General features: G+C 66.8%; 46 protein-coding genes and 1 riboswitch (2 of these 47 cut by a window edge). Of the genes, 31 read left to right on the top strand and 15 right to left on the bottom strand.

What is annotated here, in order from left to right; translation table 11 throughout:
* Together ctaD and OG326_RS05955 are read left to right on the top strand one after the other, a co-directional pair.
* A protein-coding gene (gene ctaD, locus OG326_RS05950; RefSeq protein WP_327143594.1) for an aa3-type cytochrome oxidase subunit I crosses the window boundary here: on the top strand, positions 1-1,450 show its 3' portion. The gene continues 287 nt to the left of window position 1, outside the view; only the last 1,450 of its 1,737 coding nucleotides appear in the window; its start codon lies beyond the left edge, outside the window; its stop codon occupies positions 1,448-1,450.
* Between the two features lie 80 nt (positions 1,451-1,530).
* Positions 1,531-2,439, top strand: a complete 909-nt coding sequence (locus tag OG326_RS05955) for a quinone oxidoreductase family protein (RefSeq protein WP_327143595.1) — start codon at positions 1,531-1,533, stop codon at positions 2,437-2,439.
* 11 nt (positions 2,440-2,450) lie between these two features.
* On the opposite strand, the gene OG326_RS05960 is transcribed toward OG326_RS05955, so the two are convergent.
* Positions 2,451-2,762 carry an EthD family reductase gene (locus OG326_RS05960; protein ID WP_327143596.1) on the bottom strand — a complete coding sequence of 104 codons (312 nt, stop codon included), beginning with the start codon at positions 2,760-2,762 and terminating at the stop codon, positions 2,451-2,453.
* Positions 2,763-2,914: 152 nt separating this feature from the next.
* Between OG326_RS05960 and OG326_RS05965 the strand changes: the two genes are divergently transcribed.
* The 7 genes from OG326_RS05965 (at position 2,915) to OG326_RS05995 (ending at position 8,920) form a co-directional block, all read left to right on the top strand.
* Positions 2,915-3,817 carry a LysR family transcriptional regulator gene (locus OG326_RS05965; RefSeq protein ID WP_327143597.1) on the top strand — a complete coding sequence of 301 codons (903 nt, stop codon included), beginning with the start codon at positions 2,915-2,917 and terminating at the stop codon, positions 3,815-3,817.
* 153 nt (positions 3,818-3,970) lie between these two features.
* A complete protein-coding gene (locus OG326_RS05970) occupies positions 3,971-5,152 on the top strand; it encodes a TY-Chap domain-containing protein (RefSeq protein ID WP_327143598.1) in 1,182 nt (393 codons plus the stop codon).
* A gap of 202 nt (positions 5,153-5,354) precedes the next feature.
* Positions 5,355-5,810, top strand: coding sequence for an SgcJ/EcaC family oxidoreductase (locus tag OG326_RS05975; protein WP_327143599.1), 456 nt, complete (start codon positions 5,355-5,357; stop codon positions 5,808-5,810).
* 249 nt (positions 5,811-6,059) lie between these two features.
* Entirely contained in the window at positions 6,060-6,470 is a 411-nt protein-coding gene (locus OG326_RS05980; protein ID WP_327143600.1) for a DUF6968 family protein, read from the top strand.
* A 215-nt stretch (positions 6,471-6,685) separates the two neighbouring features.
* Positions 6,686-7,306, top strand: coding sequence for a hypothetical protein (locus tag OG326_RS05985; protein ID WP_327143601.1), 621 nt, complete (start codon positions 6,686-6,688; stop codon positions 7,304-7,306).
* Positions 7,307-7,781: 475 nt separating this feature from the next.
* Complete coding sequence (locus tag OG326_RS05990; RefSeq protein WP_327143602.1) at positions 7,782-8,543, top strand: SDR family NAD(P)-dependent oxidoreductase; 762 nt, start codon at positions 7,782-7,784, stop codon at positions 8,541-8,543.
* 62 nt (positions 8,544-8,605) lie between these two features.
* Positions 8,606-8,920: a hypothetical protein gene (locus OG326_RS05995; protein ID WP_327143603.1), complete on the top strand. Its 315-nt coding sequence runs from the start codon at positions 8,606-8,608 to the stop codon at positions 8,918-8,920.
* 227 nt (positions 8,921-9,147) lie between these two features.
* Here OG326_RS05995 and OG326_RS06000 read toward each other — a convergent pair whose 3' ends face one another.
* Positions 9,148-9,678: a hypothetical protein gene (locus OG326_RS06000; RefSeq protein ID WP_327143604.1), complete on the bottom strand. Its 531-nt coding sequence runs from the start codon at positions 9,676-9,678 to the stop codon at positions 9,148-9,150.
* A 362-nt stretch (positions 9,679-10,040) separates the two neighbouring features.
* Positions 10,041-10,283 (bottom strand): hypothetical protein, encoded by a 243-nt coding sequence (locus OG326_RS06005; protein ID WP_327143605.1) that lies wholly within the window; start codon positions 10,281-10,283, stop codon positions 10,041-10,043.
* A gap of 79 nt (positions 10,284-10,362) precedes the next feature.
* Between OG326_RS06005 and OG326_RS06010 the strand changes: the two genes are divergently transcribed.
* Positions 10,363-10,917: a hypothetical protein gene (locus OG326_RS06010; RefSeq protein WP_327143606.1), complete on the top strand. Its 555-nt coding sequence runs from the start codon at positions 10,363-10,365 to the stop codon at positions 10,915-10,917.
* A gap of 209 nt (positions 10,918-11,126) precedes the next feature.
* On the opposite strand, the gene OG326_RS06015 is transcribed toward OG326_RS06010, so the two are convergent.
* Positions 11,127-11,576 (bottom strand): hypothetical protein, encoded by a 450-nt coding sequence (locus OG326_RS06015; RefSeq protein ID WP_327143607.1) that lies wholly within the window; start codon positions 11,574-11,576, stop codon positions 11,127-11,129.
* Positions 11,577-12,182: 606 nt separating this feature from the next.
* Here OG326_RS06015 and OG326_RS06020 point away from each other — a divergent pair.
* Positions 12,183-12,647 carry an NUDIX hydrolase gene (locus OG326_RS06020; protein WP_327143608.1) on the top strand — a complete coding sequence of 155 codons (465 nt, stop codon included), beginning with the start codon at positions 12,183-12,185 and terminating at the stop codon, positions 12,645-12,647.
* Here the strand turns inward: OG326_RS06020 and OG326_RS06025 are convergent.
* A complete protein-coding gene (locus OG326_RS06025) occupies positions 12,631-13,995 on the bottom strand; it encodes a hypothetical protein (protein ID WP_327143609.1) in 1,365 nt (454 codons plus the stop codon). The genes OG326_RS06020 and OG326_RS06025 overlap by 17 nt on opposite strands.
* 159 nt (positions 13,996-14,154) lie before the next feature.
* On the opposite strand from OG326_RS06025, the gene OG326_RS06030 reads away from it, so the two are divergent.
* The 4 genes from OG326_RS06030 (at position 14,155) to OG326_RS06045 (ending at position 16,025) form a co-directional block, all read left to right on the top strand.
* Positions 14,155-14,316 carry a hypothetical protein gene (locus tag OG326_RS06030; protein WP_327143610.1) on the top strand — a complete coding sequence of 54 codons (162 nt, stop codon included), beginning with the start codon at positions 14,155-14,157 and terminating at the stop codon, positions 14,314-14,316.
* An 8-nt stretch (positions 14,317-14,324) separates the two neighbouring features.
* Positions 14,325-14,660 carry a hypothetical protein gene (locus OG326_RS06035; protein WP_327146394.1) on the top strand — a complete coding sequence of 112 codons (336 nt, stop codon included), beginning with the start codon at positions 14,325-14,327 and terminating at the stop codon, positions 14,658-14,660.
* Between the two features lie 78 nt (positions 14,661-14,738).
* Positions 14,739-15,587, top strand: coding sequence for a TIGR02452 family protein (locus tag OG326_RS06040; protein ID WP_327143611.1), 849 nt, complete (start codon positions 14,739-14,741; stop codon positions 15,585-15,587).
* A 99-nt stretch (positions 15,588-15,686) separates the two neighbouring features.
* Positions 15,687-16,025 (top strand): hypothetical protein, encoded by a 339-nt coding sequence (locus OG326_RS06045; RefSeq protein WP_327143612.1) that lies wholly within the window; start codon positions 15,687-15,689, stop codon positions 16,023-16,025.
* Between the two features lie 142 nt (positions 16,026-16,167).
* On the opposite strand, the gene OG326_RS06050 is transcribed toward OG326_RS06045, so the two are convergent.
* Together OG326_RS06050 and OG326_RS06055 are read right to left on the bottom strand one after the other, a co-directional pair.
* On the bottom strand, positions 16,168-17,484 hold the full coding sequence (locus OG326_RS06050; protein ID WP_327143613.1) for a lipase family protein: 1,317 nt from the start codon (positions 17,482-17,484) through the stop codon (positions 16,168-16,170).
* 138 nt (positions 17,485-17,622) lie between these two features.
* Positions 17,623-18,075: a MarR family winged helix-turn-helix transcriptional regulator gene (locus OG326_RS06055; RefSeq protein ID WP_327143614.1), complete on the bottom strand. Its 453-nt coding sequence runs from the start codon at positions 18,073-18,075 to the stop codon at positions 17,623-17,625.
* A 62-nt stretch (positions 18,076-18,137) separates the two neighbouring features.
* On the opposite strand from OG326_RS06055, the gene OG326_RS06060 reads away from it, so the two are divergent.
* Together OG326_RS06060 and OG326_RS06065 are read left to right on the top strand one after the other, a co-directional pair.
* Positions 18,138-19,667: an MFS transporter gene (locus OG326_RS06060; RefSeq protein WP_442790923.1), complete on the top strand. Its 1,530-nt coding sequence runs from the start codon at positions 18,138-18,140 to the stop codon at positions 19,665-19,667.
* Positions 19,668-19,865: 198 nt separating this feature from the next.
* The gene (locus OG326_RS06065; RefSeq protein ID WP_327143615.1) at positions 19,866-32,993 is read left to right on the top strand and encodes a non-ribosomal peptide synthetase; all 13,128 of its coding nucleotides are present in this window, start codon (positions 19,866-19,868) and stop codon (positions 32,991-32,993) included.
* Here the strand turns inward: OG326_RS06065 and OG326_RS06070 are convergent.
* Positions 32,974-35,226 (bottom strand): M28 family peptidase, encoded by a 2,253-nt coding sequence (locus tag OG326_RS06070; protein WP_327143616.1) that lies wholly within the window; start codon positions 35,224-35,226, stop codon positions 32,974-32,976. The two genes, OG326_RS06065 and OG326_RS06070, sit on opposite strands and share 20 nt — an antisense overlap.
* Before the next feature lie 14 nt (positions 35,227-35,240).
* Positions 35,241-36,002 carry an SDR family oxidoreductase gene (locus OG326_RS06075; RefSeq protein WP_327143617.1) on the bottom strand — a complete coding sequence of 254 codons (762 nt, stop codon included), beginning with the start codon at positions 36,000-36,002 and terminating at the stop codon, positions 35,241-35,243.
* Positions 36,003-36,119: 117 nt separating this feature from the next.
* On the opposite strand from OG326_RS06075, the gene OG326_RS06080 reads away from it, so the two are divergent.
* The 4 genes from OG326_RS06080 to OG326_RS06095 all read left to right on the top strand — a co-directional run bounded on the left by OG326_RS06080 (position 36,120) and on the right by OG326_RS06095 (position 38,792).
* Complete coding sequence (locus OG326_RS06080) at positions 36,120-36,956, top strand: helix-turn-helix domain-containing protein (RefSeq protein WP_327143618.1); 837 nt, start codon at positions 36,120-36,122, stop codon at positions 36,954-36,956.
* Positions 36,957-37,042: 86 nt separating this feature from the next.
* Complete coding sequence (locus OG326_RS06085) at positions 37,043-37,723, top strand: hypothetical protein (RefSeq protein ID WP_327143619.1); 681 nt, start codon at positions 37,043-37,045, stop codon at positions 37,721-37,723.
* 35 nt (positions 37,724-37,758) lie between these two features.
* Positions 37,759-38,271 carry a DUF3558 family protein gene (locus tag OG326_RS06090; protein ID WP_327143620.1) on the top strand — a complete coding sequence of 171 codons (513 nt, stop codon included), beginning with the start codon at positions 37,759-37,761 and terminating at the stop codon, positions 38,269-38,271.
* A gap of 5 nt (positions 38,272-38,276) precedes the next feature.
* On the top strand, positions 38,277-38,792 hold the full coding sequence (locus OG326_RS06095; RefSeq protein ID WP_327143622.1) for a DUF3558 domain-containing protein: 516 nt from the start codon (positions 38,277-38,279) through the stop codon (positions 38,790-38,792).
* Here OG326_RS06095 and OG326_RS06100 read toward each other — a convergent pair whose 3' ends face one another.
* On the bottom strand, positions 38,793-40,544 hold the full coding sequence (locus OG326_RS06100; RefSeq protein WP_327143623.1) for an NRAMP family divalent metal transporter: 1,752 nt from the start codon (positions 40,542-40,544) through the stop codon (positions 38,793-38,795).
* 338 nt (positions 40,545-40,882) lie between these two features.
* Positions 40,883-41,062: riboswitch (M-box (ykoK) riboswitch) on the bottom strand.
* A gap of 158 nt (positions 41,063-41,220) precedes the next feature.
* Here OG326_RS06100 and OG326_RS06105 point away from each other — a divergent pair.
* Positions 41,221-41,652 (top strand): DUF6636 domain-containing protein, encoded by a 432-nt coding sequence (locus OG326_RS06105; protein WP_327143624.1) that lies wholly within the window; start codon positions 41,221-41,223, stop codon positions 41,650-41,652.
* 6 nt (positions 41,653-41,658) lie between these two features.
* On the opposite strand, the gene OG326_RS06110 is transcribed toward OG326_RS06105, so the two are convergent.
* The 3 genes from OG326_RS06110 to OG326_RS06120 all read right to left on the bottom strand — a co-directional run bounded on the left by OG326_RS06110 (position 41,659) and on the right by OG326_RS06120 (position 46,389).
* Positions 41,659-43,119, bottom strand: a complete 1,461-nt coding sequence (locus tag OG326_RS06110; RefSeq protein ID WP_327143625.1) for a dynamin family protein — start codon at positions 43,117-43,119, stop codon at positions 41,659-41,661.
* The gene (locus OG326_RS06115) at positions 43,116-44,891 is read right to left on the bottom strand and encodes a dynamin family protein (RefSeq protein WP_327143626.1); all 1,776 of its coding nucleotides are present in this window, start codon (positions 44,889-44,891) and stop codon (positions 43,116-43,118) included. The genes OG326_RS06110 and OG326_RS06115 overlap by 4 nt, the downstream gene beginning before the upstream one ends.
* Positions 44,892-44,964: 73 nt before the next feature.
* Positions 44,965-46,389, bottom strand: a complete 1,425-nt coding sequence (locus tag OG326_RS06120; RefSeq protein ID WP_327143627.1) for a hypothetical protein — start codon at positions 46,387-46,389, stop codon at positions 44,965-44,967.
* A 90-nt stretch (positions 46,390-46,479) separates the two neighbouring features.
* Between OG326_RS06120 and OG326_RS06125 the strand changes: the two genes are divergently transcribed.
* The 9 genes from OG326_RS06125 (at position 46,480) to OG326_RS06165 (ending at position 56,610) form a co-directional block, all read left to right on the top strand.
* On the top strand, positions 46,480-46,980 hold the full coding sequence (locus OG326_RS06125) for a hypothetical protein (protein WP_327143628.1): 501 nt from the start codon (positions 46,480-46,482) through the stop codon (positions 46,978-46,980).
* An 18-nt stretch (positions 46,981-46,998) separates the two neighbouring features.
* Positions 46,999-47,388 (top strand): hypothetical protein, encoded by a 390-nt coding sequence (locus OG326_RS06130; RefSeq protein WP_327143629.1) that lies wholly within the window; start codon positions 46,999-47,001, stop codon positions 47,386-47,388.
* A gap of 66 nt (positions 47,389-47,454) precedes the next feature.
* The gene (locus tag OG326_RS06135; RefSeq protein WP_327143630.1) at positions 47,455-48,555 is read left to right on the top strand and encodes a hypothetical protein; all 1,101 of its coding nucleotides are present in this window, start codon (positions 47,455-47,457) and stop codon (positions 48,553-48,555) included.
* A 205-nt stretch (positions 48,556-48,760) separates the two neighbouring features.
* Positions 48,761-50,236, top strand: a complete 1,476-nt coding sequence (locus OG326_RS06140) for an Hsp70 family protein (RefSeq protein ID WP_327143631.1) — start codon at positions 48,761-48,763, stop codon at positions 50,234-50,236.
* A 108-nt stretch (positions 50,237-50,344) separates the two neighbouring features.
* Complete coding sequence (locus OG326_RS06145) at positions 50,345-50,626, top strand: hypothetical protein (RefSeq protein ID WP_327143632.1); 282 nt, start codon at positions 50,345-50,347, stop codon at positions 50,624-50,626.
* 223 nt (positions 50,627-50,849) lie between these two features.
* Positions 50,850-51,920: an ATP-grasp domain-containing protein gene (locus OG326_RS06150; RefSeq protein WP_327143633.1), complete on the top strand. Its 1,071-nt coding sequence runs from the start codon at positions 50,850-50,852 to the stop codon at positions 51,918-51,920.
* A 141-nt stretch (positions 51,921-52,061) separates the two neighbouring features.
* Positions 52,062-53,615, top strand: coding sequence for an acyl-CoA carboxylase subunit beta (locus OG326_RS06155; RefSeq protein WP_327143634.1), 1,554 nt, complete (start codon positions 52,062-52,064; stop codon positions 53,613-53,615).
* A gap of 437 nt (positions 53,616-54,052) precedes the next feature.
* Positions 54,053-54,139, top strand: coding sequence for a hypothetical protein (locus tag OG326_RS42990; protein ID WP_442791012.1), 87 nt, complete (start codon positions 54,053-54,055; stop codon positions 54,137-54,139).
* Between the two features lie 203 nt (positions 54,140-54,342).
* The gene (locus OG326_RS06165; protein WP_327143636.1) at positions 54,343-56,610 is read left to right on the top strand and encodes an Orn/Lys/Arg decarboxylase N-terminal domain-containing protein; all 2,268 of its coding nucleotides are present in this window, start codon (positions 54,343-54,345) and stop codon (positions 56,608-56,610) included.
* An 18-nt stretch (positions 56,611-56,628) separates the two neighbouring features.
* Here OG326_RS06165 and OG326_RS06170 read toward each other — a convergent pair whose 3' ends face one another.
* Positions 56,629-57,441: a thioesterase family protein gene (locus tag OG326_RS06170; protein WP_327143637.1), complete on the bottom strand. Its 813-nt coding sequence runs from the start codon at positions 57,439-57,441 to the stop codon at positions 56,629-56,631.
* Positions 57,438-57,671, bottom strand: the final stretch of a protein-coding gene (locus OG326_RS06175) for a sterol desaturase family protein (protein WP_327143638.1). Its footprint extends 678 nt past the window's final position; only the last 234 of its 912 coding nucleotides appear in the window; the start codon falls outside the window, past its right edge; its stop codon occupies positions 57,438-57,440. Before OG326_RS06175 ends, OG326_RS06170 begins: the two co-directional genes overlap by 4 nt.

Raw genomic sequence — 57,671 nt, forward strand, 5'->3', positions numbered from 1 at the left:
GACGGCCATCGTGTTCGGCTTCGCGAACCTGATCCTGCCGCTGCAGATCGGCGCGCCCGATGTGGCCTTCCCGCGGCTGAACGCCTTCAGCTACTGGCTGTACCTGTTCGGCGCGTCGATGGCCACCGCCGGATTCGTGACTCCCGGCGGCGCGGCCGACTTCGGCTGGACCGCCTACACGCCGCTGTCGGACATCGTGCACTCGCCGGGCGTGGGTGGCGATCTGTGGATTCTGGGTCTGGCGGTGTCCGGTCTGGGCACCATTCTCGGTGGTGTGAACATGCTGACCACGGTGGTCTGCCTGCGCTGCCCCGGTATGACCATGTTCCGGATGCCCATCTTCACCTGGAATATCGCCGTCACGAGTGTGCTTATCCTGCTGGCCTTCCCGCTGCTGACCGCGGCGCTGTTCGGGCTCGCCTACGACCGGCACCTGGGCGGGCACATCTACGATCCGGCCAATGGCGGGGCCATCCTGTACCAGCACCTGTTCTGGTACTTCGGCCATCCCGAGGTGTACATCATCGCGCTGCCGTTCTTCGGCATCGTCTCGGAGATCTATCCGGTGTTCTCGCGTAAGCCGATCTTCGGTTACACCACGCTGGTGTACGCGACCCTGGGCATCGCGGCGCTGTCCATCGCGGTGTGGGCGCACCACATGTACGCGACGGGATCGGTTCTGCTGCCGTACTTCTCGTTCATGACCTTCTTGATCGCGGTGCCGACGGGCGTGAAGTTCTTCAACTGGATCGGCACCATGTGGCGGGGTCAGCTGACCTTCGAGACGCCGATGCTGTGGTCGCTCGGCTTCCTGGTGACGTTCCTGTTCGGTGGACTGTCGGGTGTCATTCTGGCCAGCCCGCCGCTCGACTTCCATGTCTCCGACAGCTATTTCGTCGTGGCGCACTTCCACTACGTGCTGTTCGGCACCATCGTGTTCGCCACCTTCGCGGGCATCTACTTCTGGTTCCCGAAGATGTCGGGCCGGCTGCTGGACGAGCGGCTGGGCAAGTGGCACTTCTGGGCGACCTTCGTCGGCTTCCACACCACGTTCCTGGTGCAGCACTGGCTGGGCAACGAGGGCATGCCGCGCCGGTACGCCGATTACCTGCCGAGCGACGGATTCACCACGCTGAACACGATTTCCACCATCGGCTCCTTCATTCTGGGCGCGTCGATGCTGCCGTTCGTGTGGAACGTCTTCAAGTCCTACCGCTACGGCGAGGTCGTGACCGTGGACGATCCGTGGGGCTACGGCAACTCCCTGGAGTGGGCGACGTCCTGCCCGCCGCCGCGGCACAACTTCTACGAGCTGCCGCGTATTCGCTCCGAGCGCCCCGCGTTCGAGCTGCACTATCCGCACATGGTCGAGCGCATGCGCGCCGAGGCCCATGTCGGCTGGGGGTCCAGGTCGCACAACGTGGCCGAGGAAGCGCAGATCCACAGCTGACAAATATTTAGGTTTGACATACTAACTACCCTCGTCCTAATCTTGTGTCCGTTACAAGTTAAGGACGAAGGGATGCCGACGTGCACAAGATTCATTTCTCCGGCCGACCGGCGCAGCTCACCGTGCCGGAGCCGGTGGCCGGTCCGGGTCAGCTGCTGATCCGGACCGAGTTGGCCGGTGTACACCTCGGCATGCTCCGAATGATCAAGGCGGACAGCGGCTCCGACCCGGGTGCGGAGGTTCTCGGCACCGTCGTCGCGGTCGGTCCCGAGGTCGCGGCGGAGTGGATCGGCAAGCGGGTCGGTGGCGTGGTGTTCGCAGGCGCGTATGCCGAATATGTTCTGGCCGCAACGGCATTGATGACGGAGATCCCCGCTGGGGTACCGGCCGCGGACGCTCTCGCGGTGGTGCGCGGCGGCCTGGTCGCCCTGGGCGCGCTGCGCGCCGGCCGATTCACGGCAGGGGAGTCGGTGCTGATCACCGCGGCCGCCAGCGGAAGCGGCCATCTCGCAGTGCAATTGGCGAAGGCGCTGGGCGCCTCGAGGGTGGTGGCAGCAGTCGGCTCCACTGATAAGGCGCAGTTCCTGCGCGAATGCGGAGCCGACGCCGTGCTCACCTACGCTGAGTCCTGGACCGAATCGTTCGATGTCATCCTGGACGGCGTAGGCGGCGACCTCCTCCAGCGCAGCGTGGAAACCCTTGCCCCCCACGGCCGTCTGGTGGCCTACAGCGCAGGCGGCGGTTCGGTCGATGTCAACACCCTCCTGGCCGACCTCAAAACCGTCACCGGTTTCTCGGTCGGCCTACTGAGCCGCACCCGGCAGGATCTGCTCGACTCCTACCGGGCCGAACTCTGGAAGTTGCTGGCATCAGGCCGTTTACGCCCCCGCCACACCGTCCTGCCGCTGGAAGACATCAGCGCGGCCGTCGACCTCATCGAATCCCGCCGCAACCTGGGCAGGGTGATTGTGCAGACCGGGCGGCAGTGAGGCCGTCCGCCTCAGACGGCGCCTTCCTGTACCGGATAGTGAATGACGACCACACCGCCGGTGGCGTAGTTGACGACATCGGCGGTCGCCCGCCGGCCGTACTCCGACGCCTGTGCCGCGGCCATGGCGTCGGCATCGGCGAAGTCGGCTTCGAAGACCGCGAAGTACGGCGTTTCTCCCCGCTTCGCAGCCACGTCGAAGCTGTAGCGCCACGCAAGCAGGCCGGGCCACTTCATGATCAGCGGGAGGTGGTTGTTCACGTAGTAGTCGCGGAAGTGGTCGGGGTCGGCGGGCTCGGGATACAGGACCACCAGCTTATGCATGACTGCCTCCTGCATCGCGTGTGAGTGCGGTGTCCGGTACCGCGGCCGGGTGAATTGTCATATGCGCAGGTTAGGGCGTGATGTGTGGTCGAGGGAAAGACCGGGACGGGATAGACTCAGAACGGATCGTTATCAATCGGCGGGGAGGGCGTGTGGCGCCGGATACGGTGAGCCTGCGGTACTTTCTGGTGCTGGCGCAGGAGTTGAACTTCACCCGCGCGGCCGCACGGATCGGTATCGCGCAGCCCGCGCTCAGCGCCCGGATGCGCCGATTGGAGGCGGAACTCGGTACGAGCCTGCTGGTTCGTGACACGCGCAGCGTCGTATTGACCACGGCCGGTGCGGCTTTGGCGGAGTCCGCGCCGCCCGCGCTGGCGGCCCTGGACCGGGCATGGGACACCGCCCGGAACGCGGGCGCCGGTGAACTGGGCACGCTGCGCATCGGATACAGCCTCAGCGCGGGTGCCGGAACGGCGCCGGCCCTGGTGGACAGGCTCATTCGTAGCAGCCCGGGACTCGAGGTCAGCGCGGTCCCGATGCCGACACCGGAGATTTCCCCCGCGGTCGCCGACGGCCGCATCGATGCCGGGATCACCCGTGGTGAACAGCCGGGTCGTGGCGTGCGCCGATTCCTGCTGCGGCGGGTGCGCGTCGGAGTCCAACTGGCGCAGGACCATCCGCTGGCCGAACACTCCGTGATCGAGATCGCCGACGCGGCCGCGTACCCGCTGCGACTCCCCGACCGCACGGCCAACCCCGTGGTCCACGATCAGCTGTCCGCGCTGTTCCGCGACATCCAACCAGCCCCCCGATTCCACACGCCCGCAGTCTCTTTCGACATGTCCCAGCGAGACCTGCACGACGGGCTCACCCTCGCCCCCTCCGGTGAAACCGCGGTCACGACCCTACCGGCCGGTCTCACATGGCGCCCGCTGCAAGGCGCACCCACCTTGACAATCCACCTGGTCCTCCCGCGCGTGCAGTCACCCCTACACCGCCGCATCCGTACCGTCGCCAAAACCCTGGCACACGAACTGCATTGGCTGCCGGACTGACGCGCAGCAGACCGCGCGAGGCGGACGTCGGCGGTGGCGAACCTGTCCCGCATGGCAGGTTCTGTTTTCTCGCCGGAGCGTCGGTGTCGGTGCTGGGTGATTCCATGTATCCGGCAGTGCGGACGAGGGCTGCGCGGAACGGGATGGGATTTGATGGGGCACAATCTGGTACCGCACGAAGGCTCCGCGGTGAAGGCGGATCCTTTGGGGGACAAAACATTCGAAGCTGCGCTCGCGGCGGTGCGCCGGTACTTCGTCTTCCGCTGGACGTGGGCTGAGGATGAGATCCAACGGCTCCTTGCCGCTGGATGGGATCGGATGAGTGAAGGCGAGCTCCGCTATACGTTCAACACCGCCGAGGGTGACGAGCGCGGCGTGAACGCCTTCGCCGAGGCATACGAACAGCTCGAGGGCAAGTGCGGGACAGCGGTGCGCCTGGTGCCGGGGCGAGTCCGGTCGGCCATCTGGGTTCGCACCGATCTTCTGATGGTGCTGACGTCGTACCAGCTCAGGCTGCTCAAGCCGGTGGGCGGACGTCGATCCGAGGACATCGATGGCGACAAGCGGGACGACGAGGTCTGCGAGTGTCACTGCCATTGTGAAGCCGAAGGCCTCGACTACTGCCACGACGACGACTGCGGTGACTACGACGAGTGCGCCGAAGACGACTGCGAGGAGCACGACTGCGAAGAGGAGGGTTGCGAGCGGAACCGCTGCGACGACTGTCACTGCTGCACCTGCTGGAAGAACTGCGGCTGCGGATTCTACGACAGTGAGGAATGCGGCTGCGGCTGCTACGAATGCACCTGTGATTGCTACAGCGCCATCCTCGACCTGGACACTCAGTCCGGCCCCGACGAACCCGTGACCGTGGCGAACCAGTGGCCGACCTTCGTCGCCGGCTTGGCTCAGCTACTGACCCGTCTCGGTAAAGGCGAGCGCGTCGACCTGACGGCCCACGGACACCGCTACGCGAGATTCCAGATCCGAGACCACGAACTCGACTGTGCCATCGCCGGAAACCGCAGCGTACCAAAGCAATACCACCTGAACACCGATCAAAGCGCCTGGTTGATCAACCGTGGTTGGTACCAATACCGCGAATCCGATCGAACCTACACCGTCCCCTTCGCCTCCAACTACGAAAAGTACGTCACCACAGCCGAGTCCGTCGTCACCGTACTGCACGACTTCCTCGGCATAACCCACCCCAGCGAACTCGGCATCGAAACCACAGGTGCCCACGGCACACCCGGCGCACACCCGCAACGCCCCCTGGCAATCATGACAGAGGCATCCCCCGCGAATCCCAAGCCTGAACAGGCCGATGACTAGTCCATCGTCGTTCGTATACCGAAGCCGTTGTCCAACAGCGGCAGAAGAAACTGTTCAGCCAGACCGGCGAACTCGTCGGCCGATTGCGATGACCTAAACCGCGCAAGCAGCTTCAGCGTCAGACCGGCGAGCGCACTTGATTACCAACACGTGCGGCAACCGCCTTGACCTCGACCATGGTTGATGTTTCACGATTCAAAGCATGGACGACGACATCGAGGTGATCCGAGAACTGTTCGATCGCTATACGGAGCTCTGGGTTCGACACCAGATGCGGGAATGGGGAGAGCTGTTCACAGAGGATTGTGACTTCATCACCCACCGTGGGGTGTGGTGGAGGTCGCGGGAGGAGAATGTGCGCGGCCACGAGGATGTACCCGAATCCGTTCTGGCGCAAAAGAAGAACTACAGTCAAACGGTTGTCGGAGTCCGTCGGCTCGGTCCCGAGGTGATGTTGGTACATACCGAATGGGCCTGGCCCGATCATGTCTTGCCAGGCGCTACCGCAGCCGAGGACCGTCGGGGCCTGATCACCGCGGTACTTGTCCAACGTGCGGGACGCTGGCTGATCCGGGCAGCACAGAACACACGACTCAACGGACTCGATGACTTCACGCCGATCGCTGCGCGAGGCTTCGAGCCCGTTGAACATCCATGAGCTGCCCCCTCCGGCTCGGAGGGGGCAGTCGAACATCGGCAATAGCGGACGTGCTGAGCCACAACGGGTCTGGCCCATCGACCACTGCGCCGTGGCCGTTTCGAACCACGCTGCGCGGCGGTGGCGCGGGTTTGGAGGCGCGGGTTTGGAGGCACAACGTCCCGCGAGTTCAGCACAGTCGCTGGCGCGGAATCCGGCAGCGCAGCTTTGGCGTGGCGCCGCGGCTCGATTGCGATATTGAATTGAGCGATGGACACACCTTGGACGGTAGAGCAGGCGCGAGCCGCGACTGTGGACGCGCCGCTCGTCGCTACCCGCCGCTTGGAGCAGAACGGGTCTCAGGTGACTGTCGAGTTATACGCGCCGGTCGCCCAGGCGGGAGGTATCGATGCGTGGTGTCGCTGGCGCATCCTCGGCTTGGCCGAACGGCCAGTGGTCGATCTGCTCGCACCGGGGATCGATGCGGTCGGGGCGATCTTGTCTGCGCTCGACATGATCGGCGACCATCTGAGTCTGTTCGAAGGAATCACCTACCTGGGACGACCGGACCTGGATTTCCCGGTCACCGCGGCCACTGCCGAGAACGATCCGGGCCGGCATGGCACCGGGCACACTGACGGGCCGCATTCGTCGCGGTGGGACCCTAGGGCTTCCGAGTGACCGAGCTGGGGGGCAGTCAGCGCGACCAGCGGCTCCCAGGTGACGTGACTCGAGCCAACGGCATTCCGTTGCCCTTCGACGTCAAGTCATGCGCGGCATTCGGCGTGAGCGCGCACTCGAGGCCCTAACCGAGCCGACGAGCACACGACCTCTCTTCGACCATAGGATTCGATGGAAGTTACTGTGGCAACATTCTTTTCGGATATCATCCGCCCATGTCACAAGGGGGAGTTGAACAGGAACCTATCTATTTCCTGGTGAAGTGGGTGACCATCATCTTCGTCGGCACCCTGATACTTCTGGTGTGCCTGTGGCCCTATCTCTTTGGGACATGGGTAGCGGTGAACGGCATGGCGACAGGGAATCCATCGAATGCCCGTATCTTCGTGGGTGTTCTGTTCGAAATCCCTTGGGCTGCCTCCTTACTCTGGGCCTTCTGGCCAGCACACCCGCAAGGATCCGACAGGTCGGAGGTGAACGTCCTTGTCCCCGGTCTGGCATCGGCCGGAGCAACCTTGCTTCTCGGTGGAGCAATCGTTGCGATTGGCCAAACAATCCGCCCAACGACGTTGTGCCGCAAAGCAACTGACTGGGCGAATTCAACATGTGAAACGAACAGTCATGCAGGGGTTGCCAGCTTCGCAGCGGTGATCGGCGCGCTGCTGGTAGTGGTGGCCGGCGTTATCTGGAAGGGCTGGCATCACCTGAAGGTGCCCGCCAAAGATCATAAGGGCGATCCGGCCGCTCTCACCGCCGCCATGGTGTTCCTGGTGATCGGGATCTGCGTGGCCGCGCTCATGGTCTTCATGCTCATCGGGATGGCGACGAACATCTGAGCGCCACATTCTCCGGTGCGGGTATCAGTGCCACAGATTCATCAGACACTGATAACCACTTTCGGTGTGCACCAGATAGTCCCCCTCGGCCGCTGCGAGCCCCTCCTCGATCAGAAACCGGTGATCCGGCTTCCCCCGGTCGGCTACTGAGTGCGCATCAGGAAGCGCTGTCGGCCAGCCAGTTTGGACGGCCGACCAACGCCCGGGTCGCGGCAGTAGCATGCGTTCGGCCGGCACCAGATGGATACTGCTGGTTGATCTTCCGAAGCGCCGCGCTGGCCGTTCCGAACACCGCGGTATGCGGCAGATCAGTGCGTTCACCAGATCGGCTAGGAGCGCAGGTGTTCGCCGAAGAACGGCACCGTGCGGCGCGGGCGATGGCCGCGCCGTCGTCGTGCGGTGGAGTAGGTTCAGGCGGATGTGGGCCGGCGGAACGTGCGGAGTCCGAGCCCCGTTGACGAGGAGGATTTTCACAGTGAGCAGAGTGCTGGTGACCGGTGCCTCTCGTGGGATCGGGCGTGCGGTGGCCCTCGCGTTCGCGACGAACGGAGACCGGGTGGCGGTGCACTACGCGAGCGACATCGAGGCCGCACAGCGCACTCGTGAGCTCTTGCCTGGCGAAGGGCACGCTCTGATCGGCGCGAACCTTGCCGAACCTGATGCCGCGCAGCGGGTGATGGCCGCTGCTGTCGAAGCGCTGGGGGGCGTCGATATCTTGATCAACAATGCCGCAGTGGCGACCTCGCCGCGGACGGAGCACTCGATCGCGCGGGTCGACTACGCACACTGGCGACAGATCTGGCGGCAGATGCTGGAAGTGAACCTGCTCGGCGCCGTGGATCTGACCTATCTCTTTTCCCGACATCTGATCGATCGTGGGGCGGGAGGGCGTGTGATCAATATCGGGTCCCGGGGCGCGTTCCGGGGTGAGCCGGACTTCCCCGCCTACGCCGCCAGTAAAGCCGCGCTGCACGCGTTCGGCCAATCCATGGCTCAGGCGCTGGCTCCGCACGCAATCGCGGTGACCTCGGTCGCGCCGGGGTTCATCGGCACCGAACGGCAAGAGAGCAAGCTCGCGGGCACCGAGGGGAACCGTGTGCGGGCGCAGAGCCCGTTCGGGCGGGTCGGGACGCCCGAGGAAGTCGCGGCCGCTGTGCTGTATCTGGCATCGCCGGAGGCGGAGTGGGCATCGGGATCGATCCTCGATCTCAACGGCGCTTCCCACCTCAGGACTTGAGTCCAGGTCGGGGGTCGTCTATTTCCCCGGGCGTCTCCTGGCCTCCACCAGCAACAACCGACATGCGTATTCTGCCCATTGGTGCTTGGCTGCCGATGATGAGGCAGGCCGTCCGCATTGGTCGGCGCGGTCAGCGGCAAGATAGTGCGTTGCTTCCGTCGGGCTGGCCTCGGCTCATTGCCGTCAGCGACTCGGTGCATCCGGCCGGCGCGTCAGGCTACGGAACAGGATTCGATGTCACGACGAACGCACTGAACGGCGCGCTCGAGTGCCAGGGTGCCAACTCCGACAAGGCGAAGAAGCGGTACGAGATCTACACCAAGGTCGCGGCTGCATTCGGAGAGGTTCCCCTGGGACCGGAAGGCTGTTATTCGTAGGGCAGTTGACGCCGGGCGTGTACATCGCGCCCGGCGTTGTTGTACCGGTGGCGGGCACCGAAATCAGCATGAGCGCGCATCAGGAAGTTCTGTCGGCCAACCATTTTGGACAGCCGGCTAACGCGCCGTTTGCGGCTAGCGGATATTCGGAGGTACGCCGGTTACCGGCCGAATCCGAGGGATTGGCCGGTCCGGAAATCCTCACGAGCCACTTGCTATCGACGAGCCTACGAGCGGGTCAGGTCCAGACGTACGGTGATTCGCGGGGACTCGTGGCTAAAATTGCCGGCCCTGTCGATCACTGTGTAGAACAGCTCGTGCTGTCCATCTCCCAGCTTCTCGAGCTGCGCACGGGTGTACTGCACTTCGACAACCTCGCCAGGATCAACCGAGGAAACGGTCTTCTGCGGGCCCGGCTCAGAGGTCGAGTCGCCGAACAAATGGATGACGTCATCGGCGCGCCGAGTGGGGTACTCCGGGATCGACACCGTCAGGACATCACCGAGGTCGGTCAAACGTTCGCTTGTCAGAGGGTCGACGTCGGAGGCGATGAACGGTGCCGGGAGGGCGGATTCCCCGGGACGCGAGGCATCGACGATGATCGGTGCGTCGGCGTCCACCAGCAGTCCCGAAGGTTCAAGCGCCGAGCCTTGGATGGCGGTCTCCGTGTCAGGGTGCGCAATGCTGGACAAGTCGACGACTTCGTAGGTTATCCCGGAATCAGGGTCCGGAGTAGCTGCATCCTGCGGGTTGGACATTCGTGGCTCCGCTCAGTTCGACAACGTTCACATCGTGGACGAAGCTCATTGTGTCGCATGTACTTCCGTGACGTGACACATGTTTTCTCGACCGCGGACCCGAGGGGATGGTTTCCGGCCTTTTACAGGATGGCGTGTTCGGTCGGGCTCAGATGGCGACCGATGGTTGATCTTCCGCGGGTCCGCGCTTGGCCGGTTCGATCAGCGCGGTCAGCGGCATGACCGTGCGTTCGTCGGAGCACCTATTGCGGCAGGTGGAGACCAAAGATGATTGGGCCCGGCGATCTTGCGGCACGTGCCGAACCAATTACCTAGTTAGACACCGGTTTTGGCGTCCTCGGCCAGGCGGGCGGCGGCCTCGTTCACTTGCCCGCGTCATAGCTGATCTGCGAGGTATCGCAGATCGAGACACTACACGGCCCGTAACCGACCTTGATCTCGTCGTAACGCACCTGCCCGCCCTCCTCCGGCGGCAGCGACAGATCCACGCCATCGAAGTGCACGACCGTGACGGTGTGGGGGTGGAAGTCGAAATCGGCATGGGTGTGATTGGTGATCGCATGAGCGAAACCACCAGCGCCGAAAGTGAATTCGTTGTCAAGCATCGTGATCCCACGCGCGGCCTAAGATGGCCTTGTGAAAATGAGAAAGATCGTCGCCACAGCTGCGCTCACCATCGGCGCCATGGCTATCACGGGGGGCACATCGTATGCGGCGCCGGAATCGAACGCACAGGATGTGAAGGCTGTTTCGCAGCTGTCCGGAGACCAGGGCGGCATCCACTACGACGTGGTTCGCTCCGATACGGACCAGACCGTCACCACCACCCTGACCGGGGGCACGTTCCAGCTCACCGACGCCGCGGTGAACATCCTCGACGGATACGGCACCGTCACTTCCACGATGCCGCTCTCGGTGACCATCGACGGCACCGATCAGGTGCTCTCGTTGAACCCCAGCATCGCTGACGACGGCGCCGCACTGGTCGCACACCCGACCGCCACCGCCGTCGCGGCGGGCACCGCCCAAACCGGCAGCGCCAACGCGGCGGCCGGCGCGCTCATCGGGGGCATCCTCGGTCTCGTGGTCACCGTCATCAGCCTCGGTTTCGGGTTCATGGCGATACCCGCCGGGATCCTGGGCGGTGCGATGATCGGCGGCCTCAGCGGCTCCGGCGCGCCGAGCAACACCCGGCCGTGCTACGTCATCCCGAACACCAACCTGGCGAACTGCTACTGACCGCTGAGAGCCGTAAACCCCACCTCACCATCGCTTTCGAGCCGGTGCCAGCTTCCGTTGGCACCGGCTCGAGCCGCTTTTCATACCCTGATCTGTGACGATTCGAGAGACCGCCGGTCGTATCCCGTTGCCGTGAGCAGAAATTCACGTCCCGGAAGCCTCAGAAATCGGGCATTCATCGAGAGACTTTCCGGCGCAACACTTCCTGTTTACCGTTCCGTTTCACGAATACAGTCGTAGGCGAATTCGTTGGTGAGGTGCACGTGGGACGGCAGGCTGAGGTTCAGCTGTTCGACCGCCGCGCGGACACTGGTGTCGAGCTCCCACTGCAGATCTACGACATGACCCGCCCACACGTCCCACAGGCAGCTGACGGTGTCGTCGATGATCAATCGAAGCGTCGAACCAATCTCCGGATCTCCGGGATCATCCACCCATCCGAGCTGTGCGTCGTAAGTTCCCCGAAGAATGAGACGCCAGCGATTCAGCTCCCCATCAGAGAAGAACCCGTCGTTCAACTGAACGATAGCGATACCGACTGTCACAGAGGGCATTTCCGGTGATGAGGAGCAGCAATCCAAACTGATCACCATCCAATCGTCGCTGTGGATCACGTCCTGGACAACCTGGTCGCCTGCCGACCTGGGCTTCGCGCTCATCGGCAGTTCAGTACGTTCGGCCGGCGCCAGCTGCCCGTTGATCTTCCGAGGCTGCTTTGGCCGGTCCGATCAGCGCGGTATGCGGTGCGGGCATATTCGGGTCGATAATGACCCCCTGCCCGTTCGCGGGCTCGCCTACACCGATCTGTACGTCGCGCAGCCGCGCAGCGAGCTGCAACGGTCGCCGTAGGCGGTGAGGTGCTCGGCTCGGCGCTGGCCTCCGCGACCTTGCGCACACCGGGCAATCCCGTGCATCGGAGTCGATAGCCGCCACCGCCAGATCGGGACATGCCCGCCATCTCGGACCATCAGCGTGCATGCCAGTGGTCCGAGATGACTTTGGGCCGTGGACTTCCGGCAGGCTGCGACGCCGAGAAATGCCCTGCGACCGCAACGCTGATACGTTCGATTGGCAGCGGCCGCCGCCGAAGGTCGATTCCACGCTGATACGGCATCAAGGGATCAACGGTATTCCGTCGCGAGCTGGAAGTTTGGGACGCTGAGATCGGGTGGGCGCGTACTGTCTGAGCGGTGAAGCGTGCTACCCAGTGGACGATTCTCGGCGAGCGCCTGATCGACGAGAACAGGCATATTCGACTTTCGACCGTGGATATCGAGCTACCGGACGGGGTGAAGTTCACTCAGTACGTCGCGCGAATGCCTCGGTGCGCAATGACGTTGGTAATCAACGAGAACCGCGAAGTGCTGCTGATGTACCGGCACCGTTTCATCATCGACCAGTGGGTATGGGAGTTGCCGGGCGGATATGTCGACCACGCCGAGGATGTTGCCACGGCCGCTGCTCGTGAGGTGCAGGAGGAAACCGGCTGGCGCCCGCGAACTATGGAGCACCTGGTGACGTATCAGCCCGCGATCGGCACCCTGGATCAGCCCCAGGAGATCTATCTATCTCGCGGCGCCGACCTGACCGATACCGCACCGGATATCAATGAGGCCGAGGATACTCGCTGGTTCTCGCTCGATGAGGCTATGGATATGATCGGGCGCGGCGAAATCATAGGTGCAGCAACGGTAGTCGCGATCTACCGCGCTCTCAGCCTCGCCCGGTGAGTTCGAGCACCTGTCGGCGGAACTCGGCAACCTCGGCCAGATTGTCGAACGGAAGCAATCGGTAACGCAGATCGCGCAGGTAAGACAGGCTCCGGCGTGAGGCGAGATCGGCTGCGATGTCCAGAGCGCCCCGCCCGATCCGGACGGCCTCGTGAGGGTCGGTGGACACCAGAGCCGACGCGAGCAGGCTGAGGTTGAAGGCGCGCCCACGCTGGTATCCGGCCGACATCGTCAGCGATTGCTCGGCGAAATATGCTGTGCGCGCATGGTCTCCGAGCTCGCGGAAGCAATGTGCGGTTTTCGCCGACAAGTAGGACTGATCAAAGTAGGCGAGCCATGCCGGCTGCTCGCCCGCCACGGCATGGTCGAAGGCGCGTTCCGCGGCGTTCATTGCTGTCGCAGTGGATGTCTGATCCTGACGTGCCGCGTGCCCGTGTGCCTCGACCATGTGGCATTCGGATTCGAGCGCGGCCAAACCGGCTCCCCGAGCGGCAATTCGCGCCGCCCGCGCGAGGTCGACGGCGTCGCCGGGTCGGCCGACATACGTGGCCTGGTGGCTCATGGCAGCCATGATCTCCGCGCTCAGTGCGCCGTCGCCGGCGGCGCGGGCAAGTCGCAGGCTCTGGATGAGATAGCGCTGAGCGAGACCATGGTCCTCCTGGTCATAGGCGGCCCAACCTGCCAAACGCACGAGTTCGGCTGTCGAGCCGAACAATTGGCGTCCGATGTATTCGTTGAAGCTGCCGCGCAAGAGCGGCGCGACGGAACTGTGCAGGTATTGGACGATGGTCGAGCGGACCTTGCCGCCGCCGACCCTATTGTCGAGGTCGCGGAATGCCGAGGCCATCGTCTGCACGGCGTCGACATCGCTCTGCCCAACTCGCCGCGATCCTGTCGACACGGGATGCTCGGGTCCAGGAAGCGTCAGCCACCGCATCGTTGCCGCAGGGTAGACCGCGACCGCATACGAGGTCTCCCGAAGGAACCGGCGTTGTTCAACATCGTTGCGCCACAGAGCAGTAGCGGCCTCAACTGCGCCCGAGAGGCTGAGTGAGAATTCCAATCCGAGTTCGGCCGAGGCGTCGTGCCCCTCGCTCATGCCACACATTGCAGGTGTGACTTTACGGCCGAGCAATTCGGTGAGAACTTCCGCGATCAACTCGGGCCCCGGTCGTTGCGGCTGCTGACCGGCGAGCCAGCGCCCGACCGAACTGTGGTCGTACCTGAGCTCGATGCCGCGCCCTCGGCCTCGCTCGACAACCCGGCGCGCCAGCGGCTTTCGCATTCCGCCGGCCTCCTCGATCAGCTCCTCGAGTTGCCGGTTGAGCTGTTTCGGGCGGCGTCCCATATCGAGAGTTTGGCAGGTTTGAGAGGGACACGCTATGAATCGGCTCTCGTGCACACCCCTTCTGCACACACCCGCCCGCGCTGCGCATCTTCCAGCGGAGGTGGCATATGCAGTGGACTTGAAACCAGGACAACTGCCGAGGATTGGAGCCGACGAAACATGGAAGCCATCATGATCGCCATCGCCGCAATGCTTTTCGCGGTACTCAGCACAACTACCGGAACCAGTACTACGGCCCGCCACCACAACGGCCTGCCGTTCGTCGACCTCGAGGCGCGCCTCACGCGCGAACGCACAATCGTCTCGAACCGGGGGTGGTGACGGTGGCAATGCCCTCCGCGATCGGATACCTCCGCAGTGATGTGTCCGGCGCACGGCAGGTCTGGGATGAGAATCAAATCCGCAGCCTCGCCAAGAAATTCGGGTATGACCTGCGAAAGATGATCGTGTTCAGTGCTACAACGGACCGGCCTGCGCATCGGCTGCGTGTTGTTGTGAGCAGACTCGGCGTTGATGCGGTATTTGTGCCGAGTCTCGAACATTTCGAGGGCAGCGAGATACCGGCCGAAGTGGCAGCCGTAGCCGCAGTGGTCACCGTGTCACCGCAAATCACTCATGCCCGTCGCGCTGCAGCCGCTACAACTCCTGGAGGTGAGGCGAGATGAGTGGCTGAAAGGTGCTGTGTTGCTGGTCCGTTCGCACGGAAGAGTCGGGCGTCTGGGCCACGTTGTGCAGTATCTGGGATGGCGGTCGGAGGGAAAGATGAGAGCATTGCGGGCGTGACCGAACATCTGCGAGCTATTGCCGCCGACAATGAGCGGATCATTGCAGCCGGTGGTTACCGGGCGCCTGGCGGGCATTATGTTTCGTTGACGTCGGGGGTGGACGCCGCTGTGCGGGGTACGCGGATGTATGGGCCTGAACCGGTTTCGGTCATCATTCGTAGGGAGGCCGATACCGTTATCGCGGTGACAGGGGAGAGCAGCCTCGTCGCGGCGCGGCGGATGCTCGATACCGATCCGGAGCCGGTCGCCGTTCTGAATTTCGCGTCCGCCCGCAATCCGGGCGGCCACTACCTCGCCGGTGCCCGCACTCAAGAAGAAGCCCTGTGCCGGGCGTCGGCGCTGTACACCACCCTGCTGGCCGTGCCGGAGTACTACGAGCACCACCGGCATACACCGGACCCCTTCTACAGCGACCGCGTGATCTTGTCTCCTGCCGTGCCTGTCTTCCGCGACGACGCGGGCATCCTGCTCGACAACCCCTATGCCGTCGGCTTTCTCAGCAGCCCCTCGCCTCGGACCAACGTGATCGAGCAGGAGCTCGCGAGCGAGGCGTATCGGGTACCGGCGGTGCTGGCCACCCGCGCCGAGCGCATTCTCGAAACAGCGGGCGGCTACCGGCGTTTGGTGCTGGGCGCCTGGGGCTGCGGCGTCTACGGCAACGATCCGGGTGTGGTGGCCGGTGTCTTCCATGCGCTGCTGGCAGGGCGGTTCGCCGGGCACTTCGACGAGATCACCTTCGCGATACTGGACCGGACCCCCGGCGAGACCACCCTCGCTGCCTTCCGAACCGTGTTCGCGGCAGAATAAATCCGAATATGGCGTCATACGGCCGCACTAGCCGCTCATGACGGTGAGATCATCTGGTAAGAAGGAACTTTCAGCATTGCCGAGAGGGAATCGAACAAGATGACAGAGTCATTGCCGGCAACTGCCGTCGTCCGTGTCGGGCGAGTCACCTTCGATCCGAGTCTGTACGACGCGGTCGTCGCGGCGGATAAAGAAACTTCGAAGTATCTGATCCCGGCAATCCAGGCGCTGCCCGGCCTTCTGCACTGGTATGCGGGTGTCTCCCCTGAAGGTTCGCTCTCCCAGGTGAGCGTATGGGACTCCGAAGAGCATGCGGCGCAGATGGATGAGCTGAAGGAGATGAGGGTCAGGGCGCGCGATGACCTCAGGGCTGTAGGCGTGACGTTCACGGCGGAGACCGCGAAGTACGCCAATTACCCGATGACCTGGGCCATCTGACCCGAGTCCAGCAGTTGGACCTTCTTGATCTTGTTTCGATCAGGCCATCGCCGACGGCCACGGCGCCGACGACTGGGCCGTCATCGCGGAACAGCAGCCGCGATGACAGCAGATCAGCGGCCGCCCGGCTGTAGCCCTGAGGTCAGATGCCGAGGAAGGTGCGGACGGGGCCGGTGAGAATGCCTGAGGTGAGGGCATTCATGGCTGCGGGGTCGAGGATTGTGGCGGGGACGGTCTGGATATCGCAATTCGTTTGGGCCACAGGTGTTTCCGCTTGCTGCTGGAGCCAGGCGAGAGCACCGGGGGCGCCGAGGAACCATTCGCCGGTGTGGCCGGAGACGGGCATGCTGATTTGTTCCCGGCGGTAGGTGACGGGGGTGCCCGCCGCGCAGTAGCTGGAGACCAGAGTGTCGATATTGGAGATCAGACTGCCCTCGTCGTCGATCGTGTTGTAGACGTACAGGGGAGTGGTGGGAGCCGGGGAGCCGAGGTTGCGCTCGTCGAAGGCGGCGCTGATCACCGGGTCGGCGAGTACCTGGGGTAGGGGTTCGGTGAGGAACTGATTCGCGTCGAAGCCGAAGTCGGACACCATGTTCTGCGGGGTGCAGTTGTTCGTGGCGTCGGCGATCTTCTGCTTGCCGGCGGGGGTGAGGTAGCGGTTGATGGCGGCGGTGAACTCCGGGGAATCCTGCATGATGCCCATCAGCGCGCCCGGCAGGAGTGAGCCGCCGACCGGTGTGCCGTTCATGGCGAGCAGCGCGGGACGCGGGTCACCGACCGGTGCGCCCAGTGCCGCGCCGACCACATTCAGTTCGGGTGCGTACCGCGGCTGTTCCTGGGCAGCCCACGCACTGGCGATCCCACCACCGGAATAACCCCACATGAGCGTCGGGATTCCAGGGCCCGGCAGCGCGGCCGGTTCGAACGCTTCGGCCGCCCGAATCCCGTCCAGCACAACGTAACCGGGCTCCCTGGGGGTCGAATAGTGATTGTCGATGCCGCCGAAGTCGGGTACCGACACGGCCCATCCGCGCGCGAGCGCGGCGGCGATCATCGGTGTTTCGCCGGACATCGTGGTGAGCTGGAGCGGACCTGATTTCGACGGATCGATCCAGGGAACCTGCCCCTGCCGCAGCGCCTGGGACGGCATGCACTGCGGTGCAATCGAATCGGTCATATTCTGGAACGACAGCAGCGCCGACGGCTGGGTCGTGCGCGATGTTTTCAGCACCGTCGTGACCGCGGCGTAAGGTTGCCCATCTGCCGCGGTGGTCCGATACAGCAATTGCCAGGCCTGGACCGGCCAGGCAATCAACTGTGAATAGCTGGCCTGGATCTGCCGAGCCCGGAGGATCGCCCCCGGTTCTTTCGCCGCGTAGTCCGCGGGCGGGGCGTAGAAGGGATCGGCGGTATCGGGAGTCGCCACCGCGGGCGATGCCAGGGCGCTCGTCGCTCCCATCAGGGTCGCGATCGGCAGGATTATTCGTACCAGTTGTGTGAAAAATGTTGTCCGGTAACGATATTTACGAGTCGTCGACATTGCCCACCTCCCCTTCGGCATCCGAACTGTAACAGGTTGCAGTTCGGTGAGAGGCGGTTATGAGGGGCGGGGCCAGGGGCGGCCGTCGACGTGTTCGATGTCGGTGTTGAGTCGGGCGAGGTAGGTGGCGAAGGCGGCTACGTCGGCGGGGGACCAGTTGGTCATGACCTGTTCCAGGCCTTGGGTATTGGCGGTTCGTTCGGATTCGAGATTGTGTTCGCCGTCGGGGGTGATGCGGAATTTGCGGGCGATGCCGCCGTCGGGGTCGGGGATGCGTTCGACGAGTCCGGTGCGCAGGAGGGCTGCGGTTTGGCGGTTGAGGGTGGAGGCGTCCAGGCCGAAGGCTTCGGTGAGTTGGCCGATGGACATCGGGCCCTCTGCGCTGAGCCGGTTCAGGAGCAGGTACGCGCTGCGGTCGAGGCGGGTGCCGTCGCGGCGGTAGCGGGCGTTCACGGTGTAGCGGCCCAGCAGCATGATCTCGAATTCGACCCGGTCCGTGGGCTTGTTCATGCAGTCCTTCCGTCGCGACCTCGTGTGAGTCTGCCATAGGTGACCCACGTCACAGCGTGTATATGCATCATGCATGCGATGTGTATCGTACACATGCGTTGAACTCGATCGATGAGGAGAAGCGCGTGGGTGAGTCAGTGATCAAGGCCCCGCCGGGAACCGGCGAGCTGCCCGGCGCCGGTTCCAAGGGCATCGTGGGCGTACTGGCCCTGGCCGGCATTATCGCCGCCGTCATGCAGACACTGGTGGTGCCGCTGCTCGGCCAGCTGCCGGTGCTGTTGCACACCAGCGCCTCCAATGCCTCCTGGGTGGTGACCGCGACCCTGCTGGCGGGGGCCGTCGCCACGCCGGTCGCCGGACGGCTCGGCGATCTCTACGGCAAGCGCCGCATGCTCCTCATCTCGACGGTGCCGCTCATCGCGGGCTCGGTGCTGTGCGCGGTGGCGGATTCGGTCGTGCCGATGATCGTCGGGCGCGGGCTGCAGGGCATGGGCATGGGCATTCTGCCGCTGGGCATTTCGGCGCTGCGCGATCTCCTGCCCGCCGAGCGCCTGGGCCCGTCCATCGCCATGGTCAGCGCCTCCCTGGGGATCGGCAGCGCGCTGGGACTGCCCGTCGCGGCCGTTGTTGCGCAGCATGCGAATTGGCACATCCTGTTCTGGGGAGCCGGCGCCCTGAGCGTGCTCGTCGCGATCCTCATCTATGTGGTGGTGCCGGATGTGCCGGTGGTCGCCACGGGCCGATTTGACAGTGTCGGCGCGGTCGGACTCGGCGCCGGTCTGGTCTGCCTGCTGCTCGGGATTTCGAAGGGCGCTACCTGGGGCTGGGGCAGCGGCAGCATTGTGGGTCTGCTCGTCGCCGCCGTGGCGGTGCTGGTGCTGTGGGCGTGGTGGGAGCTGCGGACCGTCGATCCGATGGTCGATCTGCGGGTGGCCCGGCGACCGCGGGTGCTGCTGACCAATGCCTCCTCGGCCGTGCTCGGCTTCGGCATGTACTCGGCCTCGCTGATCGTGCCGCAGCTGCTGGTGCTGCCGAAGATCACCGGATACGGCCTGGGACAGTCGATGCTGGCCATGGGTCTGTGGATGGCGCCGGGCGGAATCATCATGATGGCGGTGTCGCCGCTGGGCGCCAAGCTCTCCGCCGCGCGCGGGCCGAAGGTGACTCTTATCGCCGGCGCGCTGGTGCTGTCCGCCGGATACGCGTGCTCGGCGGTCATCATGGGTTCCACGTGGGGGCTGCTGGTGGCGGTCTGCATCTGCAACTCAGGTGTGGCGCTGGCGTACGGCGCCATGCCCGCGCTCATCATGAGTGCGGTGCCGCTCTCGGAGACGGCCGCGGCGAACAGCTTCAATACGCTGATGCGCTCCATCGGCGCGTCGTTCTCGGCGGCGATCATCGGTGTGGTGCTGGCGCAGCTGAGCACCAGTCTGGGCGGACATCCGATTCCGACCGAAAACGGTTTCCGCGTAGGTCTTTTCATCGGGTGCGGCGTGGCCCTGGCCGCCGCGGCGATTGCCGCGTTCATCCCGGTGCGCCCTGCTGGAACAAGCAAGCGCTCGACCAGTAGTACAGCGGCGGTCGCGGCCTGATCGTTCGTCCACTTACGGCACGACGGAAATGGCAGCAGACTTCCAGCAACTGTGCGGTACTGTCCGCAGTCGGGGCGCGCGAATCGGTATCCATTTGCGCCCCGGCTCATTCCGCCGCTCTCGACTTCGGGAGGGACAGTGCCAGCCCAGTCTCCGGATGTTTGCGACGCCGTACCGTTCGAATTGTCCCGAGCCCAAATGGAATTGTGGCTCGCGGACGATATCGAGTCCGGGAACAGCGCCGATCCGCGCGCGCTCCCCGGCCAGGCGCATTACCTGGAATTGCACGGGGAACTCGATGCGGAACTCTTCGATGCCGCGTCGCACCGCGCCTTCGGGGAGTTCGGCGTGGGACGACTGCGCATCGGCCGGACCGACGGTCGGCCGTACCAGTGGATCGCCCCGGATATCGGTGGCGCACTGGAACATGTCGATTTCACAGCCGAGCCCGAACCGCGCCGGGCCGCACTGGAATGGATGAATCGGCGGCACCGGATTCCGATCGAGCTCCTGGACGCTCCGCTGTGGGCGGCGGCGCTGCTGACGCTCGGGCCGGATCGGCATATCTGGTACGCGCAGATGCATCACGTCGCCATCGACGGCTACGGCGGGCTGAGCCTGATCGCACGCATCGGGCAGTGGTACTCGGCGCTGCTGCGCGATACCGAACCGGAACCGTTCAAAGGTCTGTCACCAGCGGAGATCCACGCCGCCGATGCTGAATACCGGGCGTCGGCGCGCTATGGCGCCGACCGGGACTATTGGCGAGAACGCTTCTCGGACTGGACCGCTCCGCCGCCGGAGACCGCTGCACTCCGGCCGCGTCGACGTGCCGCCGCGCCCGTCGCCCTGCGTGCCGCGGGTGCATTGTCGGCATTCGAATGGGTGGCGCTGGATCAGCTGGCCGCCGACTGCGCCGTCAGTCCGGCGCAGGTACTGGTCGCGGCACTGTGCGCATTTCAGGCGGGCACGGCGGGCACCGCGGAACCCCTGGTGCAGCTGGCGGCCTCGGCGCGGACCACGGCCGCGCTCAAGCGGTCCGGCGGAATGCTCGCCAATGTGCTGCCGATTCGATTGCACTGCGCGGGTGCGGTCACGCTGCGTGAACTCATCGAGGCCGCCGCGCGGGAGACCCTCGGCGGGCTGCGGCATCAGCGCTACCGATTCGAGGAGCTGCGTCGCGAACTCGGTGTCGGCGCGGACCAGGTGCTGGGCCCCAGCGCGAATATCATGTTCTTCGATCGCACCAGCCGATTCGGCCGTGCGGTAGGCGAATACAGCATTCTCTCCTCGGGTTCGGTCGCGGATCTGCATTTCAATCTGTACCGCGCCGGGTCCGAGGAGGGGCTGTCGGTCGATATTCTCGCCAACCCGGAAAAGTACGACCAGCGACAGCTCGACGACCACCTGAATCGCTTCCTGCTATTCCTCGGCAATTTCATTGCCGCCGATCCGGACCAACCAGTCGGCCGCATCTGTCTCCTCACCGACCCCGAGCGAGACCGAATCCTGCACGCCCCGAACCGCATAGACGAACCCGACCCCCTCCTGCTCCCGGATCTCTTCACCGCTACCGCCCGGAAGAACCCCACAGCGCAGGCAGTTGTCTGCGATGCATTCCCGCAAGTCACAGTCGATGCGTCAGCGCCGCAAGCTGTGGCAGGTGCGGCAGCAGCCGTAGGGGGTGACCCAGCGGAGCGGGCAGGGTCCGGTGCGGCAGCGGCCCTCACCTACGCCCAACTCGACGCCGCTTCGAATCGCCTGGCGCACAACCTGAGTGGCCGCGGTATCGGGCCCGGAGACGTCGTCGCCGTCCGCGCCCAGCGCTCTCTCGAATGGGTGGCGGCCATCTGGGGCGTCATGAAGTCCGGCGCGGCCTACCTTCCCCTGGACCCGGACCATCCCGCCGACCGCACCGGCACGATCCTCGACGAAGCCGAGATCAGTCTCGGAATCGACACCGCGGCAACCACATTGCCCGACGCGGTACGCGGTGACCGGGAGTGGTTGACGCGCGACGACCTCCTGCGAGTCCTCGACTACCCGGACGATGAAGCCGCCGCATTCACCGATGCCGATCGGACTCGGCCGCTGCGTGCCGGGCATCCGGCGTATGTCATCTACACGTCGGGTTCGACCGGTGGGCCGAAGGGTGTGGTTGTCACCCACGGCGGATGGGCCGGTCTTGTTGCGGCGCAGGCGGAGCACCTACCGGCCGCGGCTGGGGATCGCGTGCTGTGCGTGACGGCTCCGACGTTCGATGCCTCGCTCTGGGATGTGCTGCTCGCCGCGACCACGGGGGCGACATTGGTGGTGGCTTCGGGTGACGCGTACGCGGGACCGCGGTTGTCGGAGCTCATGCGCCGGGAACGGGTGACCCATGCCTTCGTGACGCCCGCGGTGCTGTCGAAGACCGATCCGGCGGGACTGGAACGGCTGCAATATCTTTCGACCGGGGGTGAGGCCTGCCCGCAGGCGGTGGTGGCGGCCTGGGCTCCGGGCCGGAACCTCGTGAATGTGTACGGCCCCACCGAGACCAGCATTGTCACCAATCTCGGCGCCCTCGCACCCGATCGTCCGATCACGCTGGGCACGCCCGTCGCGGGCATGCGCTGCTACGTTCTCGACCCGTGGCTGCGCCCGGTGCCTCCGGGCGTGGTCGGCGAACTCTATCTCGGCGGCCCCGGACTGGCGCGCGGCTACCTCGCGCGCCCCGCCGCCACGGGGACGAGTTTCATCGCCGATCCCTTCGGCGCGCCCGGTGAAAGGCTCTACCGCACCGGCGATCTCGTCACCTGGGACGAGCGCGGAGAACTCGAGTTCCGCGGCCGCGCCGATGATCAGGTCAAGCTGCGCGGGCTCCGTATCGAACTCGGTGAGATCGAGGCGGTCCTCGCCGACTGTCCCGGCGTCGCACAGGCGGTCGTCGTCGTTCACACAGGCACGGTCGCGCGAATCGTGGCATATGCCGTGCCCCGATCGGGCGTTCTGCTGACCAATCGGGAACTGGAAGTCAGTGCGGCGCAGCGGCTGCCGAGCTATATGGTGCCGACCATCGTGCTGCTGGATCGGTTGCCGGTCACGGCGAACGGGAAGGTGGATCGACGGGCGCTGCCCGCACCGGTGTGTGTGGCGACCCAGTATCGGGCGCCTGTCACCCGCGCGGAAAAGGCTGTGGCCGAGGCATTCGCACAGGTTCTGGGAGTCGACGCCCCGGGCCTCGACGACGATTTCTTTGCGCTGGGCGGTGATTCGCTGACCGCGACGCTCGTAACGGCTCGAGTCGGCGCGGCGCTCGGGGTGGCGGCCGGAGTGCGGGAGCTGTTCGAGTCGAGCACGGTGGCCAGTTTCGCGGAGCGGGTGGGAGCCCGGGATCTCCTCGTGGACCGGGTACGGCCCGCGCCTCGGGAACGGCCGGAGCGGGTGCCGATCTCGCATGCGCAGCACCGGCTTTGGCTGCTGAATCGGCTAGATCCGGAGTCGGCGGCGTACAACATGCTGCTGTGCCTGCGGCTGACCGGCGCTGTCGATGTCAGCGCGCTGACGGCCGCACTGACCGATGTGGTCGGCCGCCACGAGGCCCTGCGCACATCGTTCCCGGAACTCGATGGCCTGGTCTGCCAGCAGATCTCGCCGGTGGACGCCGTGATCGCCGGGCTGGAACCGGAGCCGGTCGAGGCGGCGGACTTCGAGCGCACCATGGCCGACTTCGGCGACACCGGCTTCGATCTCGCTGCCGCACCGCCGATTCGGGTGCGCCTGCTGCGGGTCCACAATGACGACGACCGCCCCGATCATCACGTGCTCGCGGTGCTGGTGCATCATGTGATCGCCGACGGACTCTCGCTCGGCCCGTTCGCGCGTGATCTGGCAACCGCGTATACGGCGCGGGTGCGCAGCACTTCACCGGAGTGGTCACCCCTGCCGCTGCAGTACGCGGACTACACCCTGTGGCAACATGCCGTGCTGGGTTCCGATTCCGATCCGGAGTCGGAATTGTCCCGACAGCTCGGCCACTGGTCGGAGGTGCTGTCGGGGCTTCCGGTGGAATCGGCCCTGCCGCCGCATCATCCGCGTCCGGCGCACCCGTCGGGGCGTGCGGAGCGGGTGTGCACAGATCTTCCGGGCGATACCGTCCGGGGGTTGCAAGAGGTAGCACAACGGCATGGCGCGACCTTGTTCATGGTCGTCCATGCCGGGCTGGCGGTCGTGCTGGCCGCGATATCGGGCGGAAGCGATATCGCGGTCGGCACGCCGGTCGCCGGGCGGGGTGATGCCCGCCTGGACGACCTGATCGGCATGTTCGTCAATACGCTGGTACTGCGGGTGCCCGTGGATGCCGCGGAGTCGTTCGACGCGCTGCTGTCCCGCGTCCGGGATATCGATCTGAGCGCCTTCGCGCACGACGAGGTTCCGTTCGAACGCCTGGTGGAAGCCGCGCGGCTGCCGGGCTCCAGGTTCCGGCATCCGCTGTTCCAGGTCATGCTGTCGTTCCGCTCGGGTGGCCGCACCGAATTCGAACTGCCCGGACTGCGGGTGGAGTCTCTCGAAATGCCTTTACCCCTGGCCAAATTCGACCTCGAGTTCACGGTGGTCGAATCCCCGGCCGGGCTCTCGGTGACCGCGCAGTACGCCACGGATCTGTTCGACCGGAACGCAATGGAGGCGCTGACACAGCGGCTGGTCCGGGTCCTCGCCCACATCGCCCGGGATTCGGCGGTCGCCATCGGTGACATAGACCTGCTGGCGCCGGACGAACGGCGTGCGCTGCGGGACTGGAACGACACCAGCGAAGCCGTCGCGGTCACGTGGCCGCGGCTGCTCACCCGCGCGGCGGCCTACGCCCCGGACGCCGTCGCGGTGACGTGCGAGGGCGGTGCGCTGACCTACCGCGAGCTCGGCGCCCGCTCGAATCACCTGGCCCGCAAGCTGATCGCGCTGGGTATCGGCCCCGAGGACATGGTCGCGGTGGCACTGCCCCGTTCCCTCGAATGGGTGGTGGCGGTCTGCGCGGTGGCGCACGCGGGTGCGGCGTATCTTCCCGTCGATTCGGCCGCGCCCGCCGAGCGCATCGCACTCGTGCTGACCGATTCCGGTGCGGCCGTGGGTATTACCGTGGCCCGCAGGCAGGCGGATCTGCCCGCTCTCGCTGGCGGCGAGTGGCTGATCATCGATCCGGAGGAGCCGGTCGAGCCGTCCCCGAAGCCGATCACCGATGCCGACCGCGTGCGTCCGCTGCGCCTGCAGCATCCGGCCTATGTCGTGTACGCCTCCGGATCCAACGGAAACCCGAAGGCCGCCACCATCACCCACGCCGGCCTGGCGAATGTGGTGGTGACCCAGGCGCAGCGCTGCGACTCCGATCCCGATATCCGGGTGCTCGCGGTCGCCTCCCCGGGCTTCGACGCCTCGGTGTGGGAACTGCTGCTGGCCTTGGGTTCCGGCGCCACCCTGGTGGTCGCGCCGCCGTGGGCCTACGCCGGTGACGCCCTGCTCGACCTCATGGACCGCGAGCGCATCACACACGCCATGCTCACCCCGCGGGTGCTGGCCACCCTCGAGGCGCCGGAGCGACTTCCGCACCTGCGATTGCTCGCCACCTCCGGTGCGGCGTGCCCACCGGAACTGGCCGGAATCTGGTCCGCCGGGCGCTGTTTCATCAATGCCTACGGCCCGGCCGAGGCCACCCTCTGGTCCACCGTCAGCCGTCCGCTGCGGGCCGAGCCCGCGGTGTCCATCGGCGGCCCCGTCGTCGGCGCGCGCTGCTACGTGCTGGACAACCGCCTGCGGCCGGTCCCGCCGGGCGCGATCGGTGAAGTGTACGTAGCCGGAACAGGTCTGGCGCGCGGCTACCATCGCAGGCCGGGACTGACCGGCGGCCGCTTCGTGCCGAACGGCTTCGGCGCACCGGGCGAACGCATGTACCGCACCGGTGATCTCGGCTCCTGGCGCACCGACGGCGAGCTGGATTACCACGGCCGCAATGACGTCCCGCCCGAACCGATCCGATCCGGTGCGGAGGTCCGGGCACCGCGTTCGGCGCTCGAAGAGTCGGTGGCGCAGGTGTTCACGCAGGTCCTCGGACTCGACCGGATGGGCGTCCTCGACGACTTCTTCGCGCTCGGCGGCGATTCGCTCAGCGCCACCCGCAGTGTCGCGCTGCTGCGCGAGGCGGGGTGGGAGCTCGACCTGCGCGACGTGTTCGACGAGCCCACCGTGGCGGGCCTGGCCGCCGTGTTGCGCACACGCGGGCGCACCGCGTCGACCGTTCCGCTGATCACCGGTCCACAGGAGCGATCCGAGCGAGTCCCGCTCTCGTTCGCGCAGCAGGGCATCTGGCTGCTCGACCGCCGTGGCGCGGGCGCGGCCTATCACCTTCTGCTGGCCGTGCGCCTGACCGGTGCGCTCGATGTGGTGGCCCTGGCCGCCGCCGTATCCGATGTGGTCCACCGGCACGAGGCGCTGCGCACCTACTTCCCCGAGCACGAGGGGGTGCCGTATCAGGCGGTGTCGCACGAGGACGTCGGCGCGCTGGAAATGCGGCGGATGCCCCCGATCCGGTTGCAGCGGGCACTGGCCCAGTTCGAGGCCGCACCTTTCGATCTCGCGGTGGCGCCGCCGATCCGGGTGCGGCTGTACGCGGTCGATTCCTCCATACAACCCGCGGCGTTCGCCGGTACCCGCGGGCAGTCCGAGTGGGTGCTGGCCGTAGCCGTGCATCACGTCAACGCGGACGGTTATTCGCTGGGTCCGCTCACGCGCGACCTCGCGGCGGCCTACCTCGCCCGGGCCACCGGCGGCGAACCGCAATGGCCCGCACTCCCCATGCAGTACGCGGACTACTCGCTGCGCCGGCACGCCGCCCTGGGTACCACCGCCGACCCCGATTCGGAGCTGAATCGGCAGCTGGAGCACTGGGTTCGGGTGCTCGCCGACGCCCCTGCCGAACTCCCGCTGCCCCTCGATCGCCCGCGCCCCGAATCCGCCGGATACAGCGGTGACTGCGTCGAATGGTCCGTGCCGCAGGGGATTACGTCCACCCTGCGGGATATCGCGCGCGAACACCGGGCTTCACTGTTCATGGTCGTCCATGCCGCCCTGGCGGTACTGCTGGCGAAACTCTCCGGGACCGGCGACATCGTCATCGGCACGCCGACGGCCGGTCGCGACGCCTCCGGTCTGGACGAGCTCGTGGGCATGTTCGTCAATCCTGTTGCCCTGCGGACTGTCATCGATGCCGACGAATCGTTCGCCCAGCTGCTCGACCGGGTGCGCGATACCGATGTCGAGGCCTTCGTGCACGCGCAGGCGCCCTTCGAATGCATTGTGGACGCACTCGGCCTGACCCGTTCGGCCGCACGGCATCCGCTGTTCCAGGTGGTGCTGGCCTTCCAGAACTTCGGCACGCCGCAGCTGCACCTGCCCGGGGTCCGGGTGGAGCCGATTGCGCCGCCGCCGCGTACCGTGCGCGTCGATCTGGAATTCGACATCGCGGAGGTGGATGCCCACCTCGCCGTCGAACTGCGGTACGACACCGCGCTTTTCGACCGGGACAGCGCTGAATCCATACTGCACCGCTTCGACCTGCTGCTCGCCCAGGTGGCCGCCGACCCGGCACGACCGGTGCGCACCTTCGATGCGCTCGGCGCGGACGAACGCCGCCGAGTCCTATACGACTGGAACAAGACCGGCGGCGCGACCCCGACCAATCTTCCAGGTCTGATGGCTCGTGCCGTCGCTCTGGCGCCGGATACCGCAGCGGTGGTGTGCGGTGATCGCACCCTGACCTACCGAGCGCTCGACGAGCAGTCGAATCGACTGACCCGCGCGCTGATTCGGCGTGGCATCGGCCCGGATTCCACCGTGGCCGTGGCCCTGCACCGTTCGATCGACTGGCTGGTCGCGCTGTGGGCCGTGGCCAAATCGGGCGCGACCTACCTGCCGATCGAACCGCGCCATCCGCGGCAGCGCATCGAGCGCATGCTCTCGGATTCCGGTGCGACGCTGGGCATTACCACTGAGGCTATCGGCATCCGGCCGGGCTGGCTGCTGCTGGACGATCCGGCACTGCGCGCCGAACTCGCCGCCGCCTCCGGCTCCACCGTGTGCGCCGCCGAGCGCCCGCGCCGTTTACGCCTGCTCGATGCGGCCTACCTGATCTTCACCTCCGGTTCGACCGGTGTGCCCAAGGGTGTGGTGACTACTCACGGCGGCCTCGCCAACATTGTCGGTGCGCAGGCGAAACACTGTGCCCCGAAGCGCGATTCGCGCGTTCTCGGGCTGGCCTCGCCGAGCTTCGACGCCTCGCTCTGGGAGGTGCTGCTGGCGGTGGGCGCGGGCGGCACCCTCGTCCTTGCCGCGGCGGAGGTGTTCGGCGGGACCGAGCTGACGGATCTACTGCGCCGCGAGCGCATTACGCACGCCTTCATCACCCCCGCGGTCCTGGCCGGAATGGACCCGGCGGACCTGGAAACCCCGGGCGCGGAGTCGGTACCGCGGGTACTCGTCACCGGCGGTGAGGTGGTGGCCCCGAACCTCGCCGCGCGCTGGTCGGCCGGTCGCAGGCTGCTCGTTGCCTACGGTCCCTCCGAGGCCACCATTATTTCGAATCTGAGTGCCCCGTACGCGCCGAACGACCCGGTGACACTGGGCGGTCCGGCAATGGGGGCGCGCTGCTACGTCCTCGACGGCCGCCTGGCACCCGTGCCGGTCGGCGTCGCGGGGGAGCTGTACCTGGCGGGTCCGGGCGTGGCACGCGGATATCGATCCGCTCCGGCGCTGACCGCGACCCGCTTCCTCGCCGATCCCTTCGCGCCCGGCCGCATGTACCGCACCGGTGATGCGGTCCGCTGGCGGGCCGAGGGCACGCTGGAATTCATCGGCCGCACCGATGCCCAGGTGAAGGTGCGCGGTATGCGCATCGAGCCGGGCGAGATCGAAGCCGCGGCGTTGAGCGCGGCCGGGATCACGCAGGCGGTGGTCGTGATCCGCGAGGACAACCCCGGTGAACAGCGCATTGCCGCCTATGTGACGGGTCGGAGCGTGGACGTCGGCCGGGTCCGCACGGCGGTCGCGCAGCAGCTGCCCGACTACATGGTGCCCTCGGTGTTCGTGGTTCTCGAGCGGTTGCCCCTGACCGCCGCCGGCAAGGTGGATCGTGCCGCACTGCCCGCACCCGCCGCCGAGCCGGCGCCGTTCCGTGCACCGCACACTCCCGCGGAACATGCGGTGGCGCAGGCCTTCTCCGAGGTTCTGCATGCCACCCGCGTCGGCCTGGACGATGACTTCTTCCTGTTGGGCGGCAATTCGCTCAGCGCCACCCGGGTGGCGGCGCGATTGGGCGCGGCACTGGGGATCGGGGTGCCGGTGCGGGCGGTATTCGACGCCTCGACGGTGGTGGAACTGGCTGCGCGCCTTGCCGTTTCGGCAGCGGTCGCGCGCCTGCCCCTGGTGGCCGTGCCGCGCCCGGACCTCGTGCCGCTGTCCTTCGCCCAGCAGCGACTGTGGCTGCTCAACCGGCTCGATCCCGATTCCGGCGCCTACAATATTCCGCTGGTCCTGCGCCTGGAAGGGCGAGTGGATGTGGCGGCACTGGTGTCGGCGCTGCGGGCGGTCGCGGCGCGGCACGAGGTGCTGCGCACGTACTACCCCGAGATCGACGGTGTGGCCTGTCAGCGCGTCGTGGCCAGGGAGCCGGCGCTCGATATCCGTACCGTCCGTCCGGCGCGAGTGGCCGCGACGCTCGAGGAATACTGCTCCGCGCCTTTCGATCTGAGTGCGAAGCCGCCGCTGCGCGCGGGATTGTTCGCGGTGGGGGCGGCGGTCGAGCGCGCCCAGGAGTGGCGGCTGGTCTTTGTCGTGTACCACGCGAATGCCGATGGATTCTCGCTCGCGCCGCTGGCCCGCGATCTGGCCGAGGCGTATTCGGCCGGGCGGCACGGGAAGTACCCGTCGTGGACGCCGCCTGTGGTGCAGTATGCCGACTACACACTGTGGCAGCGATCGATGCTTGGCTCAGCCGACGATCCGGAATCGGAGATGTCGCGCCAGATCGACTACTGGACAACCACTCTCGCGGGACTTCCGGCGGAACTCGGACTTCCGACGGATCGCCTCCGTCCGCCGGTGGCCTCGCAGTGCGGCCGGACCGTATCGTCGGTGATTCCGGAATCGACGGTGCGGGCCCTGCGCGAACTCGCGTGGCAGCACGACGCCTCGCTGTTCATGACGCTGCACGCCGGGCTGGCCCTGCTGCTCGCGGCCTGGTCGGGCACCGACGATATCGCGATCGGCACCCCGGTGGCGGGACGCGGAGCGGCGGAGCTCGACGAGCTGGTCGGCATGTTCGTCAATACCCTGGTGCTCCGCACGGAAGTTGCTGCCGCCGAATCGTTCTCGACGCTGCTGGAGCGGGTGCGCAGTCTCGATCTCGCCGCGTTCGCGCACACCGACCTGCCCTTCGAGCAGGTGGTGGACGTGCTCGATCCGCCGCGCTCGCGTGCCCGCCATCCGCTCTTCCAGGTGGTCCTGGCCCTGCAGAATCTCGATCCCGTGCGCCCGGAGCTCTCCGGCCTGCACGTCGAACCGGTGCTCCTGCCCTCGGTGACCTCGCGCTTCGACCTGGAATTCACGGTGACCCAGGCGGATTCCGGGCTCGGTCTCGAGGTGCAGTACGCCACCGAGCTTTTCGACCACGACACCATTGTCGCGCTGGTCGAGCGCTACCTCCTGCTGTTGCAGCGCGTCACCGTCGAACCGCACACGCCCACCGCGCGCATCGGCCTGCTCAGCACCGCGGAGTACCGCCGAACCGTGCTGGATTGGAACGACACAGACGGCGACAGCGCCGATCTGCTGCTGCCCGATCTGCTGGCGGCGGCGGTCCGGCGCGCACCCGATGCCGAGGCCGTGCGCCGCGGCGACCTGGTCCTCACCTACCGCGAGCTCGACGAGCGCTCCGACCGGATCGCCCGGTGGCTGACGACGCGCGGCGTCGGTCCGGAAGATGTGGTGGCGCTGGGCATGTCGCGCTCACCGGCCTGGGTCGTGGCGTGCTGGGGCGTGACCAAATCGGGTGCGGCCTTCATGCCCGTCGATCCGGGATTCCCCCGGGCCCGCATAGCGAACATGCTCGATGAGGCAGACGTGCGCGCTGTGGTGACCACCGACGGTGAGAGCGTTGCCTTCAGCACGCAGCCGGACGTCGAGGTGCTCGCTCTCGATGCGGAGGGATCGAGTCCCGCACTGCGGCAGCAGGAATCGTGGCAGCGGGAATCGCGGCAGCATGGACCACGACAGCACCTCGGCACGGCCGCCTACGTCATTCACACCTCAGGCTCCACCGGCCTGCCCAAGGGCGTGGTGGTCACCCACGCCGGTCTCGCGAATATGGCCGCCGCGCAGCATCGGTACATCGGCGCGGATGCGCGGTCTCGCATATTGTGCCTGGCCACACCGAGTTTCGACGTGTCGGTATGGGAGCTGGTGCTCGCGGCCGGGGCCGCCGCCACCCTGCTGGTCGCTCCACCGGACGCGTACGCGGGCACGGAACTCACGCTGCTCATGCGTCGTGAACGAGTCACTCACGCCTTCGTGACGCCCGCCGTGCTGGCCTGCACCGATCCGGCCGATCTACCCGGGCTGTCGGTGGTGCTCACCGGCGGTGAAGCCTGCCCACCGGCGGTGGCTTCCGCCTGGGGCGCGGCGCATCGGCTGCTCAATGCCTACGGCCCGACCGAGGCGACGGTCATCGCCACCATGAGCCGGGCGCTCGACGGTGACCATGCCATCACCATCGGCGAACCCGTGGTCGGGATGCGCTGCTATGTGCTCGATCGCAGTCTGCGCCCCGTGCCGATCGGCGCCACGGGTGAGCTGTATCTCGGCGGGCCCGCGGTGGCGCGTGGCTATCTGGGCCGATTCGGCGCCACGGCAGCATGTTTCGTCGCGGACCCGTTCGGTCCCGCCGGTGCGCGCCTCTACCGCACCGGGGATCTTGTCACCTGGTCCGCCACCGGCGAGCTGATCTATCAGGGCCGCACCGATTTCCAGGTCAAGGTGCGCGGGGTACGCGTGGAACTCGGCGAGATCGAGGCCGCGGTGGCGGCCGCGCCAGGTGTGGCGCAGGTGGTGGCGAGCTGTGCCGAGAATCCCGGCGGTGCCGCGCTGATCGCGTACGCGGTACCGGAATCCGGCCGCACGCTGGACCCGGCGGAGCTCACTGCGGCTGCGGCACAACGTCTTCCGGACTACCTGGTGCCCGCTGTGGTCGTCCTGGACCGGCTGCCACTGCTGACCAACGGCAAGGTCGATCGGGCCGCGCTGCCCCTGCCGCCCGTCGTGAGCACCGGTTTTCGCCCGCCGGAGACCGCGGCCGAAGCGGCGGTGGCCGCGGCCTTCGCCGAAATCCTCGGCCTCGAGCAGGTCGGTCTGGACGATGACTTCTTCGTGCTCGGCGGCAATTCGCTCACCGCCGCCCAGGCCGTCTCGCGCTTGCCCGGCACGGTGGCGCTGCGAGATCTCTTCGAGGCGCCGAAGGTTGCCGCGCTCGCCCTGCGACTGTCCGAAAATCCCATGGCCGCAGGCGAAGACGAGTCGCTGTCGGTGGTTCTGCCGCTGCGCCGCACGGGCCTGGAGACACTCTTCTGCATCCACCCCGGTGGCGGTGTGGCCTGGCCGTTCGCTGGTCTGCTCGCACACCTGGATCCGGAGATCTCGCTCTACGGCATCCAGGATCCCTGGGTGGTCGGGGGAGTCCCGCCGCTGGCCTCGCTGGACGAGTACGCCGATCGCTATCTCGCCGAGATTCTCCGGGTACAGCCGACGGGGCCGTATCGCCTGCTGGGCTGGTCCCTCGGCGGTCGCATCGCCCACGAGATCGCGGTGCGGTTGCAGAGTCTCGGGGCGGAGGTGGCGCTGCTCGCTCTCATGGACACCGCCGTCACCGACGGCACTCCCGGACAGCGGTCGGCCGATACCGAGGCCGCCTGGCGTGAGCTCCGCGGCATGGAATCCCTGGTACGCGCGGCCGGAAGCCTCCCGCCGGAACTGCTCGAACGCGCGAAAGCCGCACTGACGCGACAGGTTCCGGGCGCACCGAGCGGTAGGTTCTGCGGCGATCTGCTGCATTTCACGGCCATCAGGGAACAGGCCGGGGGACGCGGGGCCGCCCGGAGCTGGGAGGAGCACATCACCGGGACGGTCACCGATGTCCCCGTCTATGCCACGCATATCGGTATGGCACAGCGAGATCCACTGCGCCACATCGGATTGACGCTCGCCGAGCGATGGGCGGTGCCGGTGGTCGCTACAGCCCCGGCACTGTGACGAAGACGGCGCAGGCGCTGTCCTGCCGGAAGAAGACATCGCCCGGCGGGCTGCGGTACGCGTCCACGTGCGAGTCCGGCAGCCAGGTGTAGTCGACCAGGCGCAGGGGGAGCGGCCCGGCCGGTGCGGTCAGCTCCACCTCGATGCCGTCGGCGGTCGGCGCCTCGAAGCGAAAGCCCTTGTCCGGCACCGGTGTCACCTCGCGCCCGGCCACATGCAGCGTGGTGATGGCCGATTCCCAGCGCAGCTCGATCCGGGTGGCCCCGCGCGTCGACCGCAGCCGCAGGCGAATGGTGCGCTGCCCGGAATCGGTGGTGTTCGAGACGATCTCGGCCACCGGCGGCGACAGGGCCTGTGCCGGTGCGGGCCCGCTGGATACCGCACTCGCCCACAGACCGGAGAACGGTGCGCCGGGTGCACCCTCGCCCACGAAGTTCCGCGTCCAATCGTCGGGGGCGAGGCTCGACACCCACCGCGCCTCGTGCCGATCGGCATCGAGTGCGTACCCCAGCTCGGTAATGCGCGGATGCTGGTCGTCATAGTGATCCACCGCCAGCCCGGCGCCGGCCAGCGCGACGGTGACCGCCAGCGCGGTGACCGGAATCGTCCAGCCGCGCCGGGTCGGCCAGGACCGGCTGAGTGTCAGCGTCAGCAGCCCGCCGAGCAGCATGATCAGCGGCGAGGCCAGGAACGGTGCGGTGAGCAGTCCGGCCTGCACCCCGGACCAGGCGGTGCCGCCGAGGAATACCGCGGCGGGCAGCAGAAATACGGTGAGCGCCGACAGCCGCCAGCGATCGGGCAGCAGGAAGGTGACGGCCACCCCGAAGGCCGCCGCGCAACCGGGCAGTACGAACATCTCGGCGGCCGCCGGAGAGTAGACGGCGGTCCCCGCGCCGACCACAACCGTGGCTGTCAGCAGTCCGATCGGCGGGGCCGTGGCCCCGAACAGGCGGTGCGCCACGGCATAGGAGGCGGCCAGTGCGCATACGCACAGCACGATCATCGAGCCCTGGAAGAACTCCGGCCGATAGGGATCCACCGGAAACCCGCGATATGCGGGCCGGATGGCCTGCACCGCCCACCACAGCCCGTATGTCGCGCCGACCGCGAGCGGAACGGTCACCAATGCCAGTGCGGTGGCGCCGATTACGCCCTTGATCGAGGCTTCCCCGCTGTGCCGCACCTGCCGGATCACCCAGGCCACCGCCAGCAGCGCCAGCACCGCGAACGCAATGATCAGCCACGGCGGCGAAACGATCAGGACGCCGAAAGGCAGTGTGAAATAAGCCGGATTCGACTGGTTGGACGTGTCGGCGAGATCGCGCTCGCCGAAATCCCGTGCCAGCGCGAGCGCATTGTCGCCCACCTGCTGCACGGTCGCGAGATTCACATGCTCCGGATCGTCCTTGGGGTTGTGGTAGTACGCATTACGTCCGGCATAGGCCCAGTCCAGCACCCGCAGCCCGCCCGGCTTGAACGAGACGAAATCGGTGGTGCTGGAGACGCCCGCCCCGGCCAGGGTGGTGGTCAGGGAATCGGTATTCGGATGCGGGGCGGCCTGTGCCCCGCCCATGAGCCCGCCGTCGGGCCGGGTGATCCGCCACAGCAGCGGCGGCCCGCCCGCACCGCGCGCATCGTGATTGATCACCACACCGTGCCTGTCGTAATCACCGGCCGCCACAAAGGCTTCCGCGCCCAGCAGCCCCGGTTCCTCACCATCGGTGATCAGCGCGACCACATCATTGCGCAGACCGGTCTCGCTGTCCCGCAGCGCGCGCACGGTTTCGAGGATGGCGGCGACCGCGACCCCGTCGTCATTGGCGCCAGGGCCGGACGGCACCGAATCATAATGTGCGACAAGGTATACGGTGCCGGTCGAATTCGTGCCGGGCAGCCGGGCCACGATATTGGAGATTCGGCCCAGCCCGGCCTCGCCGTGCTGGTACGTGCCGGGCCAGCGTCCGACGCCCTCTCGAATATCGGTCTGCAGACCGAGCTTTCGGAGTTCCCCGGCGAGATAGTCACGGACGCGGTCGTGTTCGGCGCTGCCGACCGGATGCGTCGTATGCGCGATCTCCTGCACGGTCCGGAAGGCGCGCCCGGCGCTGAACGCATCGTTCGGCGCGGAGTCCGCCCGATATCCGTGCGGCTGCTGCTGCCAGGCGGTGGCCACCACCACCGCCAGCAGTACTGCGAATGCCAGAAACCCGGAAAGCCCTCGTCCCACCCGCATGGATCCGATAGTAGTCAGGCCTGCTGGGTCGGCAGCACGATCAGCTGACGCAGATTCACGCGCGCCGGACGGCTGGTGGTGTACGCGATGAGGTCGGCGATATCGTCGGCGCTCAGCGCCTCGAGCGCGGTGAACATGCCGTCGAGCTGACCGCTGAGCTCCGGATTGTCGATGTGCGTGCCCAATTCGGTATCGGTCAGGCCGGGCTCGATATTGGTGACCCGCACCCGGCGCGGCCCCAGCTCGGTCCGCAGACTGCTCGACAGGTGGGTGAGCGCCGCCTTGGTCGCGCCGTACACCGCGTAGTCGGGGAAGGTCACATGCGCGCCGATGGAGGAGATATCCACCAGATCGGCGGTGCGCCCGGCGTCGGCCGCCGCCAGCAGATCCGGTACGAAGGCGCGAATGATGCGCAGCGCACCGGTGATATTGGTATCGATCATCCCGACCCATTCGTCCTCGCGGCCCGCGGCAATCGGATTGGGCAGCATGACACCGGCCGCGTTGACGACCAGATCGACCGGGCCGAATGCCTCGTGCACCCGTGCCGCGGCGGCGCTCACGCTCGCCGGATCGGTGATATCCACCGCGACGGCCAGCGCGGTGCCGCCGTCCGCCTCGATCTTGGCGGCCAGGGTCTGCAGCCGGTCCGCGCGGCGGGCCAGCAGGGCGACCCGGGCGCCGCTGCGGGCCAGCAGCAGTGCGGTGGCCTCGCCCATCCCGCTGGCGGCCCCGGTGATGACGGCGGTGCGGCCGGCCAGGTTCTCGTAGCTCATTTTCCAGTCTCCTTCGCTGTGGTCTGTACTCATCCTGGACAGCGGCGAAGGGGTCAGCGAGGGGTCCGGTTTTCCTGGGTCCGGCAGTACCAGGATGGAACTTTTAGGCTGAGGGGCATGCACACCGATCTCGGCGAATTCCTGCAATCACGGCGCGCCCGCATTCAGCCGTCCGACGCCGGGCTGCGCGAATACGGTCGCCGCCGGGTCCCGGGTCTGCGACGCGAGGAGGTGGCGCAGCTCGCGGGGGTCAGCGTCGACTACTACATCCGGCTGGAACAGGGGCGCGGCCGCAATGCCTCCGATGCGGTGCTCGATGCCGTCGCGCGGGCGCTGCGCCTGACCGATTCCGAACGTGTGCACCTCTACGCGCTGGCCCGGCCCACCGGCGGTCTTCTCCCCAGTACGCCAGGCGTGTACCGGGATTCGCTGCGCCCGGGTGCGCGGCTGCTGCTGGATGCCATCGTCGCACCGGCTTTCGTACTGGGTCGCCGCATGGATGTGCTGGCCTGGAATGCCCTGGCGGACACCATCTCCGGATTCTCGGCCCTGCCCGAGGCGGAGCGCAATCAGGCCCGCTCGCTGTTCCTGGATCCGGCGGCCCCGCAGTTCTATCCCGACTGGGAGATCGTGGCGGCCGAGACCGCCGCCTTCCTGCGCCGCGATGCCGGACTGCATCCGGATGATCCGGAACTGCTGCTTCTGGTGGAGGAGCTGTCCCGCCGCAGCGAGGCCTTCCGGCGCATCTGGGCCGATCATCCGGTGAAGGAGAAGACCTACGGCGCCAAGCTGATTCAGCACCCCGTCCTGGGCACGCTCGACTTCGGTTACGAGACCCTGCTGCTGCCCGGCGATCCGGATCAGTTGCTCGTCGTCTACACCGCGGTTCCCGGTTCGCCGACCGCCGCGGTGCTGGCCGATCTGACGGCGGGCAACTCCGTCGCACCGCGCTGAGGTGCGTGGATGACGGCACAGCACCAGGCTGATATCGACTGCACGGCTTCCCGGCCGCGCACCCTTTCACGTGGTAGACCGGCTGTATGACGGAGGCGGTCGGCAACGGCGCCGAGCCCTCGGCAGCAGGGCGCGCGGCGCCCACGGCAGCGGGGCGTTCGGCGGAATTCTGGGGTTACCTCATGTGGGGCCTCGCGGGACTGGCGATTGCCGTCCCCGAACTGGCATCGGTATTCCGGTTGGCGGACTGGCCGACCATTTCATCGACGATCGGGCATCTACAGTCCCAGCACGCGTGGGTGCGTCTGATCGTGGTGTTCGTCATCGTGGTCCTGGCGTATTACGCGGTGCCGCAATTGACGATGAATCCCGATCCGGCGCCCAGCACCGTCGGGGGCCGGCCGGTGACCGCGAATGGCCGTATCACCACGAACAATGCGCCGGTCCAGCTGCTCGGGGTGGGATATCTGGTGCTGGCCGCGGTGGTCTTGATCTTCGGCGTGCTGTTCGCGGCCGGTGCGCGGCATATGGATCCGAGTACCTACCTGGGCGCCTATGTGCTGTACGGCCTGATCGCGCTCGTCTGGGTGGTGATTCCCAGCGTGCTGTCGCTGGTGTTCAGCCGCGATGTCCCGTTCCCCACGCTGTTCCGCACCATCGGCTATCTGGAGCGGCGGGCCCATCCGTTCGCGGCGGTTCTGCTCGCGCTGCTGGTGGTGCTGCTCATTCATCTGGCCTTCTACCCGTGGCCGCGGGTGATCGCGTAGCGCCGGGAAGTCTTTCCGTCGCTATCATCGCAATCGTGCGTGCATTGTCGGGAAAAGTGAGTGCGGCGCTGCTGGCCGCGCTGCTGCTCTCCGCCTGTGGCACGCAGAGCAGGGATGCTCCCGCTGCCGCACCCGCCAGTTCCGCGCCGCAGGTGGCCGCGCCGTCGGTGGATGTCGGGCTCTGCGGTTCGGCGGACGCCGGTCAGGTCGGCACCCGATCCGGGCTCGGCGAGATGACCCTCGTCTCGAGTGACGCCCTGCTGTGCCGCTGGGAGGCGCAGGACGGGTCGAGCGTCACCTTCCGCTGGTTCCGGGGCAGCCCGATCGACCAATATCACAGTGACACAGCGGCTTCCGTCAAGCGGGATGGTATAGACATCGTCGGCCGCTCCGGATACAGCTGGCGCACTGCGCATTCCTGCGAGGCGGCGGTGCCCACCGGGGACGCCGATTTCATCGCCTGGACAGTCGATTCCGCCGTCACCACGCCCGATGCCGCCTGCGCGGCCGTCGATCGGCTGGCCTCGGCGACTCTGGCAAAGGGGTGAATCCCGTGCTCACCAAGACAATTGCGGCGGTGGCGGTAGCCGTCGCGGCCCTCGGCGTCGTGACCGGATGCTCGAGCCATCAGCAGGACACCGCAGTACGCTCGGCCGACGATCCCGACCTGCTGGCCGGGTGCGGGCCACTGCCCGACCAGGTCATCGCCACCACCCTGCACGTGCCGTCGGTGCATCAGCAGAGCGCGCCGACCATCTGCAACTGGGTCGGCGATTACCCGGCCGGCGGCACCGTGGGTCTGACCTACGCCTGGCTGCGCAATGACAATCTGATGACCGAAACCAAGGTGGCCGGTGATTTCGGCTATCAGATCGAGCGGGTGGTGATCAAACACTTCGCGGGTATGTACGTGCGGGACCCGAACGATCCGGGCAGCTGTGCGGTGACCATTTCCGATACCGGAATAGTCACCTGGTGGGTGCACAATCGCCGCCACACCGCACAGCCGGACCCGTGCGCCGCCGCCATGAGCCTCATGCAGGCGACGCTGGCGATCGACGGTGTGTGATCAGCCGGTGATGGCCTGGAAGATCTTGACGCCCACCAGGATCACCGCCACCAGCAGATAGCCGCGCAGCGCGAGCATGCCCGTCATCCGCGCGGTACTGAACACCGGACGCTCCAGCGTATGCAGCGCCGGGGTGCGCCAGGTGTCGCGATCCTGCTCCACGATCGCCTTGCGCTCGGCACGGGTGAGCGGGGTCGCGTCCAGTTCCTCGATCTGATCCGGGTCGATATCGCCGAGTTCCTTTGCGGTGCGCTCGATTTCGCGCCGCCTGGTGATCCGCCAGCTGATCAGCATGCCCGCGCCGCCGAGCAGGCCGACGGCCACCCCCGCGCCGAATCCGATTTCGAGGGCGCCGGTGGTCAGACCGGGGAAGAAGGTCGCGGCGGTGAGCGCCAGCGACAGCAGCACCAGCGACCACACGATGACACCCGCGACAATGTTCTGCCGCACGGTGTTCACCCAGGGCCCGAGCACCGCCCGGTCATTGCAGAGCAGCACCAGAAACACTGTGGCGGAAGGCAGTAGGACACCGGCCAGCGCCTGCACGCCCTGGGTCAGCAGGCCCAGCACATGATCGGGGCTGAAGGACACCGCGGCCGCGATCGCCAGCAGCGCCGCGTATCCCGCGTAGAACATCGGCGCTTCGCTGATCTTCCAGTGCAGCGAATGCCGCTTGCCCAGCGTGTCGCCGAGGGCGTAGGTGGTGGCCAGGCCGACGGCATTCGCGCCGATGAGCGAGGCGTCGAACAGCAGGATGGCGAACAGCGCGCCGACGGTCTTGCCCATGTGATCGGACAGGCTCTGGGCGACCGTCCCGGCGTCGGCGAAGTTGCCGATGGCATCGGTGCCCGCGAGACCGAAGGCCGCGGCGGCCATGATGGCGATCGCACCGGCCATGACCACCACGATGCCGATCCACAGGTCGATGCGCTCATAGCGGATCCAGCGCGGGGTGATGCGCTTGTCGACGATATTGGACTGCTGGAAGAACAGCTGCCACGGCGCGACGGTGGTGCCGACAATGGCGACGATCAGCAGCAGCAGTGTGGAATTCAGCCCGCCCGGGAACGAGGGGATCAGACCGTGGGCGGTGTCGCGCACGCTCGGGTGCACCATGAAGGCCAGGGGGAACATGACGATGTTCACGGCGATGAGCCCGAAGAGGAAGCGCTCCCAACGCCGGAACGAACCGCCCGCCACCATGGCGAACAGCAGCACCGCCGCCAGTGGCACCGAAATGCCCTTGGGCAGGCCGAAATAGCCCAGCGCCATGGAGACGCCGATGAATTCGGTGACGATCGTCAGCGCGTTCACGATGAACAGATCACCGACGCTGAACGCGCCCCAGAACTTTCCGAAGCGGTCGAAGATCAAGCGCGCGTGGCCGACTCCGGCGACCGCGCCCAGCCGCACCACCATCTCCTGGTTGACGTACAGCACCGGGATGAGCAGCAGCAGCGTCCAGACCAGGGCCATGCCGTAGTTCTGTCCGGCCTGCGCGTAGGTGGCCACGCCGCCGGCGTCATTGTCGCCGACCATGACGATGAGGCCGGGGCCCATGATCGCGAGCAGCATGCGCACCCGCTGCTTGCGGGTGCGCCCCTCGAGGGTGTCGTGCTGGCCGATACTGCCCAGCGCGCCGACGATATCGCCCACGTGGGCGGAGTCCATGGTGGCGGAGGTGGCGGCGGCTCCGGTGGGAGTCGCGGTGGTCACGGTACGGCGGTCGCCGCCATTCGAGAAGAAGGCCATTGCCGTTCCCTCGCTTTCGACATCAGGTGTTGCGGGCGTGCGGAATCAACCCGGTCACCTGGCGATTTCGGGCACACCGAAACTGCTCGCGGCACATGCCTACCACGCCGCCGGCGCTGTGCCGGAGGGTCGAATGTGCTTGCGGGTCAGCCGATTACCGAAATGCGGCAAGCCGGGGACGAGACGAATTGGAAATCCGTACTCGGATACGGACTATCGCCGGAACTCATGTGTCGCCCCTCACCTCCTTGCCGCCGTGACGCGCGAGGGCGTCGTGAAATTCGTCGCGTCAGACCGCGCGGGCAAGGGGGAAACATGGCCACGCACAACGGCGTAGCCCTGCACCCCTCTCGTCAGAGCTTCGGCACTGTACGACGTATCCGGGGGCTCGCGGCCCGGGGAAGCCACTTTGGATCAACCCTTAATCCGGGCTGATCTGTCCTAACCCTGGGCGTCTCTCGACGTCGTCGGATCAGTGGCCTGTGTTCGTACAGGAGCCTCGCCTAGCGAGGTGCTGACTCGGCAATGTTGAGCGTGCTCGGAGCGAATGTCAACTTCAGCCCGGTCGGTTCGGTTCCCGGACTGCCCGTTGACAAGCCGGGCGTAAGGGTTTTGAAACCAGGCGGGAACAGCATGGGGACACCCTCATCGACCACCCCAGAAGGATTCCGAAGTCATGAAAGCGACACACTTTTCGACCGCCCTCGGTGCCGTCGCGGCGGCCGCCACGGCCCTCGCACTCAGCGCGGCGCCGGCGAACGCCGCGCAGCTCGACCAGTTCGTCTCACCGTCCGGGAACATCGGCTGCCTCATCGGGCCGCACGGTGCGGAGTGCGAGATCAGGGACCACAGCTACGCCCAGCCGGTGGCGCCGGTCAACTGCCACGGCGCGTACGGCGACGTGTTCTCCGAACAGGACGGGACCTACGCGCGGCTCAACTGCCACACCGATCAGCCCATCGACTTCCATTCTCGCGTAGTCGATTACGGCCAGCAGGTCCGCGAAGGCTCGATGGTGTGCAGCGTCACCATGCAGTACGTGGAATGCGCCGACGGCACCACCGGCCACGGCTTCAAGGTGGCGCGCGAGTTCTACAACATCTACTGAATTCGGTTACCGAACCGCCGTCCGGCTGTCCTCGACAATCGATTCGCAACTGCGGGCCACGGCGCGGCAGGTGGCGGCGGTGAGCGGATCCAGCAGCGGATTGTCGAGTCGGTTGCGCCAGTCCCGGATTGCGCGCAGGGCGGCATCGCGGCGCTGCGCCGGACCCGCGTTCGCCGGGAGGCCGAGCCGCTGGTGTGCGGAGATGCCCTTACCGCCGAGTACCCGGGTGGCGAGGTCGCGGTCGAGGTCGCTCAGCCGCGTCGCGCGAATGCTGGACAGTAGCCGAAGCTCGGTGAAGGTATGCGTATCGGCGAGAGCGCGATCCACCTGACGGGACAGCCCCTCGCTCGCCGGGTGGCGCGCGAGAATGCGCTGCAGCGAGGCCATCGCGGAATAGGCCTTGAGTTGTTCATTGCGCTGGCCGAATTGGCTGTGCAGGGTGCGGCGCAGGTCATCGAGTCCGCTGCGGCGCAGCAGCGCGGCGGCCAGCGCCGGTGCGTCGGCAATGCCCGCGTGAATCATGGAGACGGCCAGTCGAATGCCGAACAGGCCGAAGGAATTGACCAGCCGGGTGCGGTCGACCTCGGTCACCGGGAGATTGCTGGTGGGTGCGGTGAAGCGGGTGACGGAGATCAGGGCCGCCTCGAGATCATTGCGGGGGACCGCGGCCAGGGTGCGCAGGACGGTGAATTCGGCCTGGCGCAGCGTCTGGCCGCGCAGGGCGAGCAGACCGGACACCGGAATGAAGCTCTGGTGCAGACCCTGTAGTTCCGGCGCATCGGCCAGATCGCGGCTCAGGCGGTGGGCGGCGGCCAGGGGGTCGCCGTGGCCGCCGTCGATCTCATCGGCTCGGGACAGGACGCCGACAACGCCGAGCGGGCCGGTGCCGGTCGCCATTTGGTCCTGAATGTGTTGCAGCAGTTGGACATCGGTGTCGTGCAGATCGCGCATGAGGTAGACGATGGCGTCCGCCTCGCAGATCCCGTCCTCGGGGGCGAGCAGTGCCAGGGTGCGTTCGGAGACATCGCGCGAATTCGACGAGGTGCCGGGGGTGTCGATGATGGTGAAATCGTCGAGCAGTGAGGAGGGCCAGAAGACCTCGAGCTTTTCCACGCGGTCCGCGGTGACACCCAGGTCGAGGGTGAGCTGTCCGTCGGTGCGCAGCACCGGCAGCAGGCGCGGGCGGCCGTCGGCGGTGAGCTGGATGCGGGGGGTCGCCGATTGCTGGAACCAGGTCACCACGCGGGTGCACTCGGTCGCGTCGGTCGGCGCGATCTCATCGCCGATCAGGGCATTGAGCAGCGTCGATTTACCCGACTTGAGGGTTCCGGCGAGCGCCACCCGCAGCGGTTCTCCGAGTCGGCGCTCGCAGGCGGCCAATTCGGCATCGCACCCCGATCGCGGGCCGAATTCGGTACGGGCCGCGCGGATCAGCCGATGCGCCTCGGCCAGTTCTCGCCCGGTCACTGCGCCTCTCCCGCCTGGACCAAACCTGCTGCCTGCACGCGCAATTGGCGCAGATGGCCCAGATTGCCCTGGACCTGGGCAATGCGGGCCGCGCGCTCGCTTTCGTGCGTATTGCCGGCCTCCTGCGCGGCCTGCAGGGAATCGTTTGCGGAGCGGAGCATTTCGTCGGCCACCGTGGTGAAGTGGTCGCGCAGGGTGCGCTGCACATCGCGCAGGCGCTGCTTGGATTCCTTGCTGACCTGGAAGACGACCTCATCCATGAGCCGGGCCACGGCGAGCCTGGCCTCGGAACGGCGGCGGGCCTTGAGCGCCTTGTGATCCTCACGGAAAGTGTTGGCGCCGAGCAGCAATCCCGCGCCGATCGACCACGGGTTCACCAGGGCCAGTCCCAGCAGGCTTGTCGCCAGGCCGACCATCAGCACGCCGCCGTACGAACCGCGCAGGCTGGTGATGGCGCGCTGGACGACTCCGGCCTTGCCGCTCTCGAGCGCCTCCACCGAACCGAGCTGGCCGAGCAGCGCATCCGTGTCCGCGCCCGGCAGCGCCGGCAGCTGGACCTTGCCGTCCTCGCTGAATCGGTCGGCCACCTTGCCCGCGAGGTCGATCGAAAGCTGGTGCGCCAGTATGAAATTGTCCTCGACAGCGGCCGAGACCCGGCCGTTGATGCGCTCGCCGAACGCCTCCCACTGGCGGGCCGGATCGGACTTCATGATCTCCTCCTCGGCCTCGCGCACAATGGCGCGCAGCCGGTGGCGCAGATCGTGTTCGACGGAGACGGTCAATTCGGTGATGCCGTCGCCGAGGACGTACTGCCAATTCGCCGTGCGCTTGCGCAGGGCCTCGGCGGTATCGCGGGCGGTGCGGATGCGATCGAGGAGTTCCGCGCTGCGGGACGGGTCCTGCAGGGCGGTCAATTCCGAATTCAATGCCAGTGCAACGTGATCGGAGACGACGCGGACATCGTTGACGACGGATTCGCGGGCCAGCGCATCCGCTCGTGCGACGAGGTGATTGCGAATGAAGGCCTCGAGTTGCGGGATGCCGGATTCGACCTCGAGCATCTGATCGCCCAGGCGATGCGCGGTTTTGTGCATGGCCGAGGAGACCGGCAGGATCGGCAGATCCAGATCGGCATCGGTGAGATGCTTCCGATTGGCCTTCTGGATATCGGCCCAGCGGACATAGCTGTCGATCTTGTTGATCACGCCCGCCACCATCGGGCAGAGCTGGTGAATCTGTTGCAGGAAGCGAATTTCCGGCGCGGTGTACTCCTGGCTGGCATCGGAGACGAACAGCACCGCGTCGACGGTCGGCAGCATCGACAGGATCTCCGTCGCGCGCCGGGAACCGGCGCCGGTGACACCCGGCATATCGATGAGCACCACACCCTCGGCGAGCAGATCCACCGGCAGGGTCACCTCGGTCCGGCCCGCCTCGCCGACCTTCTTGGACTTCGACTCGCCGTATTCGACGATCACCGGCCCGGCCACCGGCCTCGGACCGCGAGTGCGTTCCGGGGCAGCCGCATTCGTGGAGCACACATCGGCCGCGACCAGGGCGTTGACCAGTGAGCTGATGCCCTTCTTGGACTGGCCGGTGACAACGATGCGCAGTCGTGCATCGCTGACCCGCTGCCGCGCCGACACCAGCCGGTTCGACAGATCGGTCCGGCCGACGGCATCGGTCACCGACCGCAGCTCATCGAGCAGCGCGGTCATCGAATCGGTCGAGGGGGAGAGTTTCCTCGCGGAAGCCGGGGTTGACGCGGTCACGCCGTTTCCTTTCATGCGCGGTGGCGGGGTGCTGTCCGGCCCGCCGCGTCGGACGCGGCGGGCCGGAGGGCGATCAGTGGTGCAGATCGGTGGTGGCGGAATGACTGGTATCGACCGTGCTGTGGGTCAGCGCGGTGCCGGCATCGGAGGTCAATCCGGTCGACAGACCGGAATCCGAGGTGGTCAACCCGGTGTGATCGGTGGTCGCGCCCGGATCGGCCGCCGTGACGTCGACCGGATGCGCTGCTGTCGCATCGACCGGGGCGACGGTGGTCGCGGCCGATACGTGATCCACCGGTGCCGGGGCGGCGGCCGGCGCCGGAGCGGCGGCCACGGTGGTGACCGGAGCGCTGGCCGCCGGTGCGGTGGTTGCCGCGTGTACCGCGTCCGAGGGGTTCGCAGTGCCCGCGGATGTTGTCGGTGCGGTGGTCGCATTGCCCGACAGCAGTGCGCCGGCATTGGCCGAGGCGTGCGGGGTGGTGCCCGCGCCCGTCGTCGCGCCGGTGCCCAGATCCGCGGTGGGTGCCGTCGCCGTGGTCGGAGCGGTGACCGGTGCGTGTGTGGGTTCCGTTGCGGGCGCGGCGCTTTGCGGCGCGACCGCGGCGCCACCGGCGGCCACTGCGGCGCCACCGGCCGCGGTGGTCGGTGCGATGGTGCCCGCGTGGGTGGGTTCCGTTGCGGCTGAGCCGATCTGGGAGCCGCCCGTTGCCGTCGTGCCGATCTGGGAACCCGCCGGTGCGGTCGCGCCGAGCTGCGGCGCTGCCGGTGCGGTGGTGACCAGGTGGGTCGGCGCGGCCGCTCCACCGCCGGTGGTCGAGGACACGGTGGTCGACGCCGCACCGAGATCGGCGGCCGGTGCGGTGACCGGATGCACCGAGCCGCTGGTCAGGGAGAACGAATTGGCGATCGCGGCAGGCTGCGGAGCTACCGCGGCCTGAGCCACCGTCCCCGAAATCGACTGTGCGGCAGCACTCGTCTGCACACCCGCCGACACCGGAGTCACCGCGATCGGCGCCACCGCATTCGCCGCGGCCACACCGGAGGCCGATGAAGCCGCCGACTGCCCGAAGTGCGCAGTCCCCACACTGCCCGACTGATTGAGGTTGGCACTCGAATTGGACAGCCCGAGCGAAGCCCCCGGCGCCTGCCCCAACCCCGAACCGGCCGAAAGTCCCGCACTGGAAGACAACCCGCCACCGGCCGACACTCCGCCACCGGAGGACAGCCCCCCACCGGAGGACACCCCACCGCCAGCGGAGAAGCCCGCATTGGAAGACGCGCCGCCCGAGGACAGGCCCACATTGGACGACAGTCCCGCGCCGGACGAAGCGCCGGAGGACAGCCCCGCATTGGCGGACAAGCCGGTGCCCGACGAAGTGCCAGAGGACAAGCCCGCGTTGGCGGACAAACCCGCACCGGACGAAGCGCCGATCCCGGAGGAAGCGCCGATCCCGGAGGACAGCCCCGCATTCGCGGAAAGTCCAGCGTTGGAAGACAACCCAACCCCGGGCCCCGCACTGTGTGCCCCGACGAGCTCATTCGAACCCGAGCCGGATACGCCTACATTGCCGGCAAACCCACCCCGCTCGTGACCCTCATCGCCGCCGCCCCCGATCCCACCATGCACCCCACCCGACCCGTGCTCACCCGCACCGCCGGGCCCACCATTCCCCGGCTGCCCCGAATTCCCATGCTGCCCAACCCCACCCGGCGTACCGGGCTGACCATGCTCACCCCCACCGTTGTGACCCCCAGGCGCACCGGGATTCCCGTGCTCGCCACCACCGTTGGGCCCGCCGGGGTTTCCGTGCTGACCGGATCCGCCGGGTGCCCCCGGATGCCCGTGCTCGCCACCACCGTTAGGCCCACCCGGGTTCCCGTGCTGTCCCGATCCGCCAGGCGTGCCGGGGTGTCCGTGTTCGCCACCACCGTTGGGCCCGCCGGGGTTTCCGTGCTGACCGGATCCTCCCGGTGCCCCCGGGTGCCCGTGCTCGCCACCGTTGGGCCCGCCGGGGTTCCCGTGCTGTCCCGATCCGCCGGGTGCCCCCGGGTGGCCGTGCTCGCCGCCGGGATTTCCATGTTGTCCTGATCCGCCAGGTGTGCCAGGGTGCCCGTGTTCGCCGCCGCTGTTGGGGCCGCCGGGGTTTCCGTGCTGTCCCGATCCGCCGGGGGTGCCCGGGTGGCCGTGTTCGCCGCCGCCGTTAGGTCCGCCGGGGTTTCCGTGCTGTCCCGATCCGCCGGGAGCGCCGGGACGCCCGTGCTCGCCGCCGCCGTGCTGGCCCAATCCGCCTGGTGCGCCGGGGTTTCCATGCTCGCCGCCGCGGCCTCCGCCGTCATGCTCGCCGGGTTGGCCATGCTGTCCCGATCCGGGTGTGCCGGGGTGGCCATGGTCACCGCCACCGTTGTGCAGTCCCGATCCGCCGGGTGCCCCCGGGTGGCCGTGTTCGCCGCCGCGGTTGCCGCCGCCGTCGTGCCCTGGCTGGCCGTGCTGACCTGAGCCGGGTCCGTTATGGCCGTGGTCGCCACCACGATTGGGTCCGCCAGGGTTCACGGGGCCGCCGGGGTGGCCGTGCTCGCCGCCGCCGTTGTGCTCGCCGGGGCGTCCGTGCTGGCCTGGGCCTACCGGTGCGCCCGGGTGGCCGTGGTCGCCGCCGCGGTTGCCGGGGCCGTTGTGCTCGCCGCCGCGGCCGCCGTCGTGGTCGCCGGGGTTGCGGTCCGGCCCACCCGGATTGGGGTGGCCGGGGCGCCAGGAGTGCCGGCCTTCGCCGCCGCGCTCATCGATACCGCCGCGACCGTCGAATCCGCCGCGTCCTTCGAAGCCGCCGCGCTCGCCGAAGCCTTCATGGTTGCTGAATCCGTTGTGCTGGTTGAAATCACCGCGGTTGTTGAAGTCGCCGCGGTTGGCGAAACCGATGCTCTGGTTGAAGCCATCGTGTTCGTTGAAGGACTGCTGCTGGTCGAAAATGACGTTCTCGTTGAAGGTTTGGGTCTCGTTGACGGTGACGTTCTGGTCGAATCCGGTCTGCTGGTCGAACTCGCTGATGTTCTGGTCGAAGCCGATTTGCTGTTCGATGCCGCTGATCTGCTGGTTGATTCCGCTGAACTGGTCTATGCCGCCGATTTGCTGTTCGAATCCGCTGACCTGCTGGTTGAACTCGTTGACCTGCTGGTCGAAACCGCTGACCTGGTCGAAACCGCCCACCTGCTGGTCGAAACCGCTGACCTGGTCGAATCCGGTCTGCTGGTCGAAGCCGACCTGCTGGTTGAAGCCGTCGTGCTCGTGGAAGTCGCGGTGGTCGCCGAATCCGTTGTGCTGGTGGAAGTCACGGTGCTCGTCGAAACCTGCGTGCTGACCGAAGTTGTTGTGGTCGCGCGGTTCCGGGCGGGTGTCGAGGTGCTGGGATTCGCTGATGGACTCGCTCTGGTACTCGGAGAAGCCGGTCTGGCCGGCGCTCTGGAAGACAGCCTGATTGGCGGTCTGAACGTCGACGGTTTCGCCGATTCCCGCGTGCTGGTCGAACGCCGGGAACGAGCCGTGCGCGAGATTTACCGCCGCGGGCCCGGCGTGCTCCGAAACCGCTTCTTGCGCAGCCGCACCGATCGATCCGAGCTGGGGAATTCCGTTCATGTCAATTTCGACAGCCATTGCTGTTCCTCTGAGTAGCAGGGCGGCTTGTCTTCGCCGTTGGTAGAACGAGACGCTATGCCCGGAGTCTGGGAGCCAGTTGCCAGTGATCTGTGCTTTTGCCTGGGGTTTTCCACGCTTCGGCCGACAGCCACCACACAGGAAGGGTGCAGCCTTTCACCAGCTTCCATCCCTAATCTGAATGAGCTGTCGAGTCGGACTACACGGAATGGAGAGCCGGTCCATGGCAAGGTCATCAGGTATCGGCGTAGGTGTGGTCATCGGCTCGGATTCCTTTGTTTCCGCATTCACCGATCGCCCCGAGATCATTCGCACTCCGGCGGTCGTTCGGCTCGCCGACAATGCGCTCCCACTGCTCGGCCGCCCGGCCGAGGAGGCGGATCGGGCGCACCCCGGCAGCGCGTTCCGCGACTTCACCTCCCGGGTCGGCGATCCGGTTCCGGTGGTGGCACAGGGCGGCAGTCGCACCGGCGCACAACTGGTCGCCACCGCGATCACCTGCCTGCTCACCGCGAATGCCGCCTCGGCCTGCGTTGTCGCCCATCCCTCCGCCTGGACCGCGCATGCGGTGCGAGAGCTGGGATCCGCGCTGCGAACCAGCGGCAGTCGAGTCACCCTGGTGACGGAGGCCGAAGCCGCCTACACCGCACTGGCGGTCTCTCGCGAAATCCCTTCACACACAACGGTACTGCTGTGTGATGTGGGAAGCTCCGCCTTCGATGTGGCACTGGTGAGCTGGCCCGACGGCGGCAATGTGCGCGTCGACCGCCCGACGCGCACGAACGAGTTCAGCGGCGATCTGGTCGATGCCCTGCTCGTCGAGCATGTTCTCACCGAGCTGGCCGCGGCGAACCCGGGCTTCGATCCGCGAGATCGCCGGAACTGGAACGGAATTCGTGCCCTGCGTGCCCGCGCCCGGCTCGCCAAGGAGCGCCTCTCCCGCGATGTCTCCGCGGTGATCGAGGTGAATCTTCCCGGCATCCAGGAGAATCGGCGAATCGTGCGCTCCGAACTGGAGGCGCTGATCGCCGAACCGGTGGCGCGCGCCGTGCAGCGCATCGCGGACGCCGCGGATGCCGCCGTCCGCGCCGGTCGCGAGATCGACTCCGTCGTCCTGACCGGTGGTGGATCAGCGATACCCCTGCTCGCCGAACGCGTCTCCGCCACAATAGGTTTGCCGGTGATCAGCAGCGCCGAGCCCGCGCGCACGGTACTGCGCGGCACCACCATGATCGCCTCCCGTCTCGCCGCGAAGCTGCCGCCCGTCGCGGCGGCGCGCCTCGTCTCGCCGCCTCCGGCCGCCCCGCGTATCGAGCCGAACGCCGCACGTATCGCGGCAGCACCTCCGGCCAAACGCGTTGCCCCGCCCGGCGCCGCTCGGGTACTGCCCCCTGCGGCCGCACGGGTGCTGCCGCCCGTCCCGCGCCCGGCGGTCTTCGACAGCGGCCCTGCCGCAATCGAACTGCCCAGGGTCCCCGCTCCGCCGCGCACCCAAGCCGACCGTCCCGCCCCGCGCGGTCGCCGCGGCCCGGCCGCCTGGTTGATCGCCGCCGTCGCCGTCTTCACCGTCGCCGGCGGCGGGATCGCCGTCGCGAGCGATCACAGTGGTTCGGCGGCCGCTTCCGCGCCCGGTACGAGCCAGGCGGCAGGCGCTCCGATCCATCCTGTTTCGACTGCGAACGGCGGTGGCAGACACTGACCGCGCTGGTTGGAATGTGCTGAGAGTCCGCTGTCATCCCTAGGTGCACGGCCGGTCCTGGGCTGCAATGGGTTCGCCACCATGGCACGTAAGCAGGAAGGACCAGTTTTGAAACCAAAGCTCTTCACCACGTTGTTCGCCGCAGCGGCCGCCGGCGCCATGCTCGTAGTTCCGGCAATGGGCACTGCCGCCGCCGCGGCTCCGACGGCACACCAGTCTCCCTGGGACCACGACCGTGACGACAATGACTGGGGCGGCTTCAACCGTCCCGGCTGGGCAGACCCGAACGATCCCTGGCACAACGATTGGCACTGCGATCGGCACGGCCGCTGGCACGACCACGAGCGCGACCAGTGGGGCCACGATGACGGCCGCTGCCACGCCTGGTGATAGCCCGCACATGACAAGCCTGCGTGCCCGCCGACCCGGTGGGCACGCAGTGTTTTTGCGCCCGGTTCTCGCCGAAATGTGCGCGTCACCGAACCGGGATAGGGTCGCCCCACCACCGGATTGCGCGAAGGTTTCACCGCTCGGCCGCATGGATCAGGAGAGGAGCGTTGCTATAACGCTTCGTATTTGGCTGAGCAGTGCCGGGGCGGCAACCGCCCAGGTCATGCGCTTGCTGCGGGAGAACCCCGACGGGGTCGACGTCACCATGTACGCCAGCAATGTGGATCCGGGCGCGGCGGCCCTGTCGGTCTGCGATGTGCCGGCCGTCGAACCTCGCCACGTAGGCAATGACGAGTATGCGCAATTCGCGCTCGACTTCTGCCGGACCAATCGCATCGATGTCCTCATACCGCCGCGCCGCCTCGATGCCCTCGCCGGGCATGCCGCGGATTTCGCGGCGGTCGGCACCAGCCTCATGTGCTCGCCGCTGTCCGCGGTGCAGGTGCTGACCAGTAAGACCCGCACCTATGAAGCCGCCAGTGCGGCAGGCATTCCGGTGCCGCCGTGGCGTGTGGTGTCCGACGCCGCCGGACTGCGCGCGGCCGTCGCGGAATTGTCGGCCGACGGCGAAACCGTCTGCATCAAGCCGAGCGGTGAGTATTCGGCCTTCGGCTTCCGAATTCTGGACGACCGCCCGCTGAGCATGGCCAGCCTGCTGGCTCCGCCGCGGCCGGTGGCCTCGGTCGATGCGGTGGCCGAGGCCCTGCAGCGCTCGGCGGACGAGGGCGAACCGGAGTTCGAACTGCTCGTCATGCCGTACCTCGACGCCCCGGAGATCAGCATCGACTGCCTTTCGGCGCCGGGAGGCGAACTGCTGGTCGGCATTCCGCGCTCGAAGCAGGGGCGCTTCCGGATGCTGCTGGACAATCCCGAGGTGGTCGATATCGCCCGGCAGCTGGTCCGGCATTTCGAACTCGCCTATCTGACCAATGTGCAATTGCGCTTCCGCAATGGCGAACCGGTGCTGCTGGAAGCCAATCCACGCCCCTCGGCGGGACTGTTCCAAACGGCTTTCGCGGATGTGAATCTGCCCTGGGCCGCAGTTCGGCTACTGCTGCAAGGGGATTCGGGCTTGCGGAATCCGCCGCGCCTGGGCGCCTGCCTCGCGGTGGCGGAAGCGGTCATGGAGGTCGCTCCGCGCCCGATCGTTCCGGATGCCTTACCTCCGCCCGAGTCACCGATTCGAGTACCGGAACCGGTGGCCGATACATGGAGCGCCGGTCTCGCCGTCTGATCTACCTGGCATTGTGGGATTCGGGATGCGGTCCCCACCATGATTGTGATTCATCCCGTATATCTGATGCAGTGATGTGTTCTGTGTCGACACCGCTTAACGTCGCAGAGCATAAGAGTTGTTTGGAAGGTGGCAGTTAGCGTGATCGGTACCCAGGCCAGGCTTGATGAACTGGCCAAGATCCTGGCGATCGCCGCGGAACCGGCGGGTGAGGCCGGTATCGCCAAGCGGGCGAAGAAGGGCATTCCCAGTGTGCGCGAGCGCGTGCACATGCTGCTCGACCCCGGGACGTTCATCGAGACCAGTGCGCTGGCACGGCAGCCCGGTCAGCCGGATGCGCTCTACGGTGACGGACTTGTCACCGGTCGCGGGACGATCGGCGGGCGTCCGGTGGTGGTGATCTCCCACGATCAGACCGTGTACAGCGGGACCGTCGGCGTCACCTCCGCTCAAAAGTTCATGCGGGCCTTGCAATTCGCGTTCGACAATGCGTGCCCGGTGGTGACGATCAACGATTCGGGCGGTGCCCGGATTCAGGACGCGGTGGGTTCGATCGCCTCGTTCGGCGATATTTCCCGGGTGCTGGAGAAACTGTCCGGCTATGTGCCGCAGGTGTCGATCATTCTCGGCAAATGCGCCGCGGGATCGGTCTACGGGCCGATCAATACCGATGTGCTCATCGGCACCAAAGACTCCTATATGTTCGTCACCGGGCCGGACGTGATCAAAGCCGTCAACGGTGAGGACGTCAGCGCCGAGGAGCTCGGCGGCGCCGAGGTGCAGGCCAAACGCGGCACCCTGCATCATGTGGCCGAGACCGAGCAGGAGGCCTACGACTGGGCCCGCAACTATCTCAGCTATATGCCGACCAGCTGTGTCGAGCAGCCGCCGATCGTGAATCCGGGCCTGGAACCGGAGATCACCGACAGTGACCGGGAGCTCGACAAGATCATCCCGGACTCCGATCGCGCCGGTTACGACATGCACGAGATCCTGCTGCGGCTCTTCGACGATGGTGAGTTCCACGAGATCCGCGCCAAGTTCGCGCAGAATCTGATCACCGGGTTCGCCAGGGTCGACGGTCGTCCGGTCGGTGTGATCGCCAGCCAGCCGCTGGTGCTCGGCGGTTCCATCGACGCCGCCTGCTCGGACAAGTCGACCTATTTCATCCGGCTCTGCGATGCCTTCAATATCCCGCTCATCTTCGTCGTCGACACCCCGGGCGTGCTGCCGGGTCTCGTCGAGGAGGCCAACGGTGTGATCATTCGCGGCGGTCGTGTCCCGCGCGCGATCATCGAGGCGACGGTGCCGATCATCAACCTGGTGGTGCGCAAGTCCTACGGTGGCGCGTACGGGATGATGGGCGCCCGGCAGGTCGGCGCCGATATCAGCTTCGCCTGGCCGACAGCCCGTATCGCGGTGATCGGCGCCGAGAGCGCGGTCGACCTCATCGGCAAGCGGCAATTGGCGGCCGTGGCCGAGGAACATCGGGCGGCAGCGCGCGAATTCATGATCAACCAGTACAACGCGACGATGGCCACCCCGTGGGTGGCCGCCGAACGCGGGTACATCGACGCCGTCATCGAGCCGGCGCGCACCCGCCTGGAGATCCGCCAAGCGCTCCGCCTGCTGCGCGACAAATCACCGGTAAAGCCGGAGTTCAACCCCCGCAAGCACTCGATCTACCCGATGTGATCCTGCGAGCCCGGGAAGCGGCTATCAGCGCTGATTACCCTTCCCGGGCTTACGTTTTCATATCAGTGCCGGGATCTCGTGTCGATAGAAACGAAGCGAATTGCCAGTCGTAGCGGTGAGACGGTTGAGCGTTCGGACCGTCAGCAGGCAGGCCGCTGCCGCGACTGAACGGTGTCCATCGGACCGGCCGGGATGTGAACGATCCCAAGTACGGCATCGCGTGCTTCAGAACGAAACGATGAGGTAGGTCGTCGGCAAGCAGGACTCCGCGATCCGGCTTCGCGATCGCATACTGAACGGCGCCAAGAACTCCGGCAGCTACCTGGACAGTGGTGGCATTCTGATTCGCGACCAGTGCGCGGGACTCGTCGATACCGAGCGAAGATCCGGTCGATACAAAAGAACTGATCTGGAATAAATCTGCACACAAATATCTTGTGAAGTCGGTTGCCTTCTCGCCCGACGGCCGGATGATCGCCACCGTTGGCTCCGACGGGCTACTGAGTCTGTTCTCGATCACGTAGGCGAAGTCGCTGCGGGCGACTGTGCGGTGGCGGGTGTCCCGGACGAGTGGGCGAGGGGGATCGGTGGATATTTCGTATCCTCGCAGGTAGGCGTGTCGTGGACGGGTTGCTGCGGTAAGTCGGCAACGATACTGGGGACGCCGACGGTGATCGTGTCGTGTGGTTCGGGAATTCGGGCTGGTGACGATCTTGGGAGGCACCGAATGGTCGCATCGACGATTCTCATCGCATCGGGTGTGGGTAGGCGCTGTGCGGACATCATGGGTCGGCTGGCGGGGGAGTTGGCCGGTATGGACCGGCAGGTTTGTGTGGTCGACTGTGCGGAGGACGCGCTCGGCGCTGTCCGGGGTGACGCGTCATTGGTGGCGGCTCTGGTGGACTGGGAGTTGCCCGGTGGCGCCGAATCGGTATTGCAGGCGATCGGGAATCGGTTCACTGGTCTTCCCGTCTTTTTGATCACTTCCGGCACCGATCTCGACAAGCTTCCGCTGTGGGTGGGCGACGTCGTGGACGGATACATCTGGCCGGATGAGGACACGCCGAGCTTTGTGGCCGGGCGTATCGAGCTTGCGGGTCGTGAATACCGGGAGCAGCTGATGCCTCCGTTCTTCAAGGCGCTGCACCGGTTCGACGGCACCCACGAGTACTCGTGGCACACTCCCGCACACGCCGGCGGCGTCGCGTTCTTCAAATCACCGGCCGGGCGGATCCTGTTCGACTATTACGGGGAAAGGCTTTTCCGCACCGATCTGTCCATCTCGGTTATCGAGTTGGGCTCGCTGTTCGAGCACACCGGCCCGATCGGTGACGCCGAGCGCAATGCCGCAAGGGTTTTCGGTGCCGACCTCACCTATTTCGTGCTCAACGGGAACTCCACGTCGAACCGAATCGCGATCGGGCACAGCGCTACTCGCGATGAGATCGTGCTGGTCGACCGGAACTGCCACAAGTCGATCTATCACGGGCTCGCACTGACGGGGGCACGGCCGGTCTATCTGGTGCCGACTCGCAACGGCCTCGGTCTGATGGGGCCGATCCCACCGCAAGCGCTGGGTGCGGGCGCGATACGCGACGCCGTCGCCGCCGCCGGGCTCAGTGGCGCGGCGGCCGGTCCGGACCCGGTGTACGCGGTCGTGACCAATTCCACCTATGACGGCTTGTGCTACAACGCGATTCGGGTGGCGGAGCTACTCGGCGCCAGCACGCCACGACTGCATTTGGACGAGGCGTGGTTCGCGCACGCCAAGTTTCATCCGCTCTACGAGCGGCGGTACGGAATGTCGATCACCGAGACCACCGTGCCCGGTCCCGATCGGCCGACCGTGTTCACCACCCAGTCCTCGCACAAACTGCTGGCCGCGCTGTCGCAGGCGGCCATGCTGCACGTGCGCGACTCGCCACGGGCTCCGGTGCAGCCGCATCACCTCAATGAGACGTTCATGATGCACGGCACCACTTCTCCGTCCTACCCGATCATCGCCTCTCTCGATATCGCCACTGCCATGATGGACGGCCCGGGTGGCCGCTGGCTGCTGGACGAAGCCATTACCGAGGCCATTCGCTTCCGGCAGACCGTGCCGCGTCTGGCCCGCCGAATGGCGTGCGCGGGGGATCGGCCCGGCTGGTTCTTCGGCATCTGGCAACCGCCCACCGTCACCGATGCCACCGGCACGCGGATGCCGTTCGAAGACGCGCCGATCGAGCTGTTGCGTGACAATCCGGAATGCTGGCAGCTGGAACCCGGCGCCCCATGGCACGGCTTCCCGGATCTGGAACCCGGCTATTGCCTCCTGGATCCGCTCAAGGTGACCATCACCTGCCCTGGAACCAGTGCTGCCGCAGGGCTTTCCGACTGGGGTATTCCCGCCAGGATCTTGACCGCCTATCTGGAAACCCGCCGCATCGTGGTCGAGAAGACCGACGCGTACACGATTCTGGTGCTGTTCTCCATGGGCGTGACCAAGGGTAAATGGGGAACTCTCACCGACGCGCTGTTCGACTTCAAACGGCACTTCGACAATGACGCATTACTCGAGGACATCCTCCCGGAGCTCACCAGGCGATATCCCACCCGGTATGGCGGCCTGACGCTGCCCCAGCTGTGCGCGATGATGCACAACCACCTGCGCGACGCCGATTTGATCGACCTCCTCGAGCACGCCTTCACGCGCATCCCGGACGCCGAGTTCACCCCCAGCGCATGCCATTCCGCACTCATCCGCGGACGAACCGAACTCGTCCGGTCGGACGCGCTGGCCGGGCGCACCGCGGCCACGATGGTCGTCACCACTCCGCCCGGGATCCCGGTCCTCATGCCCGGCGAGAACATCGGCCCCGGCGACGGCCCACTCCTGCGCTACCTCATCGCCCTGGAATCCTTCGACCAGAATTTTCCGGGCTTTCAGAGCGAGACCCATGGCGTCACCAGGGATGCGGCGGGCGCCTACTGGATCGAATGCCTGTCACGGTGACCGGTCTCTGCGGAGGGCTTACGGCCCGGGGTCGGGTTGTGGTCGGACGGTGAGGATCTGCTGGGCGTATCCGACGGGACCGCGGAGGTCGTGCAGAACGGTGCTCGTGATGCCCTGGCCGGTGTGCCCGAAGGTGACGGTGGTGTCGAGGCCGGTCCAGCCCGCCTCGGGCTGGCGGTAGAGGTGAATGGTCAGGTCCAGGTTGGGGAACATCCATTTGGTGGGTTCTTGGCGGACCGCAATGCCATTGGCCGTATCGACCAGAGCCACATAGGCGGCCAGGGCGCTGGTGCGTTCGCCCTCGACCAGATCGACGGGCGTGGACAACCATGCGGTGGTGCGGCCGGGCTGCGGGATACCGACCGGCCGAGTGTCGAGTGAGGCGACGTATCCGCCGGGCCAGACGGAGGTGAGCGGCCACGGCGACAGTGATTCCGGCGCGGGGAGCGGATCGGGTTCTCCGCCGGCGACGATGCCGGTGTCCTGGGCGGTCGTGAGCCATACGCGCGCCGATACGGTAGGGCGGCCCGCGATGGTGACGGTCGCCTCGACGAGTTCGATCGTTCGACCGGGCCGGACAGTTTCGACGTGAATATCGAACTCCTCGAACGTGTTTCGGCCGAGGATATCGAAGCCTATGCGGCTGATCATCAGATCGGCTCGTCGTTCGCGGGCTCGCGCTCGTTCGATCTCGTGGACGATCAGCCCGCCGAGCGGGCTGAAGTGCTGCTCGTCGACAGCCCAGGCGCCCCGTGCGTGCACCGTCGGCGCAAAGCTGTGAGCACCGACCCGTTGGAAATAGCTGAGCTGCGGTTCGGCCGTATTCGTCACCGCGGCAGCGCCTTTCGATCGGCGCCCGATGCGTCGCGGCCGGCGGCGGGGTTCCACCCGGGGGGACCGAAGGTGTAGCCGAGAACCTCACGCAGCGACCCGGCCCGCCGGAGGTCGCCCAGCATCGAAACATATTCGTGGAACTGGAGTTTGAGTAGGTTGTGGGTATCGACCGGCGTGGTGAGTCCGTAGGTGGGCCGGTGTTTCTCTTCGGCGTAGGTGCCGAAGAG

It is taken from the genome of Nocardia sp. NBC_01327 (genome assembly GCF_035958815.1).
In the GTDB taxonomy this organism is placed as follows: Bacteria; Actinomycetota; Actinomycetes; order Mycobacteriales; family Mycobacteriaceae; genus Nocardia.

What these genes read in the sequence shown, in the direction of transcription:
- OG326_RS06070 (WP_327143616.1), bottom strand. Translation starts at nt 35,226, where the DNA reads ATGCGGGTGGGACGAGGGCTTTCCGGGTTTCTGGCATTCGCAGTACTG.
- OG326_RS06085 (WP_327143619.1), top strand. Translation starts at nt 37,043, where the DNA reads ATGACGGAGGCGGTCGGCAACGGCGCCGAGCCCTCGGCAGCAGGGCGC.
- OG326_RS06005 (WP_327143605.1), bottom strand. Translation starts at nt 10,283, where the DNA reads ATGCTTGACAACGAATTCACTTTCGGCGCTGGTGGTTTCGCTCATGCG.
- OG326_RS06105 (WP_327143624.1), top strand. Translation starts at nt 41,221, where the DNA reads ATGAAAGCGACACACTTTTCGACCGCCCTCGGTGCCGTCGCGGCGGCC.
- OG326_RS06100 (WP_327143623.1), bottom strand. Translation starts at nt 40,544, where the DNA reads ATGGCCTTCTTCTCGAATGGCGGCGACCGCCGTACCGTGACCACCGCG.
- OG326_RS06050 (WP_327143613.1), bottom strand. Translation starts at nt 17,484, where the DNA reads ATGGGAGCGACGAGCGCCCTGGCATCGCCCGCGGTGGCGACTCCCGAT.
- OG326_RS06025 (WP_327143609.1), bottom strand. Translation starts at nt 13,995, where the DNA reads ATGGGACGCCGCCCGAAACAGCTCAACCGGCAACTCGAGGAGCTGATC.
- OG326_RS06015 (WP_327143607.1), bottom strand. Translation starts at nt 11,576, where the DNA reads ATGAGCGCGAAGCCCAGGTCGGCAGGCGACCAGGTTGTCCAGGACGTG.
- OG326_RS05980 (WP_327143600.1), top strand. Translation starts at nt 6,060, where the DNA reads ATGGACACACCTTGGACGGTAGAGCAGGCGCGAGCCGCGACTGTGGAC.
- OG326_RS06165 (WP_327143636.1), top strand. Translation starts at nt 54,343, where the DNA reads ATGGTCGCATCGACGATTCTCATCGCATCGGGTGTGGGTAGGCGCTGT.
- OG326_RS06035 (WP_327146394.1), top strand. Translation starts at nt 14,325, where the DNA reads ATGCCCTCCGCGATCGGATACCTCCGCAGTGATGTGTCCGGCGCACGG.
- OG326_RS06060 (WP_442790923.1), top strand. Translation starts at nt 18,138, where the DNA reads ATGCATCATGCATGCGATGTGTATCGTACACATGCGTTGAACTCGATC.
- OG326_RS05975 (WP_327143599.1), top strand. Translation starts at nt 5,355, where the DNA reads ATGGACGACGACATCGAGGTGATCCGAGAACTGTTCGATCGCTATACG.
- OG326_RS05970 (WP_327143598.1), top strand. Translation starts at nt 3,971, where the DNA reads ATGGGGCACAATCTGGTACCGCACGAAGGCTCCGCGGTGAAGGCGGAT.
- OG326_RS05960 (WP_327143596.1), bottom strand. Translation starts at nt 2,762, where the DNA reads ATGCATAAGCTGGTGGTCCTGTATCCCGAGCCCGCCGACCCCGACCAC.
- OG326_RS06075 (WP_327143617.1), bottom strand. Translation starts at nt 36,002, where the DNA reads ATGAGCTACGAGAACCTGGCCGGCCGCACCGCCGTCATCACCGGGGCC.
- OG326_RS06030 (WP_327143610.1), top strand. Translation starts at nt 14,155, where the DNA reads ATGGAAGCCATCATGATCGCCATCGCCGCAATGCTTTTCGCGGTACTC.
- OG326_RS06000 (WP_327143604.1), bottom strand. Translation starts at nt 9,678, where the DNA reads ATGTCCAACCCGCAGGATGCAGCTACTCCGGACCCTGATTCCGGGATA.
- OG326_RS06045 (WP_327143612.1), top strand. Translation starts at nt 15,687, where the DNA reads ATGACAGAGTCATTGCCGGCAACTGCCGTCGTCCGTGTCGGGCGAGTC.
- OG326_RS06010 (WP_327143606.1), top strand. Translation starts at nt 10,363, where the DNA reads ATGGCTATCACGGGGGGCACATCGTATGCGGCGCCGGAATCGAACGCA.
- OG326_RS06040 (WP_327143611.1), top strand. Translation starts at nt 14,739, where the DNA reads ATGGCGGTCGGAGGGAAAGATGAGAGCATTGCGGGCGTGACCGAACAT.
- OG326_RS06150 (WP_327143633.1), top strand. Translation starts at nt 50,850, where the DNA reads ATGCGCTTGCTGCGGGAGAACCCCGACGGGGTCGACGTCACCATGTAC.
- OG326_RS06055 (WP_327143614.1), bottom strand. Translation starts at nt 18,075, where the DNA reads ATGAACAAGCCCACGGACCGGGTCGAATTCGAGATCATGCTGCTGGGC.
- OG326_RS06140 (WP_327143631.1), top strand. Translation starts at nt 48,761, where the DNA reads ATGGCAAGGTCATCAGGTATCGGCGTAGGTGTGGTCATCGGCTCGGAT.
- OG326_RS05985 (WP_327143601.1), top strand. Translation starts at nt 6,686, where the DNA reads ATGTCACAAGGGGGAGTTGAACAGGAACCTATCTATTTCCTGGTGAAG.
- OG326_RS06080 (WP_327143618.1), top strand. Translation starts at nt 36,120, where the DNA reads ATGCACACCGATCTCGGCGAATTCCTGCAATCACGGCGCGCCCGCATT.
- OG326_RS05995 (WP_327143603.1), top strand. Translation starts at nt 8,606, where the DNA reads ATGCGTATTCTGCCCATTGGTGCTTGGCTGCCGATGATGAGGCAGGCC.
- OG326_RS06065 (WP_327143615.1), top strand. Translation starts at nt 19,866, where the DNA reads ATGGAATTGTGGCTCGCGGACGATATCGAGTCCGGGAACAGCGCCGAT.